51 protein-coding genes, 1 pseudogene and 1 riboswitch (1 of these 53 only partly in view) are annotated in these 56,709 nt (G+C 68.3%); of the genes and pseudogenes, 26 read left to right on the forward strand and 26 right to left on the reverse strand.

Annotated elements, in window-relative coordinates:
- Window positions 1–174: 174 nt before the first annotated feature.
- Window positions 175–1,257, reverse strand: a complete 1,083-nt coding sequence (locus tag ABZS61_RS20880; RefSeq protein WP_329209084.1) for an inositol-3-phosphate synthase — start codon at window positions 1,255–1,257, stop codon at window positions 175–177.
- Between the two features lie 59 nt (window positions 1,258–1,316).
- Window positions 1,317–2,018: a helix-turn-helix transcriptional regulator gene (locus ABZS61_RS20885; RefSeq protein WP_329209082.1), complete on the reverse strand. Its 702-nt coding sequence runs from the start codon at window positions 2,016–2,018 to the stop codon at window positions 1,317–1,319.
- 386 nt (window positions 2,019–2,404) lie between these two features.
- Here ABZS61_RS20885 and ABZS61_RS20890 point away from each other — a divergent pair, with 386 nt between their 5' ends.
- Window positions 2,405–5,092 (forward strand): transglycosylase domain-containing protein, encoded by a 2,688-nt coding sequence (locus ABZS61_RS20890; protein WP_356423133.1) that lies wholly within the window; start codon window positions 2,405–2,407, stop codon window positions 5,090–5,092.
- Window positions 5,093–5,236: 144 nt separating this feature from the next.
- Window positions 5,237–6,739, forward strand: a complete 1,503-nt coding sequence (locus tag ABZS61_RS20895) for a glycosyltransferase 87 family protein (protein ID WP_356423136.1) — start codon at window positions 5,237–5,239, stop codon at window positions 6,737–6,739.
- 45 nt (window positions 6,740–6,784) lie between these two features.
- On the opposite strand, the gene ABZS61_RS20900 is transcribed toward ABZS61_RS20895, so the two are convergent.
- From ABZS61_RS20900 to ABZS61_RS20910, 3 genes are all read right to left on the reverse strand, one after another.
- On the reverse strand, window positions 6,785–7,816 hold the full coding sequence (locus tag ABZS61_RS20900; protein WP_356423138.1) for an alanine racemase: 1,032 nt from the start codon (window positions 7,814–7,816) through the stop codon (window positions 6,785–6,787).
- A 76-nt stretch (window positions 7,817–7,892) separates the two neighbouring features.
- The gene (locus ABZS61_RS20905; protein ID WP_356423141.1) at window positions 7,893–9,011 is read right to left on the reverse strand and encodes a peptidoglycan bridge formation glycyltransferase FemA/FemB family protein; all 1,119 of its coding nucleotides are present in this window, start codon (window positions 9,009–9,011) and stop codon (window positions 7,893–7,895) included.
- Between the two features lie 128 nt (window positions 9,012–9,139).
- Window positions 9,140–9,460, reverse strand: coding sequence for a hypothetical protein (locus tag ABZS61_RS20910; protein WP_356423144.1), 321 nt, complete (start codon window positions 9,458–9,460; stop codon window positions 9,140–9,142).
- A gap of 284 nt (window positions 9,461–9,744) precedes the next feature.
- On the opposite strand from ABZS61_RS20910, the gene rpsF reads away from it, so the two are divergent.
- The 4 genes from rpsF (at window position 9,745) to rplI (ending at window position 11,466) form a co-directional block, all read left to right on the forward strand.
- On the forward strand, window positions 9,745–10,035 hold the full coding sequence (rpsF, locus tag ABZS61_RS20915) for a 30S ribosomal protein S6 (protein WP_006604399.1): 291 nt from the start codon (window positions 9,745–9,747) through the stop codon (window positions 10,033–10,035).
- Between the two features lie 74 nt (window positions 10,036–10,109).
- Window positions 10,110–10,721 carry a single-stranded DNA-binding protein gene (locus ABZS61_RS20920; protein ID WP_356423147.1) on the forward strand — a complete coding sequence of 204 codons (612 nt, stop codon included), beginning with the start codon at window positions 10,110–10,112 and terminating at the stop codon, window positions 10,719–10,721.
- Window positions 10,722–10,764: 43 nt separating this feature from the next.
- Complete coding sequence (rpsR, locus tag ABZS61_RS20925; RefSeq protein ID WP_003967857.1) at window positions 10,765–11,001, forward strand: 30S ribosomal protein S18; 237 nt, start codon at window positions 10,765–10,767, stop codon at window positions 10,999–11,001.
- Window positions 11,002–11,019: 18 nt separating this feature from the next.
- Window positions 11,020–11,466 carry a 50S ribosomal protein L9 gene (gene rplI, locus ABZS61_RS20930; RefSeq protein WP_329209068.1) on the forward strand — a complete coding sequence of 149 codons (447 nt, stop codon included), beginning with the start codon at window positions 11,020–11,022 and terminating at the stop codon, window positions 11,464–11,466.
- Window positions 11,467–11,672: 206 nt separating this feature from the next.
- Here the strand turns inward: rplI and ABZS61_RS20935 are convergent, their stop codons facing one another.
- Window positions 11,673–13,010: an MATE family efflux transporter gene (locus ABZS61_RS20935; protein WP_356423152.1), complete on the reverse strand. Its 1,338-nt coding sequence runs from the start codon at window positions 13,008–13,010 to the stop codon at window positions 11,673–11,675.
- Between the two features lie 476 nt (window positions 13,011–13,486).
- Between ABZS61_RS20935 and dnaB the strand changes: the two genes are divergently transcribed.
- Both dnaB and ABZS61_RS20945 read left to right on the forward strand, forming a co-directional pair.
- Complete coding sequence (gene dnaB, locus ABZS61_RS20940) at window positions 13,487–14,944, forward strand: replicative DNA helicase (RefSeq protein WP_356423700.1); 1,458 nt, start codon at window positions 13,487–13,489, stop codon at window positions 14,942–14,944.
- A pseudogene (locus ABZS61_RS20945) lies at window positions 14,941–15,188 on the forward strand (hypothetical protein). The gene dnaB and the pseudogene ABZS61_RS20945 overlap by 4 nt, the downstream one beginning before the upstream one ends.
- A 16-nt stretch (window positions 15,189–15,204) precedes the next feature.
- On the opposite strand, the gene ABZS61_RS20950 reads toward ABZS61_RS20945, so the two are convergent.
- Together ABZS61_RS20950 and ABZS61_RS20955 are read right to left on the reverse strand one after the other, a co-directional pair.
- Entirely contained in the window at window positions 15,205–16,350 is a 1,146-nt protein-coding gene (locus tag ABZS61_RS20950; RefSeq protein ID WP_356423155.1) for a DUF6596 domain-containing protein, read from the reverse strand.
- Window positions 16,347–16,754: a YciI family protein gene (locus tag ABZS61_RS20955; RefSeq protein WP_356423703.1), complete on the reverse strand. Its 408-nt coding sequence runs from the start codon at window positions 16,752–16,754 to the stop codon at window positions 16,347–16,349. The genes ABZS61_RS20950 and ABZS61_RS20955 overlap by 4 nt, the downstream gene beginning before the upstream one ends.
- A 576-nt stretch (window positions 16,755–17,330) precedes the next feature.
- Here ABZS61_RS20955 and ABZS61_RS20960 point away from each other — a divergent pair.
- The gene (locus tag ABZS61_RS20960) at window positions 17,331–18,515 is read left to right on the forward strand and encodes an NADAR family protein (RefSeq protein WP_356423158.1); all 1,185 of its coding nucleotides are present in this window, start codon (window positions 17,331–17,333) and stop codon (window positions 18,513–18,515) included.
- A 44-nt stretch (window positions 18,516–18,559) separates the two neighbouring features.
- Here ABZS61_RS20960 and ABZS61_RS20965 read toward each other — a convergent pair whose 3' ends face one another.
- Window positions 18,560–19,141 (reverse strand): TetR family transcriptional regulator, encoded by a 582-nt coding sequence (locus tag ABZS61_RS20965; protein ID WP_356423161.1) that lies wholly within the window; start codon window positions 19,139–19,141, stop codon window positions 18,560–18,562.
- A gap of 145 nt (window positions 19,142–19,286) precedes the next feature.
- Here ABZS61_RS20965 and ABZS61_RS20970 point away from each other — a divergent pair, with 145 nt between their 5' ends.
- Window positions 19,287–19,871, forward strand: a complete 585-nt coding sequence (locus ABZS61_RS20970; protein WP_356423706.1) for a dihydrofolate reductase family protein — start codon at window positions 19,287–19,289, stop codon at window positions 19,869–19,871.
- A gap of 78 nt (window positions 19,872–19,949) precedes the next feature.
- Window positions 19,950–21,329 carry a serine hydrolase domain-containing protein gene (locus ABZS61_RS20975; RefSeq protein WP_356423163.1) on the forward strand — a complete coding sequence of 460 codons (1,380 nt, stop codon included), beginning with the start codon at window positions 19,950–19,952 and terminating at the stop codon, window positions 21,327–21,329.
- Between the two features lie 51 nt (window positions 21,330–21,380).
- On the opposite strand, the gene ABZS61_RS20980 is transcribed toward ABZS61_RS20975, so the two are convergent.
- From ABZS61_RS20980 to ABZS61_RS20990, 3 genes are all read right to left on the reverse strand, one after another.
- Window positions 21,381–22,544, reverse strand: coding sequence for a winged helix DNA-binding domain-containing protein (locus tag ABZS61_RS20980; RefSeq protein WP_356423167.1), 1,164 nt, complete (start codon window positions 22,542–22,544; stop codon window positions 21,381–21,383).
- 70 nt (window positions 22,545–22,614) lie between these two features.
- Complete coding sequence (locus ABZS61_RS20985; protein WP_356423170.1) at window positions 22,615–23,067, reverse strand: GNAT family N-acetyltransferase; 453 nt, start codon at window positions 23,065–23,067, stop codon at window positions 22,615–22,617.
- 27 nt (window positions 23,068–23,094) lie between these two features.
- Complete coding sequence (locus ABZS61_RS20990; protein ID WP_356423173.1) at window positions 23,095–23,553, reverse strand: MarR family transcriptional regulator; 459 nt, start codon at window positions 23,551–23,553, stop codon at window positions 23,095–23,097.
- A gap of 139 nt (window positions 23,554–23,692) precedes the next feature.
- Between ABZS61_RS20990 and ABZS61_RS20995 the strand changes: the two genes are divergently transcribed.
- Entirely contained in the window at window positions 23,693–24,904 is a 1,212-nt protein-coding gene (locus ABZS61_RS20995) for an MFS transporter (protein WP_356423176.1), read from the forward strand.
- A 108-nt stretch (window positions 24,905–25,012) separates the two neighbouring features.
- Window positions 25,013–25,444, forward strand: a complete 432-nt coding sequence (locus ABZS61_RS21000; RefSeq protein WP_356423179.1) for a heme-binding protein — start codon at window positions 25,013–25,015, stop codon at window positions 25,442–25,444.
- A gap of 79 nt (window positions 25,445–25,523) precedes the next feature.
- On the opposite strand, the gene ABZS61_RS21005 is transcribed toward ABZS61_RS21000, so the two are convergent.
- The 5 genes from ABZS61_RS21005 to ABZS61_RS21025 form a co-directional block, all read right to left on the reverse strand.
- The gene (locus ABZS61_RS21005) at window positions 25,524–26,009 is read right to left on the reverse strand and encodes a DUF2269 domain-containing protein (protein ID WP_356423182.1); all 486 of its coding nucleotides are present in this window, start codon (window positions 26,007–26,009) and stop codon (window positions 25,524–25,526) included.
- 133 nt (window positions 26,010–26,142) lie between these two features.
- Entirely contained in the window at window positions 26,143–26,622 is a 480-nt protein-coding gene (locus ABZS61_RS21010; RefSeq protein WP_356423185.1) for an NUDIX hydrolase, read from the reverse strand.
- A 52-nt stretch (window positions 26,623–26,674) separates the two neighbouring features.
- Window positions 26,675–27,571, reverse strand: a complete 897-nt coding sequence (locus ABZS61_RS21015) for a LysR family transcriptional regulator (protein WP_356423188.1) — start codon at window positions 27,569–27,571, stop codon at window positions 26,675–26,677.
- A gap of 312 nt (window positions 27,572–27,883) precedes the next feature.
- Window positions 27,884–29,008: a cystathionine gamma-lyase gene (locus ABZS61_RS21020; protein WP_356423191.1), complete on the reverse strand. Its 1,125-nt coding sequence runs from the start codon at window positions 29,006–29,008 to the stop codon at window positions 27,884–27,886.
- Window positions 29,009–29,074: 66 nt separating this feature from the next.
- Entirely contained in the window at window positions 29,075–29,452 is a 378-nt protein-coding gene (locus tag ABZS61_RS21025) for a phage holin family protein (protein ID WP_356423194.1), read from the reverse strand.
- A gap of 78 nt (window positions 29,453–29,530) precedes the next feature.
- On the opposite strand from ABZS61_RS21025, the gene ABZS61_RS21030 reads away from it, so the two are divergent.
- From ABZS61_RS21030 to ABZS61_RS21045, 4 genes are all read left to right on the forward strand, one after another.
- Window positions 29,531–29,848, forward strand: coding sequence for a cupin domain-containing protein (locus ABZS61_RS21030; protein WP_356423198.1), 318 nt, complete (start codon window positions 29,531–29,533; stop codon window positions 29,846–29,848).
- A 127-nt stretch (window positions 29,849–29,975) separates the two neighbouring features.
- The gene (locus ABZS61_RS21035; protein WP_351173493.1) at window positions 29,976–30,185 is read left to right on the forward strand and encodes a DUF5326 family protein; all 210 of its coding nucleotides are present in this window, start codon (window positions 29,976–29,978) and stop codon (window positions 30,183–30,185) included.
- 289 nt (window positions 30,186–30,474) lie between these two features.
- A complete protein-coding gene (locus tag ABZS61_RS21040) occupies window positions 30,475–31,245 on the forward strand; it encodes a helix-turn-helix domain-containing protein (protein ID WP_356423203.1) in 771 nt (256 codons plus the stop codon).
- A 101-nt stretch (window positions 31,246–31,346) separates the two neighbouring features.
- Window positions 31,347–31,784 carry an SsgA family sporulation/cell division regulator gene (locus ABZS61_RS21045; protein WP_329209020.1) on the forward strand — a complete coding sequence of 146 codons (438 nt, stop codon included), beginning with the start codon at window positions 31,347–31,349 and terminating at the stop codon, window positions 31,782–31,784.
- 58 nt (window positions 31,785–31,842) lie between these two features.
- Here ABZS61_RS21045 and ABZS61_RS21050 read toward each other — a convergent pair whose 3' ends face one another.
- Window positions 31,843–33,198, reverse strand: coding sequence for a YibE/F family protein (locus ABZS61_RS21050; protein WP_356423207.1), 1,356 nt, complete (start codon window positions 33,196–33,198; stop codon window positions 31,843–31,845).
- Window positions 33,199–33,269: 71 nt separating this feature from the next.
- Window positions 33,270–33,403: riboswitch (TPP riboswitch) on the forward strand.
- Between ABZS61_RS21050 and thiC the strand changes: the two genes are divergently transcribed.
- A complete protein-coding gene (thiC, locus tag ABZS61_RS21055; protein WP_356423211.1) occupies window positions 33,396–35,225 on the forward strand; it encodes a phosphomethylpyrimidine synthase ThiC in 1,830 nt (609 codons plus the stop codon). It overlaps the preceding riboswitch by 8 nt.
- Window positions 35,226–35,551: 326 nt before the next feature.
- Window positions 35,552–35,908 carry a DUF805 domain-containing protein gene (locus ABZS61_RS21060; RefSeq protein ID WP_356423214.1) on the forward strand — a complete coding sequence of 119 codons (357 nt, stop codon included), beginning with the start codon at window positions 35,552–35,554 and terminating at the stop codon, window positions 35,906–35,908.
- Between the two features lie 221 nt (window positions 35,909–36,129).
- Here ABZS61_RS21060 and ABZS61_RS21065 read toward each other — a convergent pair whose 3' ends face one another.
- From ABZS61_RS21065 to ABZS61_RS21075, 3 genes are all read right to left on the reverse strand, one after another.
- Window positions 36,130–36,954 (reverse strand): hypothetical protein, encoded by an 825-nt coding sequence (locus ABZS61_RS21065; RefSeq protein ID WP_356423217.1) that lies wholly within the window; start codon window positions 36,952–36,954, stop codon window positions 36,130–36,132.
- Window positions 36,955–37,136: 182 nt separating this feature from the next.
- Window positions 37,137–38,192: a metallophosphoesterase gene (locus ABZS61_RS21070; protein ID WP_356423220.1), complete on the reverse strand. Its 1,056-nt coding sequence runs from the start codon at window positions 38,190–38,192 to the stop codon at window positions 37,137–37,139.
- Window positions 38,193–38,366: 174 nt separating this feature from the next.
- Window positions 38,367–39,479 carry a LacI family DNA-binding transcriptional regulator gene (locus ABZS61_RS21075; protein WP_351174420.1) on the reverse strand — a complete coding sequence of 371 codons (1,113 nt, stop codon included), beginning with the start codon at window positions 39,477–39,479 and terminating at the stop codon, window positions 38,367–38,369.
- A 403-nt stretch (window positions 39,480–39,882) separates the two neighbouring features.
- Between ABZS61_RS21075 and hisC the strand changes: the two genes are divergently transcribed.
- The 5 genes from hisC to ABZS61_RS21100 all read left to right on the forward strand — a co-directional run bounded on the left by hisC (window position 39,883) and on the right by ABZS61_RS21100 (window position 49,199).
- Complete coding sequence (gene hisC / locus ABZS61_RS21080) at window positions 39,883–40,962, forward strand: histidinol-phosphate transaminase (RefSeq protein ID WP_356423224.1); 1,080 nt, start codon at window positions 39,883–39,885, stop codon at window positions 40,960–40,962.
- Between the two features lie 283 nt (window positions 40,963–41,245).
- Window positions 41,246–42,754 (forward strand): cytochrome ubiquinol oxidase subunit I, encoded by a 1,509-nt coding sequence (locus ABZS61_RS21085; RefSeq protein WP_356423227.1) that lies wholly within the window; start codon window positions 41,246–41,248, stop codon window positions 42,752–42,754.
- Between the two features lie 18 nt (window positions 42,755–42,772).
- Window positions 42,773–43,774 carry a cytochrome d ubiquinol oxidase subunit II gene (gene cydB, locus ABZS61_RS21090; RefSeq protein ID WP_356423230.1) on the forward strand — a complete coding sequence of 334 codons (1,002 nt, stop codon included), beginning with the start codon at window positions 42,773–42,775 and terminating at the stop codon, window positions 43,772–43,774.
- 105 nt (window positions 43,775–43,879) lie between these two features.
- A complete protein-coding gene (gene cydD / locus ABZS61_RS21095) occupies window positions 43,880–47,446 on the forward strand; it encodes a thiol reductant ABC exporter subunit CydD (protein WP_356423232.1) in 3,567 nt (1,188 codons plus the stop codon).
- A 55-nt stretch (window positions 47,447–47,501) separates the two neighbouring features.
- Window positions 47,502–49,199 (forward strand): GAF domain-containing protein, encoded by a 1,698-nt coding sequence (locus tag ABZS61_RS21100; RefSeq protein WP_356423235.1) that lies wholly within the window; start codon window positions 47,502–47,504, stop codon window positions 49,197–49,199.
- Window positions 49,200–49,271: 72 nt separating this feature from the next.
- Here the strand turns inward: ABZS61_RS21100 and ABZS61_RS21105 are convergent, their stop codons facing one another.
- The 5 genes from ABZS61_RS21105 to ABZS61_RS21125 form a co-directional block, all read right to left on the reverse strand.
- Window positions 49,272–50,135, reverse strand: a complete 864-nt coding sequence (locus ABZS61_RS21105) for a Cof-type HAD-IIB family hydrolase (protein WP_356423238.1) — start codon at window positions 50,133–50,135, stop codon at window positions 49,272–49,274.
- Window positions 50,136–50,299: 164 nt separating this feature from the next.
- Window positions 50,300–51,211 carry an LLM class flavin-dependent oxidoreductase gene (locus tag ABZS61_RS21110; RefSeq protein ID WP_356423240.1) on the reverse strand — a complete coding sequence of 304 codons (912 nt, stop codon included), beginning with the start codon at window positions 51,209–51,211 and terminating at the stop codon, window positions 50,300–50,302.
- 133 nt (window positions 51,212–51,344) lie between these two features.
- Window positions 51,345–51,887 (reverse strand): RNA 2'-phosphotransferase, encoded by a 543-nt coding sequence (locus ABZS61_RS21115; protein ID WP_356423243.1) that lies wholly within the window; start codon window positions 51,885–51,887, stop codon window positions 51,345–51,347.
- A 148-nt stretch (window positions 51,888–52,035) separates the two neighbouring features.
- Entirely contained in the window at window positions 52,036–52,983 is a 948-nt protein-coding gene (locus ABZS61_RS21120) for a MerR family transcriptional regulator (RefSeq protein ID WP_356423709.1), read from the reverse strand.
- A gap of 83 nt (window positions 52,984–53,066) precedes the next feature.
- Complete coding sequence (locus ABZS61_RS21125; RefSeq protein ID WP_356423246.1) at window positions 53,067–54,839, reverse strand: SDR family oxidoreductase; 1,773 nt, start codon at window positions 54,837–54,839, stop codon at window positions 53,067–53,069.
- 403 nt (window positions 54,840–55,242) lie between these two features.
- On the opposite strand from ABZS61_RS21125, the gene ABZS61_RS21130 reads away from it, so the two are divergent.
- Window positions 55,243–56,253 (forward strand): ABC transporter ATP-binding protein, encoded by a 1,011-nt coding sequence (locus tag ABZS61_RS21130; RefSeq protein ID WP_356423713.1) that lies wholly within the window; start codon window positions 55,243–55,245, stop codon window positions 56,251–56,253.
- Window positions 56,243–56,709 carry the 5' portion of an ABC transporter permease gene (locus tag ABZS61_RS21135; protein ID WP_356423250.1) on the forward strand. Its footprint extends 442 nt past the window's final position, so only the first 467 of its 909 coding nucleotides appear in the window; the start codon lies at window positions 56,243–56,245; its stop codon lies off the right edge, out of view. Before ABZS61_RS21130 ends, ABZS61_RS21135 begins: the two co-directional genes overlap by 11 nt.

Genomic DNA, 56,709 nt, shown 5'->3' on the forward strand with positions numbered 1-56,709 from the left:
CCGCGTTCGCCCCCGGTCCCAGGCCCACCGTGCCGAAACCGCGCGGCACCTCCCACTGCCAGGAACGCGTCGCGTGCCGGACCCGGGCGGATTGCCCGGGGACCCCCCACATGTGGAGAGGACGGAGCGTTTCCGCTCGTCACCCTGGTGAAGCAGCAGCCGTGGTCGGCCGGATCAGCGCTCGATGTCGCCGCTGATGAACTTCTCGACGTTCTCGCGGGCCTCGTCGTCGAAGTACTGGACCGGCGGAGACTTCATGAAGTACGAGGAAGCCGAGAGGATCGGGCCACCGATGCCGCGGTCCAGGGCGATCTTCGCTGCGCGCACGGCATCGATGATGACACCGGCGGAGTTCGGGGAGTCCCAGACCTCGAGCTTGTACTCCAGGTTCAGCGGAACGTCGCCGAAGGCACGGCCCTCGAGGCGCACGTATGCCCACTTGCGGTCGTCCAGCCAGGCCACGTAGTCCGAGGGGCCGATGTGGACGTTGTCCGCACCGAGCTCGCGGTCACGGATCTGCGAGGTGACGGCCTGCGTCTTCGAGATCTTCTTGGACTCGAGGCGCTCACGCTCGAGCATGTTCTTGAAGTCCATGTTGCCGCCGACGTTCAGCTGCATCGTGCGGTCCAGGACGACGCCCCGGTCCTCGAAGAGCTTCGCCATCACACGGTGCGTGATGGTGGCGCCGACCTGGGACTTGATGTCGTCGCCGACGATCGGGACACCGGCCTCGGTGAACTTGTCCGCCCACTCCTTGGTGCCGGCGATGAACACCGGGAGAGCGTTGACGAACGCGACCTTGGCGTCGATGGCGCACTGCGCGTAGAACTTCGCAGCGACCTCGGAGCCGACGGGCAGGTAGCAGACGAGGACGTCGACCTGCTTGTCCTTGAGGATCTGGACGATGTCGACCGGGGCCTCGGCGGACTCCTCGATCGTCTCGCGGTAGTACTTGCCCAGACCGTCGTGGGTGTGGCCACGCTGAACCGTCACGCCGGTGTTCGGCACGTCGGCGATCTTGATGGTGTTGTTCTCGCTGGCGCCGATGGCGTCCGCGAGGTCGAGGCCGACCTTCTTCGCGTCGACGTCGAAGGCGGCGACGAACTCGACGTCGCTCACGTGGTACTCGCCGAACTGAACGTGCATCAGACCGGGCACCTTGCCGGCCGGATCGGCGTCCTTGTAGTACTCGACGCCCTGCACCAGCGAGGCGGCGCAGTTGCCCACGCCGACGATGGCTACGCGAACCGAACCCATGCCGATTGCTCCCTGTGTTCTCGGTGTTCCCCGTGGAACCTTGCGGATCTGCGGGGACTTCACTTGGTGTCGTCGGACGGATCCGGCCGGGTGTTGTCCCGGTGCCGGGGCAGGCCGCCCGTCTCTCCTGATGTGTCGTGCTGAGCAGAGCCCTCGGGCGAGGATCGTCGCTGATCCCGTCCCGACCGCTCGCTCTCGATGAGCTCGTTCAGCCAGCGCACTTCGCGCTCCACGGACTCCATGCCGTGTCGCTGCAGCTCAAGTGTGTAGTCGTCGAGTCGTTCGCGGGTGCGGGCAAGGGAGGCGCGCATCTTCTCGAGGCGTTCCTCGAGCCTGCTGCGGCGTCCTTCGAGCACACGCATCCGTACATCGCGCTCCGTCTGCCCGAAGAAGGCGAAGCGAGCGGCGAAGTGCTCGTCCTCCCACGAGTCCGGGCCGGTGTGCGAGAGCAGCTCCTCGAAGTGCTCCTTACCTTCTGCCGTCAACCGGTAGACGATTTTGGCGCGGCGGCCCGTGAGCGAGGACGTGGGAGCGACCCCACGGCCGGCGACCGGCGGAAGATCCGGAGTACTTCCCGGCTCCTCGATCAACCAGCCGCTGGCAACCAGCGTCTTGAGACAGGGGTAGAGCGTGCCGTAGCTGAAGGCGCGGAAGATCCCCAACGACGTGTTGAGACGCTTGCGCAGCTCGTACCCGTGCATCGGGGACTCGCGGAGCAGGCCGAGGACGGCGAATTCGAGGATGCCTGAGCGTCTGCTCACCTTCGCCTCCTTCCTCTCCGAGTGCTCCCGCGGAGCCCTTGGGCCCACCTTATGCCGTGCTGATGTATCGACTCGATACATCAGCACGATAGATCGGCGCGTGGTGTTCGACAAGGGGAGGGTTCGTGAGCGGCGTCACATCGACAATTCCTAGGGAGTGACTTGCGTTATTTGGGGTGAAGTTCGGCTCTAGGGGTTTTTGACCCTGCGTAGTCTGTGCGGCATGCAGACCACCGGGAACCGTGTGACGCCGCCATGCGTCAGTCATCGCGGACTGCCGGATGTAGCGCGGATGAGCCTTCCGCAGGGCTCGTCCGTAATTCGGGGGGACCGGATCTCAACTGCCGCTTCCAGGCGCTCTTGCCTGCCCGAGGAGTAGTCGTTCGATGAGCGAGCACCGTCGCAAAACGCCGCAACCGCAAGGTGGAGGGCGTGCCGCGGCCAGACGAGCCGCCCAACAGCCTGCCGGACGTCGTAGTGAGTCGTCACGCAGAGCAACGTCAGCATCACCTTCCGACGCCTACGGCGAGGAAGCCTCCTACAGCGGCCGGGCCGAGGCCCGTCGCGCTGCCCAGCGCGGCGGCGGTGGCAGACGGCGCGGAGCCGGCGACACCGGTGGTCCCGAAGGCCGTGGCCGGGGACGGGCCGACGCCCGGTCCGGCAAGAAGCGGCTCATCGACTACCCGCGGGCCGGAAAGTACGGCGCACGCCGCTGGGTGCCGTCATGGAAGCTCGTCTCCGGTCTGACCCTGAGCTTCTTCGGGCTCATGATGGGCGCGGCCGGCATCGCGTACGCGCTGGTGGTACCGCCGAACATCCAAGACACCGCCAAGGCGCAGAACAACGTCTACTACTGGGCCGACGACACCCCGATGGTCGCCACCGGCGGTTCCGTCAACCGCCAGTCGATCGGTTACGCGCAGATCCCCGTAGCGATGCGCAACGCCGTCATCTCCGCGGAGAACAAGTCGTTCGAGAAGGACAGGGGCATCGACCCCATGGGTATCGGACGCGCTGTCTACAACATGGCCCGGGGCGGTGAGACCCAGGGCGGATCGACGATCACCCAGCAGTACGTGAAGAACTCCATGCTCTCTCAGGACCAGACCTTGAGCCGGAAGGTCAAGGAACTCTTCATCACGCTCAAGGTCGGCGAGACGGAGAGCAAGAAGACGGTCATGGAGGGGTACCTCAACGTCTCCTACTACGGGCGAGGTGCGTCGGGGCTCCAGGCGGCGGCACGGGCGTACTACGACAAGGACGCCACCGATCTGGACCCGAGCGAATGCGCCTTCTTGGCGACCCTGCTCAAGGGGGCCACCTACTTCGACCCGGAGGGCGCCCCCGATATCGACCCGGCAGAGGCCACCAAGGCGAAGAACACGGAGCGCGCGAAGGAGCGCTGGAAGTGGATCCTCGACGAGGAGGTCAAGGACGGCCGGATGAGCCAGGCGGAACGTGCCAAGTACAAGACGTTCCCCATGCCGAAGGTGCCGACGAAGGACGCGAAGCTGGGTGGCCAGACGGGTTACCTGGTGGACCTCGCGACCAAGTACTTCCTCGCGCACAACGAGCGGAACATCACCGAGCGACAGCTGGCGCAGGGTGGGTACGAGATCCACACGACCTTCGACGAGAAGAAGGTCAAGCAGCTCGAGAAGTCGATCAAGAAGGTGTACACCGACAAGATCGACGTGAAGGCGCGCCCTGAGCTGGATTCGCACGTTCAGTTCGGCGGTGCGTCGGTGGACACCAAGACGGGCGCGATCGTCGCCACCTACGGCGGCCAGAACGCGACGGAGCACTACACGAACAACGCCGACGCGACGGGCGCTCAGGTCGGTTCGACGTTCAAGCCGTTCGTGCTGGCAGCAGCCATGCAGTACGGGAAGCGCGACCCGGAACTCGGCCCGGACCAGAGCTCCTCGGAACGCACCCTGGTTTCGCCGAAGAGTGTCTACAACGGCGACAACAAGCTGAAGATCAAGAAGTACAACGGCGAGGTCTGGCGGAACGCGAAGGGCGGTGAGTGGCTCCAGACCAACGACGGACACCACAATTACGGGCCCATCGACCTGCGAACCGCCATGCAGGAGTCCGCCAACTCCCCCTATGTTCAGCTCGGCATGGATGTCGGTACGGACAAGGTGAAGGAAGCCGCGCTCGCCGCGGGACTGCGCGACGACGACTACATGGCGGACGCGAAAGTCCCCTCGTACTCCATCGGCACGTCCTCTCCGAGCGCCATCCGGATGGCCGGCGCGTACGCCACCTTCGCCACCAGTGGCCAGCAGCGCGAGCCCTTTTCGGTCACCGAGGTCAAGCACAAGGGCCAGGTCATCTACCAGCACAAGACGGTGTCCAAGCCGGCCTTCCCCAGCATCATCGCGGACAACGTCACCGACGTCCTGAAGAACGTCGTCGAGAAGGGGACGGGAACACCTGCCCAGCTCCCCGGTCGGGACGTGGCCGGGAAGACGGGAACCACGGACGGCAACAAGTCGGCCTGGTTCGTCGGCTACACCCCGCAGCTGTCGACCGCCGTGAGCATGTTCCGGCTGGACGACAACGAGAAGAACAAGAACCGCGAGTTCCTGAAGATGTTCGGCACGGGCGGTGAGGAGAAGATCCACGGCGCCTCGTTCCCCGCGCAGATCTGGCACGACTACATGGCAGTGGCGATGAAGGGCGAGGACGTCAAGAACTTCCCGGAGCCGCAGCCGTACGGCGAGACCCTCTACGGCGGCGGCGCCGCGAGCCCCACCCCGACGCCCAGCCCGACGCCTTCCCAGACGCCGTCCAGTGAACCGTCGAGTCCGTCGCCCACCCCGTCCTCGCCGTCCCCCACACCCAGCAACTCGTGCGGAACGTTCGACTGGGACTGCAACAACGGTGGCACCGACACAGGCACCACCGATGGCGGGGACAACAGCGGCACGACCGACGGCAACACCAATACCGGCACGACCGACGGCGGGACCGATACCGGTACGACCGACGGAACAACGGACGGTTCGAACGGCAACGGGAACGGGAACAACACGTCCGGCGGGTTCTTCGGCGGAGGCGGATAGCGGCCCCGCTCGCCTGACCCCCGACGCGTGACCGTCGGCCGAGCGTGACGAGGGCCGCCCGCACCTGCCAGGTGCCGGCGGCCCTCTCCCCGTCCCGGGGGCGGCACGCCCCCGCCCACAGCGCCGTACGGCAGGATGTGCGGCATGCCAAGCGCAGAAGACACGAGCGTGCACCAGGAGCGGCCCGTCGTTCGGCCCACGCAACAGGACGAGATCGCAGCGGCGGGCAGCGAGCTGATCGGTGGACCGGTGGGCCGCTGGGCACGGATCGGGACCGGTCCGCTCACGCCGGTCCGCGTCATCGTGCTCGTGGCGATCGGAATGTTCGCGCTCGGCATGGTGCAGAAACTGCCCTGCTACGACTGGGCATGGTTCCGCGGCACCAGCTCGCAGTACACGCACGCGTGCTACTCCGACATCCCGCACCTCTACCTCGGACGCGGCTTCGCCGACGGCCTCGTGCCGTACTTCGACCGGCTCAGCGGCGACATGGAGTACCTCGAGTACCCCGTTCTCACGGGCCTGTTCATGCAGGTCGCGTCCTGGCTGACGCTGACGCCCGCCGGCGATCCCGTGCAGCAGCGCGAGCAGATGTACTGGATGGTCAACGCGGGCATGCTGATGATCTGCGCCGTGATCATGGCCGTGTGCGTCGCGCGGACGCACCGGCGCCGCCCGTGGGACGGCCTGCTGGTCGCCCTCGCACCGGCCCTCGCGCTCACCGCGACGATCAACTGGGATCTGCTCGCCGTGGCACTGACGGCCGCCGCCATGCTCATGTGGTCCCGTGGACGGGCACTCGCCTTCGGCATCCTCATCGGCCTGGCCACGGCCGCCAAGCTCTATCCCGTGCTGCTTCTGGGGCCGCTCCTCGTGCTGTGCTGGCGGGCCGGGAAATGGCGTGAGTTCGGGTCGGCGATGTTCGGCGCGGCGGCGGCCTGGCTGCTGGTGAACCTTCCCGTCATGGCGTACGCCCCCGAGGGGTGGAAGAAGTTCTACACGTTCAGCCAGGAACGGCAGATCGACTACGGCTCGTTCTGGCTGATCATCACCCAGCGCACCGGCAGGCCCATCGACGTGGACACCGTGAACACGGCTTCGGTGCTGCTGATGATCGTGCTGTGCGCGGGGATCGCAGGGCTGGCGCTGACCGCCCGGCGCAGGCCCCGGTTCGCTCAGCTCGCGTTTCTCGTGGTCGCCGCCTTCATCCTCACGAACAAGGTCTACTCACCGCAGTACGTGCTCTGGCTGATCCCGCTGGCGGTGCTGGCCAGGCCGCGCTGGCGGGACTTCCTCGTCTGGCAGGCGTGCGAGGTCATGTACTTCCTGGGTATCTGGCTGTACCTCGCGTACACGACGAGCGGCGACAAGCACCAGGGGCTGCCGCAGGAGGGCTATCAGATCGCGATCGCCCTGCATCTCCTCGGAACGCTGTACCTGTGCGCCATCGTGGTCCGCGACATCCTCCTGCCGGAGCGCGACACCGTGCGGCGCGACGGGTCGGACGATCCTTCGGGCGGGGTGCTCGACGGGGCTCCGGACGCGGTCGCGTTCGGGCAGGCGGTGCACCATCACGGCCGGCACGCGGCACCCGCGGCCGAAGGACCGCGGGTGGAGTGGGGCACGACGGGCGGAGCAGCCGACTGAGGGGCTGCCGGAACCGCTGGCCCGGGTCCTCCGGGCGAAGGACCCCTAGCGGTCCACGAGACGGTCGAACTGGGTGGTCGTGTGGCGCAGATGGGCCACCAGTTCGTCACCGACCCGCGGCTCCTGGGCGTCCGAAGGCACGAACAGGATGGACACCTGCATGTGCGGCGGTTCGGCGAACCAGCGCTGCTTGCCCGCCCACACGAACGGCGACAGATTGCGGTTGACCGTGGCCAGCCCGGCCCGGGCGACACCCTTCGCGCGCGGCATCACGCCGTGCAGGGCCTTGGGAGCCTCCAGGCCGACGCCGTGGGACGTACCGCCGGCAACGACCACCAGCCAGCCGTCCGAGGCGGCCTTTTGCTGGCGGTAGCCGAACCGGTCCCCCTTGACGACGCGGGTGACGTCGAGCACGGCGCCGCGGTACTCCGTCGCCTCGTGGTCGCCGAGCCAGAGGCGCGTGCCGATGCGTGCGCGGAAGCGGGTCTGGGGGAACTGCTGCTGCAGCCGGGCCAGTTCCTCGGCCCGCAGGTGACTGACGAACATGGTGTGCAGAGGCAGTCGGGCCGCACGCAGGCGGTCCATCCAGCCGATGACCTCCTCGACGGCGTCCGAACCGTCCGTACGGTCCAGCGGAAGGTGCAGGGCGAAGCCTTCGAGTCGTACGTCCTCGATGGCCGCGTGCAGCTGCCCCAGCTCCTCCTCCTTCACCCCGTGGCGCTTCATCGAGCTCATGCACTCGATCACGACCCGGGCACCGACCAAGGCGTGCACACCGTCCACCGATGAGACCGAACGGATGACACGGTCCGGCAGCGGCACGGGCTCCTCGCCCCGCCTGAAGGGCGTGAGGACGAGCAGGTCGCCGCTGAACCAGTCCTTGATACGGGCGGCTTCGTACGTGGTTCCGACAGCGAGCGTGTCGGAACCGAAACGGATTGCCTCGTCGGCGAGCCGCTCGTGTCCGAATCCGTAGCCGTTGCCCTTGCAGACAGGAACGAGTCCGGGGAACTGGTCGAGCACGGACTTCTGGTGCGCCCGCCAGCGCGCGGTGTCGACGTAGAGGGAGAGCGCCATGGCCGGCCCGGAACCTTTCTGGTGGCTGCGGTGTATCAGAGGTATGCGGAGCTTGGTGGAGTGCCTTCGGGCAGTGTCAGCGGCGCGACATGTACATATCGAGCGCCTTGTGCAGCAACTTGTTGAGGGGGAAATCCCATTCGCCGACGTACTCGACGGCCTCGCCACCGGTGCCGACCTTGAATTGGATCAGGCCGAAGAGGTGGTCGGTCTCATCGAGCGAGTCGCTGATGCCGCGCAGGTCGTAGACGGTCGCGCCCATCGCGTAGGAGTCGCGGAGCATCCGCCACTGCATCGCGTTCGAGGGCCGGACCTCCCGCCCGATGTTGTCGGACGCGCCGTAGGAGTACCAGACGTGCCCGCCCACCACGAGCATCGTGGCGGCGGAAAGATTGACGCCGTTGTGCCGGGCGAAGTACAGCCGCATGCGGTTCGGGTCCTCGGAGTTGAGTACCGTCCACATGCGCTGGAAATACGACAGAGGGCGCGGCCGGAAGTGGTCACGCACTGCCGTGATCTCGTACAGCCGCTGCCACTCGGCGAGGTCCTCGTAGCCGCCCTGGACGACTTCGACGCCTGCCTTGTCGGCCTTCTTGATGTTGCGCCGCCAGAGCTGGTTGAAGCCCTTGAGGACATCTTCCAGAGAGCGGTTGGCCAGCGGTACCTGGAAGACGTAGCGAGGCTGGACGTCACCGAAGCCGGCGCCGCCGTCCTCGCCCTGCTGCCAGCCCATCTTGCGCAGACGGTCCGAGACCTCGAAAGCACGAGGCTCGATGTGGGTGGCCTCGACGTCGCGCAGGCGCTTCACATCCGGATCCTGGATACCGGACTTGATGGCGGCCGAGTCCCAGCGCCGGATGACGACGGGCGGGCCCATCTTCACGGAGAAGGCGCCCTGCTGCTTCAGGTGGGCGAGCATCGGCTGGAGCCAGTCGTCCAGGTTCGGGGCGTACCAGTTGATGACCGGGCCCTCGGGAAGGTAGGCCAGATAGCGCTTGATCTTGGGCAGCTGGCGGTACAGCACGAGGCCGGCGCCGACCATCTCGCCGTTCTTGTCGAACCATCCCAGGTTCTCCGAGCGCCATTCGGTTTTCACATCCGCCCACGCCGGGACCTGGCAGTGACTGGCCGAAGGCAGGTTCTGGACGTACGCCAGATGCTGCTCTCGGCTGATGGTCCTCAGGGTCAGGCTCATGCGGGGCGCTCCTCGGCAGGTGTGTCCCCATCGGTCAGGGGCTCCGGCTCTCGCGCCGAAGCCTACTGTGACCGAGGAGTGCCCCGTCTGGACCCCGGGCGACCGGGAATGGCGCCCGGGGGGCACCCTCAGCTGATCACGCCGCCGAAGAGGCCGCCATGGGCCATGCCGAGGAAGAACCCGATCGCGGACGCGCCCAGACCCAGGATCAACGGGAACCTCTCACGCGTGGTCACTGAGACGTACTGTCCGTATGCGCCGGTCAGGATCCCGATCAGCCCGGCCCACGAGCTGATCAGATGCAGGTGGTGGAACATCGCCGTCACGAAGGCGAGAGCGCCGAGGACCAGAGTCACCGCCACCAGGGCGTCCTGGAGGGGATGAGATCTGCCGTCCGTGGCGAAGAGGGAAACGGGCGGGCGGGGACGGGGTCGCATTGTCTGTGCCATGGAGAACCTCCTGGCCGGCAGGCGGTGCACTGTAGCGCCGCTCACAACCGATGTGTACAGATTGCGTCTCCTCGGCACCGGATTTCAACCGGAAGCCTGTCTGCGGGTACTCTGTACGGTCTGCACCGGTGTCTGCCCTGAGCCAGCACAGCAGCTCCCTCGGATTTCGACGATGGGCGTTGTCAGTGGCGGCTGTTTTACTCGGAGACACTGTTGCTTACGCATCACGACCCTCCTGCCACGGAACGACCGTGGCCGCTGAGTCCAAAGGAGGTGGGTTCCACATGCGTCACTACGAGGTGATGGTCATCCTCGACCCCGATCTCGAGGAGCGAGCAGTCTCCCCGTTGATCGAGAACTTCCTCTCCGTTGTCCGTGAGGGCAATGGAAAGGTTGAGAAGGTCGACACCTGGGGCCGTCGTCGTCTCTCTTACGAGATCAAGAAGAAGCCTGAGGGCATCTACTCGGTCATCGACCTGCAGGCCGAGCCTGCAGTCGTCAAGGAGCTCGACCGACAGATGAACCTGAACGAGTCGGTCCTCCGGACCAAGGTCCTCCGCCCCGAGACCCACTGAGCTTCTAGCTCAGTGGTCATCGGGTTCGAGTAGCAGCAAGCAGCCAGAAGCAATCCCCGCCGAGAGGTTCACCCATGGCAGGCGAGACCGTCATCACGGTCGTCGGCAATCTCGTCGACGACCCCGAGCTGCGCTTCACCCCGTCCGGTGCGGCGGTCGCGAAGTTCCGTGTCGCGTCCACTCCCCGCATCTTCGACCGGCAGACCAATGAGTGGAAGGACGGCGAAGGCCTGTTCCTCACCTGCTCGGTCTGGCGTCAGGCGGCGGAGAACGTCGCGGAGTCGCTCCAGCGAGGCATGCGCGTCGTCGTGCAGGGCCGGCTGAAGCAGCGGTCCTACGAGGACCGTGAGGGCGTCAAGCGCACGGTCTACGAGCTGGACGTCGAGGAAGTCGGCCCCAGTCTCAAGAACGCCACGGCCAAGGTCACCAAGACCACTGGTCGCGGTGGTCAGGGCGGCGGCCAGGGTGGATACGGCGGCGGTGGCCAGCAGGGCGGCGGCAACTGGGGCGGCGGTTCCGGTGGCGGCGGCCAGCAGGGCGGCGGCGGTGCTCCCGCCGACGACCCGTGGGCCACCAGCGCGCCGGCCGGCGGCCAGTCGGCCGGGGGCCAGCAGGGCGGCGGGGGTGGCTGGGGCGGAAGCTCCGGCGGTTCCGGCGGCGGCTACTCGGACGAGCCTCCCTTCTAGGGCTGCTCGTACCCCCACTTCTTGATCACACAGGAGAAACACAATGGCGAAGCCGCCTGTGCGCAAGCCTAAGAAGAAGGTCTGCGCATTCTGCAAGGACAAGACCCAGTACGTGGACTACAAGGACACGAACATGCTGCGGAAGTTCATTTCCGACCGTGGCAAGATCCGTGCCCGCCGCGTCACCGGCAACTGCACTCAGCACCAGCGTGACGTCGCCACGGCAGTCAAGAACAGCCGTGAGATGGCGCTGCTGCCCTACACGTCCACCGCGCGATAAGGGAAGGGTGACCGAATCATGAAGATCATCCTCACCCACGAGGTCACTGGCCTCGGTGCTGCCGGCGACGTCGTGGACGTCAAGGACGGGTACGCCCGTAACTACCTGGTTCCGCGGGGCTTTGCCATCCGCTGGACCAAGGGCGGCGAGAAGGACGTGGCGCAGATCCGCCGCGCCCGCAAGATCCACGAGATCTCGACGATCGAGCAGGCCAACGAGATCAAGGCCAAGCTCGAGGCCGTGAAGGTCCGTCTGGCTGTTCGCTCCGGCGACGCCGGCCGTCTCTTCGGCTCCGTCACCCCGGCCGACATCGCCACGGCGATCAAGTCTGCCGGTGGTCCGGACGTCGACAAGCGTCGCGTCGAGCTCGGCTCGCCGATCAAGACGCTCGGCGGATACCAGGTGTCCGTCCGTCTGCACCCCGAGGTTGCCGCGAAGCTCGGTATCGAGGTCGTTGCTGCCTAAGGGCACAGCTCAGCTGAGCTAGGTGAAGGGCCGCACCCTGAGGGTGCGGCCCTTCGTCGTTTCACGTGAAACAGCAGGGGTCTGCGATCGACCCAACCGAGCGGAGCGAGGCTGTCGCCAGCTCCAGCTCCAGCTCCAGCTCCAGCTCCAGCTCCAGCATCTGCTCCTGCGCCTGTGCCTGGGCCTGGGCTCTGATCCGGTCCAGCTCAGCGCGTGGCGCCGGTGACGATCCACCGGCCCGAGCGGGTCCGGATCCAGAGCGTCACCAGCCGGACCGCCATCATCAGCGTCATCGCCCACCAGAGAGCCGTGAGGCCTCCTCCGAAGGTAGGGACCAGAAGGGCGACCGGAGCGAAGACGGCCAGGGTCACGAGCATGGCCCAGGCCAGATAGCAGCCGTCGCCGGCTCCCATCAGCACTCCGTCCAGGACGAAGACCACGCCGGCGATCGGCTGGGAGACCGCCAGGACCAGCAGGGCGGGCAGCAGGGCATCCTGCACGGACTCGTCACCGGTGAAGAGCGGGAGGAACAGAGGTCGTGCCAGCACGATCAGTACTCCCAGGACCACCCCGGATGCGATACCCCACTGGACCATGCGGCGGCAGGCTTCCCGTGCGCCCTTGGCATCGTTCGCTCCCAGGTAGCGGCCGATGATGGCCTGACCCGCGATGGCGATGGCGTCGAGCGCAAAGGCCGTGAGGCTCCAGAGCGAGAGGATGATCTGGTGCGCGGCTATGTCCGTGTCGCCCAGCCGGGCGGCGACAGCAGTGGCGATCATGAGGACCGAGCGCAGCGAAAGCGTACGGACCAGCAGGGGGACACCCGCCTGTGCGCTGGCCCTGATGCCCGCGGCGTCGGGGCGCAGCGAGGCGCCATGTCGACGGGCCCCGCGCACCACGACGATCAGATAGGCGAGGGCCATTCCCACCTGGGCGATCACAGTTCCCCAGGCGGACCCGGCGATCCCGAGGCCGGCTCCGTAGACCAGGACCACGTTGAGCACGCCGTTGGTGGTGAAACCGCCGATGGCGACGTAGAGCGGCGTACGGGTGTCCTGCAGGCCGCGCAGGACGCCGGTCGCGGCGAGCACGACGAGCATGGCCGGAATCCCGAGGCTGGAGATCCGCAGATACGTGGTGGCGTAGGGAGCGGCGGTGTCCGATGCGCCGAAAGCCTCGACCAGCCAGGGGGCCGACGGGATTGCAACGGCGACGACGACGGCGCCGAGCAGCAGGGCGAGCCAGATGCCGTCCATGCCCTGGCGGATCGCGGAGGGCAGATCTCCCGCGCCGACCCGGCGGGCGACCGCCGCCGTGGTGGCGTAGGCGAGGAAGACGAAGATGCTCACGGCAGTCGTCAGCAGGGCCGCTGCGACTCCCAGGCCGGCGAGCTGGGAGGTGCCGAGGTGACCGACGATGGCGCTGTCGACGATGACGAAGAGCGGCTCGGCAACGAGCGCGCCGAAGGCCGGAACGGCCAGTGCGATGATCTCGCGGTCGTGTCTGCGGCGACTGGATCGTCGGGTCGTGGGGGCCTGGGTCATGAGGGCTAATCTAATCTTCCACAGGTAAGAGATGCAATGCGATAGCGGTCCTTACTTTAGGTCGAGTCCGGGGTTCGCTGGTGCGCGGTTTGCAGTGATCTTGCGCTGAGAAGAAAAGTTTTTCTCCCCCACAGCCGGTGGATGGAGAAATCGCAGGTCAGGCCCACCCTGATGGGGCCGGTATGAGTTTGTCCACAGTGCTGTCCCCCGGTCCGTGCACAGGTTCCGTGGAGTTCTCCACAGCATCTGGTCCGTCGTCCACATGCCCTGTGGATAACCAGATTGGCTGACGGTGCGGACCGGCCTACCGTGGGGCGGCGCCCGCACTCCGTTCCGGCTTGGAAGTCCGCAGAACTTGACGCGCCGGAACCGGAGTCGGGCGTCTTGTTTGTCGGTGCCGTGCCGTAAGAAAGAGTGGCAGGGCTAGGTCCGCGAAGCGGACGGGAGGAGGTGGCCCGGTGAGCATTCCCGAGCCTTTGGACGATCCCTGGGCCGACGTCGGTCCCAGTGACCGTCTGCCCGTTTCCCGTCAGCGCCGCGGTGAGGGCAAGGGGCGGGACGAGCAGCACGACCGGGGGCGTGAGAGCGGCTGGGACGGTGGCTCGTCCGGGTTCGAGCGCGTGCCTCCGCAGGACCTCGACGCGGAGCAGTCCGTGCTCGGCGGCATGCTGCTGTCCAAGGACGCCATCGCCGACGTCGTGGAGATCATCAAGGGCCACGACTTCTACCGTCCCGCCCACGAAACCGTCTACACGGCGATCCTCGACCTCTACGCCAAGGGCGAGCCGGCTGACCCGATCACCGTGGCTGCCGAGCTGGTCAAGCGCGGCGAGATCACCAAGGTCGGCGGAGCCCCGTACCTGCACACGCTGGTCCAGTCCGTGCCGACGGCCGCCAACGCCTCGTACTACGCGGAGATCGTCCACGAGCGGGCCGTGCTACGGCGTCTCGTCGAGGCGGGTACGAAGATCACGCAGATGGGATACGCCGCCGACGGAGACGTCGACGAGATCGTCAACTCTGCCCAGGCCGAGATCTACGCCGTCACCGAGCAGCGCACCAGTGAGGACTACCTGCCACTCGGCGACATCATGGAGGGTGCCCTCGACGAGATCGAGGCGATCGGGTCACGCAGCGGCGAGATGACCGGTGTGCCGACCGGATTCACCGATCTGGACTCCCTGACGAACGGCCTGCACCCCGGCCAGATGATCGTCATCGCGGCGCGCCCCGCCATGGGAAAGTCCACGCTCGCTCTGGACTTCGCCCGCGCATGCTCGATCAAGAGCAATCTGCCGAGCGTGATCTTCTCCCTGGAGATGGGGCGCAACGAGATCGCGATGCGCCTGCTGTCCGCCGAGGCGCGGGTGGCGCTCCATCACATGCGCTCCGGCACGATGACCGACGAGGACTGGACCAGGCTGGCCCGACGGATGCCGGACGTCTCGGCAGCTCCGCTCTACATCGACGATTCGCCGAACCTCTCGATGATGGAGATCCGGGCGAAATGCCGTCGTCTGAAGCAGCGAAACGATCTCAAGCTCGTCGTCATCGACTACCTGCAGCTGATGCAGTCCGGCGGTGCCAAGCGTGCCGAGAGCCGTCAGCAGGAGGTCTCGGACATGTCCCGAAACCTCAAGCTCCTCGCCAAGGAGCTGGAGCTACCGGTCATCGCGCTCTCCCAGCTGAACCGTGGGCCCGAGCAGCGTACGGACAAGAAGCCGATGGTCTCCGACCTGCGTGAGTCCGGTTCCATCGAGCAGGACGCCGACATGGTGATCCTGCTGCATCGCGAGGACGCGTACGAGAAGGAGTCGCCCCGTGCGGGCGAGGCAGACCTGATCGTGGCCAAGCACCGTAACGGTCCGACGGCGACGATCACTGTGGCCTTCCAGGGCCACTACTCGCGTTTCGTGGACATGGCGCAGACCTGATCAACCCGTGTGCAGGGTCTCGGATTTCGTGTCGGAATCCCACGGTCGATGTCGGATGGAAGTCGGCTTCGACACCGAACTGAGATTCGCAGGCCGCCTCGACGAGTACGACAGCAGGTTCGGGATCACTGCCGCTCTGCCCGTCTCGGCCTGGGAAGGCCACGACCCCGAACAACGCACCTCCGAGGAGTTCAAGGAAGTGTGGGGGTCTGCCCGTCGCCAGATCGCATTCCCGCCCAGCTGACCTCTCGGCCCCTCGCTCAACCGCGCAGTCGAGAATTGAGCCGTGCGGCCTGTCGAGTGAGGTGGTCACGCTCGGGGAGGCTGGGCGCAGATCGGGCGGCTTCGGCGTAGAGCCGTGCTGCGGTCACCGGGTCACCGTCACGCTCGTGCAGGTACGCCACGACAGCGGTGTGGCGGGGCAGGGCGGGGTCGAGCCCCGCCAGGGCTGCCAGGCCGGCACGCGGGCCGTCGGCCTCGCCGACCGCGACAGCCCGGTTGAGGCGGGCCACCGGGCTGTCGGTGAGGCGCACCAGTTCGTCGTACCACTCGACGATCTGAACCCAGTCGGTCTCCTCGGCGGTCCGGGCGTCGGCGTGGAGCGCGGCGACGGCGGCCTGGGCCTGGAACTCGCCCAGGTGGTCGCGGGCGAGGGCCGTCTGGAGCACGTCGACGCCCTCGGTGATCAAGCGGGTGTCCCACAGGCTGCGGTCCTGCTCCGCGAGGGGCACGAGCCGACCGTCGGGGCCGGTCCGTGCCGGGCGCCGTGCGTGGTGGAGCAGCATGAGCGCGAGCAGGCCCGCGACCTCCTCATGGCGGGTTCCGGCCGCCAGTTGACGGGTGAGCCGGATCGCTTCGGCGGCCAGGTCGACGTCGCCGGAATAGCCCTCGTTGAAGACCAGGTAGAGGACGCGCAGCACCGTGGCGACGTCACCGGGCTGGTCGAACCGGACCCCGGAGACGGTCCGCTTGGCCCTGCTGATCCGCTGGGCCATGGTCGCCTCCGGCACGAGGTAGGCCTGTGCGATCTGGCGCGTGGTCAGGCCGCCGACCGCCCGGAGCGTGAGCGCGACGGCCGAGGCCGGTGTCAGGGACGGATGCGCGCACAGGAAGTACAGCTGGAGCGGGTCATCCACCGTCTCGCTCGGGCCGGGTACGGGCTCGCGCTCGACGCGCACCTCGCGGTGCCGCCGGGAGGTATCGGCACGGGAGGCGTCGAGGAACTTGCGCCAGGCCACGGTGACCAGCCAGCCCTTGGAGTCCCGCGGCGGGTTGTCCGGCCACACCCGCACGGCCTCGACCAGGGCATCCTGCACGGCGTCCTCGGCCGCAGCGAAGTCGGCTCCGCGGCGGACGAGAACACCGATCACCGAGGGCACCAGCTCCCGGAGCAGCGACTCGTTCACTCGGTGGTCGTGGGCAGCTCGGCGTAGAACGGGCGCAACTCGAGCCACTCGTGGATCGGCTTCCCACCCGCACCCGGCGCAGCGGACAACTCGCCGGCCAGCTCGAGCGCCCGCTCGTAGGTCTCGACGTCGATCACCATCCAGCCGGCGATCAGGTCCTTGGTCTCCGCGAACGGTCCGTCGGTGACCGGGGGCCGACCCTCACCGTCGGAGCGGACGAACGTGCCCTCCGGGGAGAGCGCCTGGGCGTCGACGAACTCGCCGGTGCCTTCGAGTCGAGCGGCGAAGTCGCGCATGTACTGGATGTGGGCCGATACCTCTTCCGGCTCCCACTGGTCCATCGGCACGTCGTTGACCGCTGCCGGCGCGCCACGGTAGTGCTTGAGCAGCAGGTACTTGGCCATCAGGTTCTCCTCTGTGACGTACGGCCCGTAGTGGCCGTGTTCGCTCCAGGGACGGAGCCGTGCGCGGGTTCTCGACATCCTGCGACGAAGTTTCTTCGCGGATTTCAGATGCGACATCGAAGGCGCCGACGCCGCAGCTCAACGGCTTCGTGCACCCGCAGTGGGGCCGGGGCGGGGCGATCCGTCCGGCGCGGCTGATCCCCGGGGTGTGCCGTTCCTTGGTGACGTAAGCCCAGCGGGTCAGGTCGCGGGCCGGCGGTCCCCGGCTGATCGGTCGGTTCAGAACCTCGGTGATCTCGTTCGGTTGCACGGCTGTCCCTCCCGACGTCGTCCTTCTGGTCCGCCCAGCGTCCCATCGGGCCTGCGCGCTCCACGGTGGCGACTCACGACTCGTTCCGGTAGGAAGCTCGTCGCCCCGACGGCCTGCTGGCGTAGCCATGCAGCCGCCGCGAGCCTGTCCAGACGAACCGGGCGAGCCGGCCGCGAGGCTCCTGCTTGTCCTCGGGTGATCGTCAGTCCTGCGAGGGCCGCCCGTTTGTGTGGCCGTGGTCTGCTCTCGATCGATAACGTGCACGCATGACATGGCGGAGGCCGACGTATCGGACAGTGGACGGCGAGAGGATCGACGGGGTCTGGTGCCACGTCTGGCGGCGGAGCCCATGGAACGACCGGTACTTCCTCGACGATTTGATTGTCTTCGCGGACGGGGCAGTCAGGTGCGAGGAGTGGACCGACCTGCGCGGCCTGGAGAAGCTGCTGGCATCGGGCGGGATCTCGGTCACGGAGCCGGTCTCGGTCACGGAGCCGGTCTCGGCGACGGAGCCGGTCTCGGCTACGGAACCGGCGGCTTCGAAGCTCCCTGAAGAGCGGTCGAAGTGGGTCTCCAGAACCGGTGAGCCGGTGACCCCGGACGGATTCCTCCTCGAAGTGGCCGACAAGGTCGAAGAGCTCAACGGACGGCCCACGACCGGACAGCGTTGCTGGGATGCGATCGGACGTTTCCAGCAGGACCCGAGTGAGTCCAACCGCGCCCTGCTCCGAGAGGCGTACCTGGCGGTTCCACCCCACCTCCGTATCTACGTCCTCGGTGACATGGACCGTCAGGACCGCCCCCTGCGGATCCTGTTGACCGATGTGGGTGCCGCTGTCGTCGGGGGCGGCCCAGTGGTGACCTCGGAGATGCACGCGGAGGTCCTGGACTACTTCGACCAGGGCGAGGAGGGGGTCGCGCGGCAGGAGGAGCATCGCGCCGTCCAGCATGCTGACGATCCGGTCACGGCCGGCGAGGCTGCCTTCACTTCGCAGGAATCCGTCTTCCCGCGGGGCTGGCCGGACGTACTCGGACTGTTCGTGCTGCGTAACGAGTTCCCGGCGCCGGTGGTCTTCGGCGGGGAGACCTACCCTTCCGTGCTCCACGGTTACTGGGCCCTGTCAGCGGCCGATGCTGCCGAACACGATCGGATCCGCGATGCGCCGGGCGGGCGGGAGGCGCAGGACAGGGGAGGCCGCGCAGCGCGCAGAGCGGACTGGCCCAGGATGCGACTCGCCGTCATGGGCGGTTTGCTGGAGGCGAAATTCACCCAGCATCCCGACCTCGCCGAGATTTTGCTCTCCACGGGGGACGGCGTGATCAGCTACACAGGCCACTCGGACTCCCCTTTCTGGCGGGACGCCCGCGACGGCCGGGGGCGCAACTGGGTGGGCCGCCTGCTCGAACTGACCCGTGCCGGGCTCGTTGCCCGACAGGCGCTGCGGTGCTGACCGAGCCCCGAACGAACGTGCAGAGCACACCACGGCGGAGCCGTTCAGGCGCGGTGATCGGGCACGACAGTGGTGACCACGAGGTCCACCAGGCGGTCGAGCGTCGTGTCGGAGAGCATGTCGGGCAGGGTGAGGTGCTCCAGGAGAAGGCCAGTCATCGCCAGGTGGAGGGCGAGGAAGGTGTGCTCGTCGCCCGGCAGTTCCGCGTCCTGGTAGAGGCTGAGATTCTGGTCGAACTCGGCGCGTACGGTCTCGGTCAGGCGGGCCCGGAGCGCCGGGCGGCGTGTGGCTTCGAGGCGGAGCTCGAGCATGGCCAGATAGCCGGCGCGGTCATCGGTCATGCGCTGGACCAGCCAGCGCATGAGTGACGTGACCAGCTCGCGCGAGGGCTCGGGACGCATCGCGTGCTCGACCCTGGCCGCGTCCGGTGTCATGCGGTGGTTGATGCGGGAGCCCGCCTGCATGAACAGATCGTCCCGGCTCGCGAAGTAGTTGGACGAGGTGCCGAGGGGGACACCCGCCCGGGCATCCACTGCACGGAAGGTGAGTCCGCGGGCTCCTTCGCCGGCCAGCACGTCGATGGCTGCGTCGACGAGCGCCGTCCTGCGCTCAGGATTCCTGGCCATCAGTCGTCTCCTCCACTCGCCTCGAAAAGAGGCTTGCACTACCACTACACATGGAGCACTCTAGTTGAAGTGGTTGCGGGCGGGCAGCTGGCGCCGCAGCTACTTCTCTTTCATGACCGACAGGCTTGTGCAGAACGGGGATCAGATGCGAAAGCTCACCTATTTCGTCGCGTGCTCGATCGACGGGTTCATCGGCGATCCGAACGGCGACGCGACATCGTTGATGGCCTTCGTCAGTGAGGAGTTCCTAGGATTCCTCACGTCCGAGTATCCGGAGACGATCTCGGCGCAGGGGCGTGAGGCGCTGGGGTTCGAGGACGCCGAGAACCAGCACTTCGACACCGTGGTCCAGGGGCGGGGCAGTTATCAGTTGGCGGTGGACGCCGGGATCACCAGCCCGTATGGCCACATGAGGGAGCTGGTTGCCTCCAGGACTCTGCGGGAGTCCCCCGATCCGAAGGTGGAACTCGTGGCCGACGACCTGGTCGGACGGATCAGGGAACTCAAGGCGGAGGACAGCGAACTGGGCATCTGGCTCTGCGGGGGATCCAGCCTTGCAGGCGAGCTGATCGATGAGGTCGACGAACTCGTCATCAAGACCTATCCACAGGTGTTCGGGTCCGGAATGCCGATGTTCGGATCGGACTTCGCGACCGCCGACTTCACCCTGGAAGGCTTGCGTACCTTCGAGAACGGGTCGCTGGTGAGGACGTACAGCCGTAAGCGCTGACGCACCGACGCCGGGGCTCCATCGGCCTACAGCGATAAGGATTCGCCCGGCGGCTGCCGTGCAGGTAGTCCTTGTGCCATGACCTCATCCGAAGCCTTGCTTCCCAGTACCCGGCGCACTCTGCTCCACCGCATTGCCACCGCGCAGTCCGAAGGGCGTACCCCCTCGGTCGTCGCCGCAGTTCTGCGGGACGGGCAGATCGTCTGGAACGGTTCGCGCACGTGTGTCGACGGGCATGCCCCCGATGCCGATACACAGTTCAGAATCGGCTCCATCACCAAGACGTTCACCGCTGTGCTGGTGCTGCGCCTGCGTGACGAGGGCCTGCTCGATCTGGACGACCCGCTGGAGAAGCACCTTCGGGGTACGGGAGCGGGAAAGGCGACCGTCTTTCAACTGCTGGGCCACAGCGCAGGTCTGGCCGCCGAATCACCTGCACCTTGGTGGGAGCGGACGCCGGGGACTGTCAGGCCCGAGCTCGCCGACGTGTTGGGTGAGCAGCCACAGCTGCATCCGGCCGGGCGCAGCCACCACTATTCCAACCCCGGCTACACGCTGCTCGGGTCCCTCGTCGAGGAGCTGCGTGGTGCTCCTTGGGCCGAGGTACTGCATCGCGAGATCCTGGAACCGCTGGGGATGGACCGTACGACTCCGCAGCCGCAGGCCCCGCATGCGGGAGGCTGGGCGGTCCATCCGTGGGCGGACGTCATGCTTCCCGAGCCGACCGAGGACCTCGGTCTGATGGCGCCGGCCGGTCAGCTCTGGTCGACCACCACCGATCTCCTCCGGTTCGCCTCCTTCCTGGCGCGGGGGGACGACCGCGTCCTCCGTGCCTCGTCCGTCGAGGAGATGCGCACGCCCTCGGCTCCGCCCGAAGCGGGCGACTGGGCCGGCACGTACGGCCTCGGCCTGCAGGCCGTACGACGGGATGACCGAACGCTCCTCGGTCATTCGGGTTCGCTTCCGGGTTTCCTTGCCGCCCTGTGGTTCAGCGTCGAGGACGATGTAGCCGCCGTGGTGCTCACCAATGCCACTTCCGGCCCGCTCACCGGCACGATTGCCGCGGACCTGGTGCAGATCGTCGCCGATGCGGAGCCGAGGATCCCGGAGCCTTGGCGTCCGCTGCCCGACGTCGACGAGGAGCTCCTGGCGCTGACCGGCCCTTGGTACTGGGGCACCCATGCCTACGTCCTGAAACTGGCTGCGGAGCGCGGCCTCGAGCTCCAGCCGTTGCGCGGGGCCGGTCGCAGTGCCCGCTTTCGCGCACGTCCGGATGGCACATGGGTCGGCCTCAACGGCTACTACGCGGGGGAGTCGCTTCGGGTCGTGCGCGCCGATGACGGCACCGTGGATCATCTCGACCTCGGATCATTCGCTTTCACACGGGAGCCCTATGACAAGGGGGCGGCGGTTCCCGGTGGGGTGGCCGAGGGCGGCTGGAGAGGACTTGCCACCTGAGTTTCGTAGCCGGTGTTTCACGTGAAACACCGGATGAGGGCGACAGACGGCTCAGGCCGTCAGTTCGCGCTCCAGTGGGGTACGGAAGCGCGGTGTGATCCGAGCCTCGCCCACCCAGGCGGACAGCCGGGATGCCTCTGCCTCGATCAGGACCGAGGCATCCCGGCCGACGTCGGACAGCAGTCGCCACACCGGCTCGCCATCCGCTCGCTGGGCCCAGCCGCCCACGATTTCGCCGTTCCACCACACGGTGGGGCCGATGTTGCCCGCCCGGTCGAAGAGCGCCGTACGGTGGCTGACCGCCAGGTGGAAGCTGCGGTCGGACCAGCCCATCGCACTCGGGTCGAGGCTGGGCAGCAGTGCCGCCCAGGGTTCCAGGGGCATGTCTGGAGCTACATCGCCCGGCGCGACCCAGCCTGAAGCTCCGTTGTCGAGAAGCACTTCCTCGGCGTCGGCGGCGGCCAGCGCCTTGCGTGTCTCACGGAGGCCCCAGCCCGTCCACCACTTCAGGTCGGCTTCGGTCGCGGGACCGTACGCGCGGAGCCAGCGCCTGGCCACCTCGGCCTGTGCCTCGGCGACTGCGGACGTGGGCCAGGGATCGGCGGGCGTCCAGCGGAACTGGCTGGAGGTCCAGGACTCACGGGGGCGACCCCGGCGGATGCGTCCGTCGGCGGCCAGGACGCGGATGACCCGGGAGGCGACTCCCTGCACCGTCTCCTGCTTCGTGCCCGGGAAGACGGTGATCTTGGTGCGTAGGGCTGGTACAGCGGCGGAGAGCTCGCTCCCCGAGGCGTGGCCGCGCGCTGCCAGTACGGCCAGCGTCTCCCGTTCGGTGGCGGACAGCCAGGCTTCGTCCAGCCCGTTGCCGTCCTCCCGGAGGTGCTTGAGCAGAGTGCGGCGCTCCTTGGCCGCCACGGCCCGCGCATTGGACGCGTCGATGGCAGGCGCGATGTCCGTCGACATCGTGAACAGGGTGTTCCGCAGGGAGAGCAGTCGCACCAGGGAGACGTCTTCGTAGAGTGCGTGCTCCACCGCCTCTACGCTCGCCTCGGACAGCCGGGCGCACGCGGAGAGGAAGACCGTGGCGGCGTCGGTGGCGTGCAGGGCTACAACAGCGTCGGCAGCGGCCACGACGGAGTCGGCCCGCACGGAAGGGGCCAGCAGATGCCGCCTGCCGAGCCTGATCCGACGCTGGTTGTCATCGATGCGATGCATGGCTCCCCTGGGGTGGAGACGATCCAGTTCAGAGCGCGAGCTCGAAGTCCATGTGGCTCGCGGATTCCGTTCAGAGCGCGAGCTTGAAGCCCACGTGGCTCGCGGTGAACCCGAGCCGCTCGTAGAAGCGATGGGCGTCTGCGCGGGAGGCGTCGGACGTCAGCTGCACCAACTGGCACTTCTGGCGCCTGGATTCGTCGACCGCCCACTGGATCAGCTGGGTACCGAGACCGCTGCCGCGCTCAGCGGCATGGATGCGGACGCCTTCGATGATCGAGCGGGTCGAACCGCGCCGCGACAGCCCGGGGACCACGGTGAGTTGCAGCGTCCCTACGACGCGCTCCTCGCGCACGGCGACGACGAGATGCTGATGGGGGTCGCCGGCCAGCCGTCGGAATGCGGAGTCGTACGGGGCGAGGTCGTCCGGTGACTCGCGCTGCGCGCCGAGCGGGTCGTCGGCGAGCATGGCCACGATGGCCGGGATGTCGGTGAGGACAGCGGGACGTATTGCGATATCGCTCATGATCGGCAGACTACGCAACTCACCCGCTCAGGCGGGGACCTTGAGGGCTTCGACGGTCCTGACCAGCGGGGCGAGTTCCGGGTTCTTCGCAGCCTCGTCCAGGGCGGCACGCAGCGCGGTGTCGTTGGTCGGCCGCGCCTCACCGAGCAGTGCGAGGCCCGCTTCGGTGACGTCGGTGTAGATGCCTCGCCGGTCCGTGTCGCAGAGGTACCGGGTCAGCAGGCCGCGGTCCTCGAGCCGGGTGACCAGTCGGGTGGTGGCGCTCTGGCTCAGTACGACGGCGTCGGACACCTGCTTCATCTGAAGATGGCCGCCCGTGCCGCTGTGCTGGCGGCTCAGGACGTCGAGCAGCGAGTACTCACGCACGCTGAGGCCGTGGCGGGACTGCAGAGCCCGCTCGATGTGGGCCTCGATCTTTCCGTGGAGCAGCGAGAGGGCGCACCAGCCCTGGGAGAGGGCGGTCAGTGCGGGATCTGTCGCGGTCATGTGTCTCTCCTCCGTGCGGAGCTGCGTGCATCCCAGGATAGGGCACATGCGCAATAGCCCGCGCTTGCAATTAACCCGCGCTTGCAATTATTGTGGACGCTTGTAAGGTGCAGACGCAATCTTCAGGGAAGGTGAACCCATGCCGCTCGCGCTCCTCGCCCTCGCCATCGGGGCATTCGGTATCGGAACCACCGAGTTCGTGATCATGGGGTTGCTCCCCGATGTTGCGGCGGACTTCCAGGTCTCGATCCCCACCGCAGGCTTTCTGGTCACGGGCTATGCCCTGGGCGTGGTTCTCGGCGCTCCGCTGATGACCGTGCTGGGTACCCGGGTCACCCGCAAACGCGCGTTGATGCTCCTGATGGGGTTGTTCATCGTGGGGAACGTCGTGTCCGCAATCGCCCCGGTCTTCGGTGTGATGCTCGCCGGACGAGTCATCGCCTCGCTCGCCCATGGAGCCTTCTTCGGTATCGGATCGGTCGTTGCCGCCGACCTGGTCGCTCCGGAGAAGAAGGCCGGCGCCATCGCCATGATGTTCACCGGGCTCACCGTCGCCAACGTCGTCGGGGTCCCCCTGGGCACTTACATCGGCCAGAGTGTCGGCTGGCGGACCACGTTCTTCGTCGTTGCCGGACTCGGTGTCCTCGGCCTTCTCGGCGTGGCCAGGCTCGTACCCGAGCAGCCCAGGCCCGAGGGCGTCAGGATCCGCCACGAGCTGGCCGTCTTCCGCAACGTGCAGGTGCTCCTCGCCATGGCGATGACAGTGCTGGGTTTCGGCGGCGTCTTCGCGGCGATCACCTACATCACCCCGATGATGACCGAGATCGCCGGCTACTCGCCGTCCTCCGTCACCTGGCTGCTGGTCCTGTTCGGGCTCGGCATGGTCGGAGGCAACCTGCTCGGCGGCAGGTTCGCCGACCGCCACCTGATGCCGCTGCTGTACATATCGCTCGGCGCTCTCGCCGTGGTCCTGGCGCTGTTCACGCTGACCGCCCACGACAAGACCGCCGCCGCCATCACGATCGTCCTCATCGGAGGGCTGGGCTTCGCGACCGTGCCGCCGCTCCAGAAGCGCGTTCTCGATCAGGCGGCGGGTGCTCCCACCCTTGCCTCCGCCGTGAACATCGGCGCCTTCAACCTCGGGAACGCGCTGTCGGCGTGGCTCGGCGGGATGGTCATCGCTGCCGGGCTCGGATACACCGCACCCAACTGGGTCGGCGCCGTTCTCACGGCGTCGGCGCTAGTCCTCGCCATCGTCTCCGGCGCGATCGAGCGCCGCACGGCCACCCGTGGCCGACTGGTTGCCGAGCACGCCCCCGAGCCGGTTGCCGTCGCCGTCGGCAGGCACTGACACCCGGCTTCACCACCGGCCCCGGCACGGCCGCCCTGCCGCATCCGGATCCTCCGGCCGGCGGTCCGCACCAACACCGCAGTCACCCCCGCGTCAAGGAGTCTCCCCATGAGCACAGCCACAGCCACCACCGCCTTCGCCCCGCTGACCATCCAGGACGCGGAAACGCTCGTGGACACCGCTCGTCGGGCTGCCGAGGCCGCCGGTGTGAGCGTCGCCGTCACCATCCTGGACGCAGGCGGTCATCTGCTGTCCTTCCGCCGCGACGACCGGGCCGTGCTCATCGCCGGAGAGACCAGCACTCGCAAGGCGTACACCGCCCTCCAGCTGAACGCCCCCACGGCTGACCTGGTGGACGCCGTCCAGCCCGGCGGCCTCTTCCACACGCTGCCGACCGCACTCGACCGCCCGCTGCTCTTCATCGCAGGCGGTGTCCCGGTCCATCGCGGCGGTCGGCTCATCGGTGCCGTCGGCGTCGGTGGCGGCGCCCCAGCACAGGACCATGGGTTCGCGACCGCCGCAGCCGAGTCCCTCGTCTGAGGGTTCCTGCCGCGCGAATACCGGCAACGCCGTCGACCGCCCTCGGGGGCCCGCGCTCCGCGGGCCCCCGAGGTGCGTGTCAGGCCTTTGAGGCACGCAGGCGCCGACCCCGCCGGGTCGGCCCCCACGGCTTCAGCACCGAGATCGCGGTGATGAAGAGGTAGGTGGCCGTTGCCACCGAGGGCGCAATGACCAGATTGATGTCCGCGGAACCCTGGGCGGCGGCCTCATCGATACCTGGGCGGAGCGAGAAGATCGACAGCCCTGCGGTGACCAGAGTCAGCCAGAATTTCGTCCAGACCCAGCGGTGCCTCGCCAGGCCCCATGGGGTGCCGAGCGACAGTACGAGGCCGCTCAGGAGGGAGAGCAGAGCAACCGGCACGACCAGCCAGTCGCCGAAGACCTTCATGGAACGGGTGGCCGCCTCCGTCATGGAGGAGTCACCGGTGAGGAACGCGGCGAGGCCGAGGGCCAGCAGTCCGACCGTGAGCCCCAGCCAGCTCACGGAAACGGCGACATGGGCGACGAGGAGGCTCCGGCGAACAGGGCGCTTGAGTGGTTTCACGTGAAACACGGTGTCAAGCGTGGGACGAGCGGTCATCTGACAGCGGGAGTATCCGCATGTACTGGCCTCGGCGTACGGACGGCCGTGGCACCGGCGTGCCGGAGACTCTCAGCCCAGGTCAGGCGCTCGACTCTCAGCCCAGGTCAGGCGATTGCATCGCCCGTACGCCTTCGATGTTGCCGTCCAGGTAGTGGCGCAAGGACAGCGGAACGAGGTGCACGGCTGCGATACCGACGCGGCTGAAGGGCACCCGCACGATTTCGTACTCCCCGCAGGGATCGTCGATTTCAGGGCCGTGCCGTCGTGACGGATCCATGGATTCCAGTCGGCAGACGAAGAAGTGCTGCACCTTCACACCTTTGACGCCGCCACCCGCGATGTGTTCCACGGTATCGACGAAGCAGGGCACGACATCGATGATCTTGGCGCCGAGCTCCTCGTCGACCTCGCGGTGCAGGGCGTCGACGACGGTGGCGTCCTCGGGCTCGACTCCGCCACCCGGCGTGACCCAGTACGGATCCACCCCCGGCTTGCTGCGCTTGATGAGGATGAGGTCATCGCCGTCGAGCAGGACGGCGCGTGCGGTGCGCTTGACCACAGGACGTTCGGTCATGGCAAGAGAGTGGCCCATGAAACGCGATCTGAAACTCCTACAGGCCGACCGGTCACCAGTCCACGGCTGCACGCACCAGGCATTCGTGCGCCCGCGCGATGTGGGGGAGAGCCAGCGTGCCGGTCCGCACGGCGAGGAAGTACGTCCGCAGCGGCGGTACCGGCGGGTCGAGCAGTGCCACGACTTCGCCCCGCTCCAGCGCGTCCTCGCAGAGATAGCGGGGCAGGACGGCGAGACCGGCGCCCGCAGCAGCACACTGCAGGACCGCCCGCAGATCCGGCGCGATCACCGTGGCGGAAGCGGCGGGTCTGCTGTCGAACACGGCAGCCCAGTACCGGGAGACCAGGGGAAGGCTCTCGTGGACCTCGACCACCGGAAGTTGTTCCAGGACGACTGAGCCCTTGTGCCGCAGTGTGCCGGGCCCGAGCCGCCCGGCCCAGCGCGGCGACGCGACCAGGACGTGCTCCTCGTCGCAGAGGGTCGTCGACGTGAACAGTCCTCCGCGTGGACGAGCGGTCGTGATGGCCAGATCATGGTGTCCGGCAGCCAGTCCTTGCAGCGTGTCCTCGGCATTGCCGTTGAACGTGCTGCGCAGCGCGAGACCCTGGGAGATCAGCGGAGTGAGCGCGGGAAGGGCGCGTACGGCGGTGAACTCCGGGGGACCGGCCAGATGGAGGGTGCGCACCCCCGGCTCCTCGTCGAGTCCGGCCCCGGCGATCTCGACCAATGCGTCCAGGTGGGGCGAGGCCCGGTGTGCGAGCTCGTCGCCGATGGTGGTCGGGGTGACGCCGCGGGCCCCTCGCAGAAAGAGCGGGCGGCCCAGCTGGCGCTCCAGCGTGCGTATCTGCGAGGTGACAGCGGGCTGGGACAGCCCGAGCAGCGCGGCGGCCCGGGTGAAGGATCCTGCCCGGTGCACCGTGACGAATGTGCGTAACAGGGCCAGGTCCATGGCTTGCTTCTCCCAACCTCGCGACGCTCCGGAACCGCACAGCCGGCCCGTACAACTATAAATATGTCGATAGGCAGCTGTCGCTACTGTGATTGGACACTGACGCTGAGTCAATTAGCCTTGTGCAGGCGGTTCTTCGCGCAAGGAACCGGGGTGGTCCGAGCCAAGAGGGGGGAGGCTCGGACCACCCGTCCCGAGCAGGACCGGTCAGGTGGACGGGGACGCCCGTCCTGGGCCGGTCCTGCCGGACCACCGGGCGACTTCGGTTCGTGTCCCGCAGGTTGGTCCTGCAGGTTGTCGTCCCGCAGGTCCCTAGCGAGCGGCCTCATCGAGCGCGCGCTCCACATCGGCCAGGAGGTCGGCAGGGTCCTCGGCCCCGACCGAGAAGCGGATGAAGCCTTCCGGGACGGCGTCGCCGCCCCAGCGCGCCCGGCGTTCGGCCGTGGAGCGCACACCGCCGAAACTCGTCGCGTCGTCGACGAGGCGCAGCCCGGCCATGAAGCGTTCGGCCGTTTCCTTGTCGGCCAGCGTGAACGAGACGACGGAGCCGAAGCGCCGCATCTGCCGCACGGCCTTCGGGTAGGAGGCGTCGGTGGGCAGCCCGGGGTAGCGCAGCCCGGTCACCTCCGCCCGCTCGGTCAGCGCCTCTGCGAGGGCCAGTGCGGTGCTGCACTGCCGGTCGATCCGCAGTTGCAGCGTGGCCAGGGAGCGGTGCGCGAGCCAGGCCTCCATGGGGCCGGGAATCGCGCCGACGACCTTGCGCCACCGCCGTACGCCCGCGGACAGCTGCGGATCCCGGCACGTCACGTGACCGAGCAGGATGTCGCCGTGCCCGGTCAGCCCCTTCGTGTCACTGGCGACCGAGAAGTCCGCGCCCAGTTCCAGGGGGCGCTGGCCGAGCGAGGTGGCCAGCGTGTTGTCGACGGCGACCAGAGCACCCGCCGCGTGTGCCGCAGTGACGAGCCGGCGAACGTCGCAGACGTCGAGCCCCGGGTTCGACGGGGTCTCGATCCATAGCAGCTTCGCCCCCTCGAGGACCTCCAGCTGGGCGTCGTCCGCAGTCGGCGCGGTCCGTACCTCGACGCCGAATGTCTCCAGCTGCTCCCGCACCAGGGGGAGCGCCTGGTAACCGTCATCGGGGAGCACGACGATGTCTCCGGTGCGCGCCTGGGACAGCAGTACGGCTGAGACGGCCGCCATACCGGAGGCGAAGACAGTGGTCTCGACCGTCTCCCCCGGCGCTTCCAGCTCGCTGATGGCCCGCTCCAGATGCGTCCACGTCGGGTTCGTCTCGCGGCCGTAGGTGTAGGGGCCGACGGGCTCGCCCGACAGATGGAAGTGAGCGGCGAAGACGGGGCCGGGCAGCGTGGGTTCGTACTGCTCCGGCTCGGGCAGTCCCGCTCGTACGGCGCGTGTCCCGTCGCCCGTGGTGCTCATCCGCTTCCTCGTTTCTCTCCCCGGTTTCCTACCGGTCCTGTCCGCACTCTTTCAGCAAGGGGCCGATCAGTCGTTGTCGGGCAGGACGACGTTGAGTGCCCAGGACACGACCGAGATGATGAGCCCGCCGAGGACAGCGGTCCAGAAGCCGTCGACGTGGAAGCTCAGGTCGAAGACACCGGCCAGCCACGAGGTCAGCATCAGCATCAGGGCATTGACCACCAGGGTGACCAGTCCGAGGGTCAGAATGAACAGGGGCAGCGTGAGCAACTGCACCACAGGCTTGACGACAGAGTTGACCAGGCCGAAGAGCAGCGCGACCACTATGAGGGTGAGCACCTCGCGCCCGGTGTCGTCACCGGTGAGGGTGATGTCCTGGAGCAGCCAGATGGCCACGGCCAGTGCACCCGCGTTGGCGATCGTCTTGACTACGAAATTCTTCATGTGTCTGATCGTGGCAGACATGATCGGTGCCGGACACCGGCAGAACAGATGAGAACAGACGCGAGGGGCGGACAGGCGATGAAGGCATTCAGACTGGACGAGCTGGAGGCGGAGCGAGCCGCCAACGAGGGCGCCTACCTGCAGTTCGTCCGGGAACGCAACATGTCCGTCGGCCTGTACGCACTGGATGCCGGCGAACTCGACCCCCAGAAGCCGCACAAGCAGGACGAGGTCTACTTGGTCGTGAGCGGCCGCGCCTCGATCACCGTCGGCATGGAGACCACACAGGTGGGCAGGGGGAGCGTCGTGTACGTTCCGGCCGGAACGGCCCACAAGTTCCACCACATCACCGAGGACCTCAGGGTGATGGTGGTCTTCTCTCCGCCGGAGAGCTGAGCCGGCACCTCGGGGTTCCCTAGGGGATCGGTCAGGGGACTTCAAGGGCTCCCGGGCCCCCACCGGCCACCCCCACGCCTCTAGCATCGAAGCAGGAACTCACAGAGACGAGGTAAGGACGATGGCGGTGCGGGAGATTTTCGCGGGGATGCCCTGGTGGGTGAAGTGGGTCGCGGTGCCTCTCATCGCGATCGTCGTGTTCGGTGGCCTCATCGCCAGCGTGGTCGGCTTCGTGATCGGTCTGCTGTTCAAGGCGCTGGTCTTCGTCGTCCTGGTGGGCGGTCTGATCTTCGTCGTGCGGAAGTTCTTGGCGTCTTCCTCCCGCAGCGACTGGTAGGCAGCAACGCGGGACGGTGCCGGGCAGCGGGCGCGTGAGGAACGGGAGCCGGGCCGCAGATACGGCGATTAGCCCAGCTGAGCTAAGTCCAGGATGAAACCTCACTCGTGACGGACGGTGCCGATACAGTGGCAGACTGCTGCCGTAGGCTGGGAAATGACTGCCCGTCACCGTCCTGACCAGTGGTTTGTGCGACCGCCCGGTCTCCGGACCCTCGGCTCGCGGCGGGCCCGTGGGGGCGGCCTCCGCGGGAGGGCTGAACGCCCGTCACCATGCCTGGGGGTGACCTTTGACCACGGCATCGAGCACCGCTGTCCCGACGTTGATCGGTTCGGTTCAGCGGGCGTTGAGACTGCTGGAGGCTGTGGGCACCCATCGGGAAGGGGCGCCGGCGAAGCAGCTCGCACGGGAAGCGGGGCTTCCCCTTCCTACTGCCTATCACCTGTTGCGAACCCTGACCCATGAGGGCTACCTCCGCAGGGAGAACGGCGTCTTCCTGTTCGGTGCCGCTGCCGAGCGCCTCGTCGGAGGTCGGGCGCCCGCACCGCGTCGCGGTGTGATCATCGAATCACTCGCGCACTGGGCCGATGTCATCGGCGCACCCGTGTACTGCGCTGTCTACCGCGACGGGGAGATCGACCTCGTCGCGGTGGCTGATACGCCCGACTTTCCCGCCGTCGAGGAGTGGGCCGCCTTCCGTGAGACCGGCCATGCGCATGCTCTTGGTCAGTGTCTGTTGGGCCAGCTCGACGAGAGGGCGCGCGAGGATCACCTGGATCGTCACCCAGTGCAACCACTCACGCGCTACTCCGTCAGAGATCGTCCGGCATTTCTCGACCGGATGAGATCGATGAACCGCATGGAACCTGTCGTCGAACGACAGGAATACGCGTTGGGAACGGTCTGCGCGGCCATCCCGATCACTGTGGGAACTGCCGTGGCGGCCATGGCCATTTCGCTACCCCTGGACCAAGAGGAACGGTTGCTCCCCGCAGTCGAACAACTACGCTGTGAAGTGACCAGCCTCTTGCGCTCGTTCGTGTTCTCTATCAGTATCTGAAAAATCACTCCTTGTGATCTGCTATCGCGTGCACCACGATGGCGTCAATAGGGCCATGGGGGATCATTCCTGGCCAGATTCATCTACTGCGGGGTTGAACGATGCGCGAGTCGGTTCAAGCAGAGGTCATGATGAGCTTCCTCGTCTCCGAGGAGCTTTCGTTCCGTATTCCGGTGGAGCTCCGGTACGAAGTGGGCGATCCGTACGCGATCCGGATGACCTTCCACCTGCCAGGAGACGCCCCCGTCACCTGGGCCTTCGGCCGTGAGCTGCTGCTCGACGGTCTCAACAATCCGAGCGGCGACGGCGATGTGCACATCGGCCCGACCGAGCCCGAAGGGCTCTCGGACGTACACATCCGGCTCCAGGTAGGCACGGATCGTGCGCTCTTCCGCGCCGGCACGGCGCCTCTTGTGGCATTTCTCGACCGGACGGACAAGCTGGTGCCACTGGGACAGGAGCACACGCTCGGTGACTTCGACGGGAATCTGGAAGAGGCGCTGGGCCGCATCCTCGCCAAGGAACAGAACGCCGGCTGACCAGGGACCACCCCGCTGAACAGGCACCACCGGTTCCCCGTACGCCCGGCGCTCGCGCTCACGCCTTGCGGCGTCGGCCCCTTCCGGTCCGTACGGGGGCAGGGGCTCCGGCTTCCGCGCCGAGCCCCGTGCGGTCCGCGGAGACCACCAGGGCCGCGAGCACCGTCGTCACCGGCACCGAGGCGACCAGCCCGATCGATCCGACCAGGGTCCGGACGATCTCCATCGCGACCAGTTCGCTGGTGGCCACGGTTCCCACGCTGCTCTGGGCGATCGAGAAGAGCAGCAGCAGGGGTAGCGCGGCGCCCGCGTAAGCGAGTACCAGAGTGTTGACGACCGAGGCGATGTGGTCGCGCCCGATCCTGATGCCTGCCCGGTAGAGCCGGCGTACGCCCATCGTCGGATCTGCCTGGTGCAGCTCCCAGACCGCCGACGTCTGGGTGACGGTCACGTCGTCGAGCACACCGAGCGAACCGATGATCACACCGGCCAGTAGCAGGCCGCTCATGTCGATGTCCGGGAACAGCCCGTGGATCAGGCCGGTGTTGTCATCGGTGTTGCCGCTCAGACTCGCCCATCCGATGAAGAGCGAGCCCAGCAGTCCGATCAGCAGCAGCGAGATGAGTGTGCCGATGACGGCCACGGAGGTGCGCGCGGTCAGCCCGTGGCACATGTACAGGGCGATCAGCATGATGGCGCTGGCCCCGATCACCGCGACCACCAGCGGGTTCGAACCCTGCAGGATCGCCGGGAGGATGAACAGCGTCAGCACGGCGAACGAGACCGCGAGCGCGATCAGCGCCATCAGTCCGCGCAGTCTGCCCACCACGATGACCGCGAGGGCGAAGATCCCCGCCAGCAGGGCCATCGGGAAGGCGCGGTCCACGTCGGTCACCGAGTACTGGAGATCACGGGGCGCGTCGGGCGCGTACGCCACAACCACCCCTTGGCCGTCCCTCAGTTGCCTGGTCGAGTCGGGCTGGATGACCTCGACGAACGTACGGCCCTTGTCCTTGCCGCTCGTCACCTCGACCGTTGCCTTCTTGCACAGCCCCGTCTGCTCGTCGACCGCCTCACGCCCCGAGGGTGTCGAGGTGTCGCCGGTCGGCGGCACCTGCGAGGCGTTCACGTCCGCGCAGTCCACCCTGGCGATCTCCACCACCTTGCCCTGCTGGGTCTGCCGGTCGAAACCGACACCCGTGCGCTCGTGGGAGGGCGCGCCGCCCGGCCAGAAGGCCACGAGACCGACCAGGACCGCGGCGGCGAACGGGATCAGCACGGCGGCGATGACCTTGCGCAGATGCTTGGACACGGGCGCGGCGGGGCCGTGGCTGTGGGTGTGGCCCGGGGCATGGCTCTGCGTGCTGCCGGACCGGGGGTCGTGCGGTTCGGGGGCGCTCGGGGAGGACGTCACCCGGCGATCATCCCAAGAACGGGAGAGGCCCTCTGGCCAGCACGCCAGGAGGGAGGCTAGCGTGGAGGCACCTTTGCACACGCGGGAGCTCGGAGCACCGGGCTGAGAGGGCGCTGACCTCCGTATATCCGTACGGGACACGCTGCGCCGACCGCCGAACCTGTTACCGGGTAATGCCGGCGTAGGGAGTAGGTCTCATGACCACAGCGGACGCACGCACGCCTGCCTCGAAGCAGAATGCGCAGAACACCCAGAATGCGCAGGATGTGGCGAACAGCGAGGCCGGGAAGTCCATCGGCTGGCACAAGGGGTACGTCCAGGGCTCGCGCCCGGACCTCCGGGTGCCGGTCCGTCAGGTGCACCTCACCAACGGCAAGGACGTGACGCTCTACGACACGTCGGGGCCGTACACCGATCCCGCCACCGAGACCGATGTCCGCCGTGGGCTCGCGCCCCTGCGGGAGAACTGGATCATCGCCCGCGGCGACACCGAGGAGTACGCGGGCCGCCCCGCACGCCCCGAGGACGACGGGCTCAAGCACACATCGCCGCGCGGCGGGCTGCGCAACCTCGACGCGGTCTTCCCGGGCCGTCCCCGTCAGCCCCGCCGCAGCCGCGACGGGCAGCCGGTCACACAGCTCGCGTACGCCCGCCGCGGCGAGATCACTCCGGAGATGGAGTACGTCGCGATCCGGGAGAACGTGGAGCCCGAGGTGGTGCGCGAGGAGATCGCGGCGGGGCGGGCCGTGCTGCCGGCCAACGTCAACCACCCGGAGATCGAGCCGATGATCATCGGCAAGCGATTCCTGGTGAAGGTCAACGCCAACATCGGCAACTCCGCGGTCACTTCCTCCATCGAGGAGGAGGTGGACAAGATGACCTGGGCGACCAAGTGGGGTGCCGACACGGTCATGGACCTGTCCACCGGTCGCAACATCCACACCACGCGCGAGTGGGTGCTGCGCAACTCCCCCGTGCCGATCGGTACCGTCCCGCTCTACCAGGCACTGGAGAAGGTGGACGGCCGGGCCGAGGAGCTGACCTGGGAGATCTACAAGGACACCGTCATCGAGCAGGCCGAACAGGGCGTCGACTACATGACGGTGCACGCCGGGGTCCGGCTCCCGTACGTCCCGCTGACCGCCCGCCGCAAGACCGGCATCGTCTCCCGCGGCGGCTCGATCATGGCGGCCTGGTGCCTCGCGCACCACAAGGAGTCGTTCCTCTACGAGCACTTCGAGGAGCTCTGCGAGATCCTCGCGGCCTACGACGTGACCTACTCACTCGGTGACGGACTGCGCCCCGGCTCCATCGCCGACGCCAACGACGAGGCGCAGTTCGCCGAACTGCGCACGCTCGGTGAACTGAACTCCGTCGCGAAGCGGTTCGGCGTCCAGACGATGATCGAGGGCCCGGGCCATGTCCCGATGCACAAGATCAAGGAGAACATCGACCTCCAGCAGGAGATCTGCGAGGAGGCGCCGTTCTACACGCTCGGCCCGCTGACCACCGATGTCGCCCCGGCGTACGACCACATCACCTCGGGCATCGGTGCGGCGATGATCGCCTGGTGGGGGACGGCGATGCTCTGCTACGTCACGCCCAAGGAGCACCTGGGGCTGCCGAACAGGGACGACGTGAAGACCGGCGTCATCACCTACAAGATCGCAGCGCATGCTGCGGATCTTGCCAAGGGTCACCCCGGGGCGCAGGAATGGGACGACGCGCTGTCGGATGCCCGGTTCGAATTCCGCTGGGAGGACCAGTTCAACCTGGCGCTCGACCCGGACACGGCGCGGGAGTTCCACGACGAGACGCTGCCGGCCGAGCCGGCCAAGACGGCGCACTTCTGCTCGATGTGCGGTCCGAAGTTCTGTTCGATGAAGATCAGCAGGAGCATCACGGAGCAGTTCGCCCCCGACCTGCTCCCCTCCGCCTCGGAGGAGGAGATCGAGGCGGGGATGCTGGAGAAGTCGAAGGAGTTCGCCGCGAGCGGCAACAGGGTGTACCTGCCGCTGGCGGACTGACACTGACACCGGGCGAAAGTGCAGGAAGTGGCGGCGCTGTCCTGGGTGTTACGTGCCCGGGGCGGCGCTTCCTGGCGGTTCATCAGATTGTCTGTATTGAACCCGAAGAGTATGAGCAATGGCTGGTTTCACGTGATGAGTCCTCTGATCGCCTGGTTGCAGAGGCAGTTCGGCGACGGTAGGGACACGGAAACGTGGCAGGTCTATGTACATTTCGGCAGGGGCTCACCCTGGCTTGACCATTTCCTTATCTGTGCCTTACCTTCCGCTGTGCTTGGCCGAAAAAATGTGCGCCCCGACGGGGGGCGCCAGGGGAGGGAAACACAGTGAGCTGGTACCTGAACGTACTCAAGAACTACGCGGGCTTCAGCGGTCGTGCGCGCCGCAAGGAGTACTGGATGTTCGCGCTGTTCAACGTCATCATCGCCGGCGTCCTGCTCGGTATCGGCGCTGCCATCGACACGCAGATCCCGTACATCATCTACATCCTCGCTGTGATCATCCCCTCGCTCGCCGTCGTCGTCCGCCGGCTGCACGACACGGGCCGTTCGGGCTGGTGGTTCCTGATCTCGTTCGTCCCGCTCGTGGGCGGCATCATCCTGCTCGTCTTCATGTGCTCCGAGGGCACGCACGAGGCCAACGAGTACGGCGCGAACCCCAAGCTGGCTCCCCAGGCAGTCTGAGTCCGGCAGGTGCTCCGACCGGATCGGAGCACCACCGCACACTGAACAGAGCAGAGGCCGGGTGCAGAAAGCTGCACCCGGCCTCTGCTGTACGGGAACGCGGCACCGGCCTCTCAGGTACGGAGTCGGCAGGATCACTCCGGCGTACGGGAATCGGGCCGGATCAGTCCGACGCACGGGAATCCGGCAGGCTCACTCCGACGCACGGACCCGGGGCCGGATCACTCCGGCTGGTGTTCGGGGCCGCCGAAGTCCGGACTGGTGAAGTCCGGGCTGGTGAAGGACGGACGCGGTCCCGCCGAGGGGCCGTCCTGCGGGCCGGAGAAGTCCGGTCTGCTGTAGCCGATCTTCGGGATGCGGTTCGCCGAGCGGTGCGGGGTCCGTGAGGCCGGCCCCGCGGTCGGGTCGGCGAGGGCGTCCCGCAGGAAGGGCAGGATGCCGCGCTCCAGCAGTGCGTGGCGCCATGCCTCCCGGGCGCGTGCCACATCCTCGGGCAACTCCTGCTCGTCGTCCATGGCCGGCAGTGCGGTGGCCCCGTTCCGCAGCGCGGTGATGAGGAGTCCGACCGCGGCGACGAGGATGGCCGCGGCGGCGACCGCCGCGAAGAACCAGCCGGCGGCGACCAGGGTGCCGCCGAACGCCAAGGCCGGGCTGACCGCCTTCAGGAGATAGCCGACCAGCAGGAATATGAGGGCGGCGGAGCCGGCGAGAACGGGGGCCAGTGCGGCGATGACGGCAAGGGTTCCCGCCCCCGGCCCGTCCGGTTCGTCCGGGGCCGATCCGAGGGCGGTCCCGGGGGCCGACGCATCGGCCGGTCCGCGGAGTTCGCCGCGGACCTTCACGTAGTGCTCGTACTCGGTGGCGGCGGCTGCGGTGATCAGAGCGGTGGCGTTCAGCGCCATCGTCCGCAGTTGTTCCGCGTTGAGCCGGTCCCCCACACCGTCCAGATCCGGGCGTTCGTGAGCATGGCGCAGAGAGTCGGCAAGGATCCGCTCGTACTCGGGTCGGTCCTCGGCCAGCAGGTGCGGAGCGCTTTTCATGTGCATCCCCCGATGCTCCGTAAGGCCTGATCGACCGCCTGGGCCGGGCAATCGGGCGGAAACGGAGGAGAGCCTGCTACTGATACGCCGATGGTAGAGCGACCACGGCACGGGTTGACAGGGGGTTTCCGGAAATAGGCCCAGTGGTCGGCGTTGTCAGGTCGTGGGTGCGTCTTCCCCGACAGCTGTCAGTCATTCAGGGGAAGTTGGACAACCAGTAGTTTTCCGGCCATGGTCACTCCGCCGTCCATGGCGATGGCGAGCCCGTCCGCGTACACGTGCGGACCGTCCACCACGGGGCGGGCGCTGTCTTCGCCGTCCTCGGATCCGACCTCGCCGAGCAGGTACGGGATAGGGCTGTGACCATGCACGACGCGCTGTCCGCCGTACGTCGACATCAGCTCGCGAACAGCCTGCGAACCGCCCTCGTCGCGGAAGGCGAACCGCTTGGTGAGCTTGCGGAAGAGGTCCCAGCACTCGTCGGCGTCATTGCGCGTGAGAATGGCGTGCACCGTGTCGTTGACGTCCTCGATGGTGGTGCCGTAGTCGAGGTAGGCCGTCGTGTCGGAATGCATCAGCAGATGCCCGTCCTCCTCGACGACCGCGTCGAGCCGGGCCATCCACTGCAGGTGGACGTCCTGGAGGCGCTCCATGTCGGTCTTCTGGCCGCCGTTGAGCAGCCACGCCGCCTGGAAGGTCGCGGTGCCCGCACCGGAGTTCACCGGGGTGTCGCCGAACCTCTTGGCGCCGAGGAGAAGCAGCTCGTGATTGCCCATGAGTGCCTTGCAGTACCCACCGGCCGCCGCGGCCTCGGCCGAGAGCCGCATGACGAGATCGATCACGCCGATGCCGTCCGGTCCCCGGTCGGTGAAGTCGCCGAGGAACCACAGTCTGGCGTTGTCGGCGGACCACCGGCCCTCGGAGTCGATGAGGCCCTGCTCGCGGAGGGCGGCAAGGAGCTCGTCCAGGTAGCCGTGGACGTCGCCGACGACGAAGAGGGGGCCTCGCCCCGTGCCGGAGGCGGGCCGGGGCTGGGGAACGGCCTGTACCTGGACGGTGTCGCCACGGTTGATCACGGGAAGATCGCGCGCGGTGGGGGTGTACCCCTCCGGCACGTCGCCCATGACAGCGTTGCCGGGATGCGGCGACGGCGAAGGCATCGGTGCCTGCGCATACGGCGGTACGCGGAAGTCGCGCAACGTCGCTGTCCGCACCACGGGTTCCTGACCGGCCCCCTGAGTCATCGACCCCTCCACCACCGTCGCGCCGCCGTACACCTGACGGGCCCTGCCTGGTAGAGGTGGTCCGCGGTGTCGTGCGCCCATCATAGGAATGCGGATCGTGCTCTGGGACGCACCAGGGGTGGTGAATCCGAGTGCACGCATGGTTCACCGACCGTTTGGTCCGGATTGGTCCGATCAGTCCCCGGCGGGGGAGCGCGGCGGGCTGACCGTGGTGCGCGGTGGACGTCGCTGCGAGGACGTCCGGACGATGAGTTCCGTCGGTATCACCTGCTCCAGCGGTCCGTCGTGTTCGACGCCCTCGATGGCGTCGATGAGGAGCTGGACGACAGCCGTGCCGATTCTGCGTGGCTTGAGCGAGAGCGTCGTGATGGGGGGATCCGTCGCCGCGTACACGGTGGACTCGCTGCAGCAGACCACCAACAGGTCCTCGGGGACCCGCAGGCCGTAGCGGCGGGCGGCGGCGAGCAGATCGGTCCCATTGGGGTCGAAGAGCCCGTAGACGGCGTCAGGCCGGTCCGGGCGGGCGAGGAGCCGGTCGGCGGCCACGGCGCCCGCACAGGGGTCGTGGGCCGGATAGGACTCGTAGACCGGGTCCTGGCCCACCCGCTCGCACCAGTGGAGGTAGGCGGTGGTGGAGAGGCGGGTGTAGGTGTCGGTGGTGGTGCCGGTCAGCAGCCCGATACGGCGGGCTCCGGCGGCGGCCAGGTGGTCGAGGAGGTCGAGGACGGCTGCCCGGTGATCGTTGTCGACCCAGGCGGTGACCGGCAGCGTGCCCGCCGGTCGGCCGTCGGACACGACGGGCAGGCCCTGCCTCACGAGTTCGGTGACCACCGGGTCCTGGTCGGAGGGGTCGATGACGACGGTGCCGTCCAGGGCGACGTTCGACCAGACGTCGTGGCGCGAGGTGGCGGGGAGGATGACCAGGGCGTAGCCGCGGGCGAGCGCCGCCGATGTGGCGGCTCTGGCCATCTCCGCGAAGTAGGCGAACTCGGTGAAGGTGAAGGGTTCGTCCCCGTACGTGGTCACGGTGAGGCCGATGAGCCCCGACCTGCCGGTACGGAGGGTGCGGGCCGCGGCGGACGGGCGGTAGCCCAGCCGCTCGGCGACCTCGCGGACATGTCGGCGGGTGGCGTCCGGGAGCCTGCCCTTGCCGTTGAGCGCGTCGGAGACGGTCGTGATGGAGACTCCGGCCGCGGCGGCTACGTCCCGGATCCCCGCCCGTCCCTGTCGGCCGCTGCGCCGGGGCGTCTCTGTCCGGCTCACCTGGTGCTTCCCTGCTGCTGTCATGGCGAGCCGATAGTAGGGCTCCGGCGGTGGGTTGGGCCGGTCGCATATGCGTACGTTGACAGGCACGTTTCTGCATGATCGTAAGGCACTAAATGCCTTGTAAATCAAGGGCGTTGGCGGGACGGAGGTCGATGTGTCATGTGCCGGTGTGCATGAACCTGCTAATTGGTTCATGTCTCGAAGAGGTCTCAACTCACCTGTTCGAGTGATGCGCGCTACGGAGTGAGCCACCGGCGCGCGCCACGGGGTGCGACGCTCCCCCCGGCAGGCTCGTGGGACCGCCGGGCAGGGGCGGCGCTTTCCGGCACAGCGGACGATTCTCCGGTCCGGCCATTCGCAGGAACGTCGAATCCTCTTAAGGTGAGCAGTATTGATGTGTACGGACGGTCGAGGAGGACCTGCGGTGAGCGAGACGAGCCCCAAGCTGCGTGCCGAGCTGGATGGTGTGCCTGCCTATGTGCCGGGCAAGCCGGCGGCTGCCGACGGACCGGTTGCTTTCAAGCTGTCCTCCAACGAGAACCCGTATCCGCCGCTGCCGGGGGTCATGGAGTCCGCGCTCGGGGCCGCCGCGAACTTCAACCGGTACCCGGACATGGCCTGCACCGGCCTGATGAACGAGCTGGCCGACCGGTTCGGTGTGCCGGTCTCCCATCTGGCCACCGGTACCGGCTCGGTCGGTGTGGCGCAGCAGCTGCTCCAGGCCACGTCCGGCCCGGGTGACGAGGTCATCTACGCCTGGCGCTCCTTCGAGGCGTATCCGATCATCACCCAGGTCAGCGGGGCGACCTCGGTCAAGGTGCCGCTCACCGACGGCGAGGTGCACGATCTCGACGCGATGGCCGAGGCGATCACCGACCGCACCCGGATGATCTTCGTCTGCAACCCGAACAATCCGACCGGCACCGTGGTGCGCAGGGCGGAGCTGGAGCGCTTCCTGGACCGGGTGCCGGGCGATGTGCTGGTGGTGCTCGACGAGGCGTACAAGGAGTTCATCCGGGACGCCGATGTCCCGGACGGCATCGAGATCTACCGGGACAGGCCCAATGTGGCGGTGCTGCGGACCTTCTCCAAGGCGTACGGCCTGGCCGGTCTGCGGGTCGGGTTCGCGGTGGCGCACGAGCCCGTGGCGGCGGCCCTGCGCAAGACCGCCGTCCCCTTCGGGGTCAGCCAGGTCGCCCAGGATGCCGCGGTCGCCTCGCTGCGGGCCGAGGACGAACTGCTGGGCCGGGTCGGATCGCTGGTCGGCGAGCGCACCCGCGTGTACGAGGGCCTGGTGAAGCAGGGCTGGACCGTGCCCGAGTCCCAGGCCAACTTCGTCTGGCTCCGGCTCGGGGACCGTACGCTCGATTTCGCCGCGGCGTGCGAGCGGGCGGGTGTGATGGTCAGGCCGTTCGCGGGCGAGGGTGTGCGGGTCACGATCGGTGAGACCGAGGCCAACGACCTGTTCCTGAAGGTGGCGGAGTCGTACCACAAGGAGCGGTAGGAGGCGGCTCGACCGCCTGCGTGCCGGTGGCCCCGGACCTCTGTCGACGAGGTCCGGGGCCACTGTGCTGAGCGTCGGACGGACGCGGATGCGATGTCCGGTATCGGTGGCTCGGTCCGGTCGGCTTGAAAGTACCCCCCGGGCGATGCCTTCGAAGATGTGTGCGCCATAATTGCTTGTGAATGTGAACGCGTTCACAAGCGCGCCCCGTTTCATCCCGTGATCGGTGGGTTCGGCGGAGCGAGCTGCGGCTGTGATCACGGCGAAGCAAGGAGAAAAGGACGTGAACCTAGCTCTGGCGCCAGAGACTCTGGCGCGATGGCAGTTCGGCATCACCACCGTCTATCACTTCCTGTTCGTCCCACTGACGATCTCCCTCGCCGCCCTCACGGCCGGCCTGCAGACCGCCTGGGTGCGCACGGACAACGAGAAGTACCTCAGGGCCACGAAGTTCTGGGGCAAGCTCTTCCTGATCAACATCGCCATGGGTGTGGTCACGGGCATCGTGCAGGAATTCCAGTTCGGCATGAACTGGTCCGACTACTCCCGGTTCGTCGGTGATGTCTTCGGTGCGCCGCTCGCCTTCGAGGCGCTGATCGCGTTCTTCTTCGAGTCCACGTTCATCGGGCTGTGGATCTTCGGCTGGGACAAACTGCCGAAGAAGATCCATCTCGCGTGCATATGGATGGTCTCCATCGGGACGGTCCTCTCGACGTTCTTCATCCTGGCGGCCAACTCCTGGATGCAACACCCGGTCGGTTACCGCATCAACGAGGAACGGGGCCGTGCCGAGCTCACGGACTTCTGGCAGGTGCTCACCCAGAACACCGCGCTCACCCAGTTCTTCCACACCATCACGGCGGCGTTCCTCGTCGGCGGCGCCTTCATGGTCGGCATCTCCGCCTTCCACCTCGCGCGCAGGAAGCACATCCGGGTGATGCGGACATCGCTGCGCCTCGGGCTGGTCACGGTCGTGGCCGCGGGCATGCTCACCGCGGTCAGCGGTGACCTGCTCGGCAAGGTGATGTTCAAGCAGCAGCCGATGAAGATGGCCGCGGCGGAGGCCCTGTGGGAGGGGGAGCACGGTGCGCCCTTCTCGCTGTTCGCGGTGGGCGATGTCGCCGAGGGGCACAACACCGTAGAGATCTCGATCCCCGGAATACTGTCCTTCCTCGCGGACGACAGCTTCACCTCGTACGTCCCGGGCATCAACGACATCAACAAGGCGGAGCAGGAGAAGTTCGGCCCGGGTGACTACCGGCCCAACATCCCCGTGGCCTTCTGGAGCTTCCGCTGGATGATCGGCTTCGGCATGGCGTCCTTCGGGCTCGGACTGCTGGGGCTGTGGCTGACGCGGAAGAAGTTCATGCTGCCGCAGGCCCTGCGGACCGGTGAGGACGAAGTGCCGCACCTGGTGCTCTTCAAGAACAAGGCGCTGAGCCCGAAGCTCACCCGGCTCTACTGGATCGTCGCCCTGTGGACCATGCTCTTCCCGCTGATCGCCAACTCATGGGGTTGGATCTTCACGGAGATGGGCCGCCAGCCATGGGTGGTGTACGGCGTGTTCCAGACCCGTGACGCGGTCTCCCCCGGTGTCTCGCAGGGGGAGGTCATCACCTCGATGATCGTCTTCACGGTGCTGTACGCGGTGCTCGCCGTGATCGAGGTCAGGCTGCTCCTGAAGTACGTCAAGGCCGGACCGCCGGAGCTCACGGAGGCCGACCTCAATCCGCCCACCAGGATCGGCGGCCATGACCAGGACGCCGACAGGCCCATGGCCTTCTCCTACTGAGAGCAGCGGAGCTGAGAGATGGAACTCCACGACGTCTGGTTCGTGCTCATCGCCGTCCTCTGGACGGGGTACTTCTTCCTGGAGGGATTCGACTTCGGAATCGGCGTACTGACCAAGCTGCTCGCCCGTGACCGCAAGGAACGGCGCGTACTGATCAACACGATCGGGCCCGTCTGGGACGGGAACGAGGTGTGGCTGCTCAGCGCGGGCGGTGCGACCTTCGCCGCCTTCCCCGAGTGGTACGCCACGCTGTTCTCCGGCTTCTATCTGCCGCTGCTGCTCATCCTGGTCTGCCTGATCGTGCGCGGTGTGGCCTTCGAGTACCGGGCGAAGCGGCCGGAGGAGCGGTGGCAGACCAACTGGGAGCACGCGATCTTCTGGACCTCCCTGATCCCGTCGGTGCTCTGGGGTGTGGCCTTCGGGAACATCGTCCGGGGCGTGAAGATCGACGCGGACATGGAGTACGTCGGCAACCTCTGGGACCTGCTCAACCCCTATGCGATTCTCGGTGGGCTGGTCACGTTGTCCCTCTTCACCTTCCACGGCGCCGTGTTCGCCGCGCTGAAGACCGTCGGGGACATCCGGGAGCGGGCGCGCAGGCTGGCGCTCGGACTGGGTCCGGCTGCCGCGGTACTGGCCCTGGGCTTCCTCCTCTGGACCCAGGCGGACAACGGCGACAGCTGGAGCCTGGGGGCGCTGGTCGTCGCCGTGGTCTCACTGGCCGGCGCGATCGGGGCCATCGCGAGGGGACGGGAGGGCTGGTCGTTCGCGTTCTCCGGACTGACCATCGCGGCGGCGGTCGCCATGCTCTTCCTGACGCTCTTCCCGAGCGTCATGCCGTCCTCGCTGAACGACGCCTGGAGCCTGACGGTGACCAACGCCTCGTCGTCCCCGTACACACTCAAGATCATGACCTGGTGTGCCGCTGTCGCGACTCCGGTGGTGCTGCTGTACCAGGGCTGGACGTACTGGGTGTTCCGCAAGCGGATCGGCACGCAGCACATCGCCGATCCGCACTGACGGGCGACGGCGCAAGCCGAGAGCCGACGGCCGAAAGGCACGGGCGCTGCGTCAACAGGTGCTGCGTCGAACGACTGGCATGAGCTCACTGGGGAGCTGTTTCACGTGAAACCGATCGATCCGCGTCTGCTTCGGTACGCCCGCGCCACCCGTCTGTTCCTGGCGGCCGTGGTGGCACTCGGACTGGTCGGCGCAGCCCTGGTGATCGCCCAGGCCATGCTGGTCGCCGAAGTGGTGGTGGGCGGATTCGAGGGCGGGCTGACCGTTTCCGGACTCCGCACACCACTGCTGCTGCTCGCCGCGGTCGCGCTCGGCCGGGCGTTGGTGGCCTGGCTGACCGAACTGGCCGCGTACCGGGCCAGCGCTGCGGTCAAGTCCGAACTGCGCGGCAGGCTCATGGAGCGGGCGGCGGCCCTGGGTCCTGACTGGCTGGGCGGGCAGCGCACCGGTTCGCTGGTGGCTCTCGCCACCCGGGGGATCGACGCACTCGACGACTACTTCTCGCGGTATCTCCCGCAACTGGGACTCGCGGTCGTGGTTCCGGTGGCGGTTCTGGCCCGGATCGTCACGGAGGACTGGGTCTCGGCCGCGATCATCGTGGTGACGCTGCCGCTCATTCCCCTCTTCATGATCCTCATCGGCTGGGCCACCCAGTCCCGCATGGACCGTCAGTGGCAGCTGCTGTCGCGGCTGTCCGGGCACTTCCTCGATGTCGTCGCGGGGCTGCCGACACTGAAGGTCTTCGGTCGCGCCAAGGCGCAGGCCGACTCGATTCGCACCATCACCTCGCAGTACCGCGTGGCCACGCTGAAGACGCTGCGGATCGCCTTCCTGTCGTCCTTCGCGCTGGAGCTGCTGGCGACGCTCTCCGTGGCGCTGGTCGCCGTGACGGTCGGGATGCGCCTCGTCCACGGGGAACTCGACCTCTACACCGGCTTGGTGGTCCTCATCCTGGCGCCCGAGGCCTTTCTGCCGATCCGGCAAGTGGGTGCTCAGTACCACGCCGCGGCAGAGGGGCTTTCGGCCGCCGAGGAGATCTTCGCGGTGCTGGAGACCGAACCCCGGCCGGTGGGCGCCCAGGACGTCCCGCCCTCGTTGCGGCTGGACCTGGAGCATGTGACGGTCCGGCACCGGGGCCGCACCGAACCCTCGCTGGATGCCGTGTCCCTGGTGGTGGAGCCGGGTGAGACCGTCGCCCTGGTCGGCCCCAGCGGGGTGGGCAAGTCCACGCTCCTGAACGTGGTGCTGGGGTTCGCGGTGCCCGACGAGGGACGGGTGCGGGTCGGCGGAACCGACCTGTCCGAGCTCTCCCCCGAACGCTGGCGCGAACAGATCGCGTGGGTCCCGCAACGTCCTCATCTCTTCGCCGGAACGATCGCGGAGAACGTACGGCTGGCGCGTCCGGGCGCCGACGACGCCGCGGTCACGGCGGCGCTGAGGGACGCGGGAGCGTACGACTTCGTGACCGGCCTGCCGGACGGTGCGCGGACACTGCTGGGTGAGGACGGCGCAGGGCTCTCCGCCGGCCAGCGCCAACGGATCGCACTGGCGCGGGCGTTCCTTGCCGACCGGCCGCTGCTGCTGCTCGACGAGCCGACCGCGAGCCTGGACGGTGAGACGGAAGCGGGCATCGTCGATGCGGTACGGAGGCTGGCGGCGGGGCGCACGGTGCTGCTGGTCGTGCATCGCCCCGCGCTGCTCTCCGTGGCGGACCGGGTGGTGGCGCTGGAGCCGCGGCCGGCCGGGGTGAGCACCGTACGTTCGGCGGTGGCGGGCACGAGCGGGCCGGACGGGGCCCGCACGCTCGATGACCCGGCGGCTCGGGCTCCCGGTGAGCCGATGCCCACGGGCGATCCCGAGCTGCTCAAGGACACCGCCCCGAGGACAGGCGGCAGGGTGCTCGCCAGGGTCAGGGAGGCTGCCGGTGCCCAGCGCAGGAAGCTGGGCCTCGCGCTGCTGCTGGGCAGCCTCGCCGTGGGCTCGTCCGTCGGCCTCATGGCTGTCTCCGGCTGGCTGATCTCGCGTGCGTCGGAGCAGCCCCCGGTGCTCTATCTGATGGTCGCCGTCACCGCGACCCGGGCTTTCGGTATCGGCCGGGCCGTATTCCGCTATGCCGAGCGGCTGGTGTCCCACGACGCGGTGCTCAGGATGCTCGCCGAGCTCCGGGTCGCCGTGTACCGAGGACTCGAACGCGTCGCGCCGGCCGGCCTGCGTACGACACGGCGCGGCGACCTGCTGTCCCGGCTGGTCTCCGACGTGGACGCGTTGCAGGACTACTGGCTGCGCTGGCTGCTGCCCGCGGGAACCGCGCTCGCGGTCGGTGCCGGGGCTGTCGGCTTCACCACCTGGCTTCTACCTGAGGCCGGCGCCGTCCTGGCCGTCGGCCTGCTCCTCGCCGGCGTGGGCGTGCCGCTGGTCAGCGGGGCCTGCGCCCGGCACGCGGAGCGCCAACTGGCTCCGGCCCGGGCCGCGCTGGCCACCCGGATCACCGATCTGCTCGGCGGGACGGCGGAGCTGACCGTCGCCGGTGCGCTGCCCTCCCGCAGGCGTCAGGTGGGCGCGGCCGACGGCGTACTCACCCGGATCGCCTCGCGCGCCGCGACCGCGACCGCGCTCGGCGGCGGACTCTCCGCGCTGATCTGCGGGCTCACCGTCGTCGGTGCCGCGCTGGTCGCCGTTCCTGCGGTGCTCGACGGGCGACTGGCCGGCGTGGAGCTCGCCGTCGTCGTCCTCACCCCGTTGGCGGCGTTCGAGGCCGTGACGGGACTGCCGCTCGCCATGCAGTACCGCCGGCGCGTCAAGCAGAGCGCCGAGCGGGTCTACGAGGTGCTCGACGCCCCCCTGCCGGTCCAGGAGCCCGCCGCGCCGGCCGAGGCGCCGGCCTCACCCTTCCCGCTCTCCGTACGGGCGTTGTCGGCGCGTTACGAGGGAGCCCGACGGGATGCCCTGCACTCCGTGGACCTGACGCTGCTCCCGGGTAAGCGGGTGGCTGTCGTCGGGCCGTCCGGCTCGGGAAAGACGACGCTCGCGCAGGTTCTGCTCCGATTCCTGGACGCACGGGAGGGGACGTACCGGCTCGGCGGCGTCGAGGCGGCCGCGCTGGACGGGGACACGGTCCGGACGTTTGTCGGGCTGTGTGCCCAGGATGCCCATGTCTTCGACAGTTCCATCCGCGAGAACCTCCGGCTTGCCCGCACCGGCGCCACGGACGGTGAGCTGCGGGACGCGCTCGCCCGGGCCCGGCTGCTGGACTGGGCCCTGTCGCTGCCGGACGGCCTCGACACCCTGGTGGGCGAACACGGTGCCCGGCTCTCCGGCGGCCAGCGGCAGCGGCTCGCGCTGGCCCGTGCACTTCTTGCGGACTTCCCCGTTCTCGTCCTCGACGAGCCCGCCGAGCACCTTGATGTGGCCACGGCGGATGCGCTGACGGCCGATCTGCTGGACGCCACGCGGGGGCGTACGACCGTACTGATCACCCATCGGCTGGCGGGGCTCGACGCGGTGGACGAGGTCCTGGTGCTGGACGGAGGCCGCGTGGTGCAGCAGGGGACGTACGCCGCTCTGGCCGCCCAGGACGGGCCGTTGCGCCGAATGCTGGATCGCGAGCAGGAGCCGGAGCGGCTGGAGGCGGCGCGGAGGCGGGAGACGCGGCAGGTAGCGGCGCGGACGTGACGGTGGAGACGGCGGCCGACTTTCCGGACGAAACATGACTAACTAGGCTTCGCTCATGCCTGAGCAGGACGCGAAGGACTCACCCGATGCCACGCAGGCCGACGAGAGCCTGCAAGAAGCGTCCACGGAGCTGACCGCCCGTGTTCCGCAGCTCCTGGACGCCATGCGCTCCCTCGGAACGGGGCTGCAGCTCCATTCCACACTCGAGCGCATCTGCGAGACCGCGGCCGAGCTCGCCCACGCCCGCTACGCGGCGATCGGCGTGGTCGACGATTCGGGCGACGGCCTTTCCGACTTCATCAGCCACGGAGTCCCGGTAGAGATCGCTCACGCCATCGGGCGCCGGCCCGATGGCCGTACCGGGCTCCTGGGCGCGCTGATTCGCGATCCGGGTCCCATCATGCTGTCGGACGTATCGGCCGACCCGCGCTTCACCGGGTTTCCGCCCGCCCACCCGAGGATGCGGACCTTCCTAGGGGTGCCGATCCGCGTCCAGGGCGAGATCTTCGGGAATCTCTACGTGGCGGAGAAGCACGGCGGGGCCGACTTCGACGACAACGACCTGCACATGCTGCGGGTGCTCGCCACGGAGGCCGGGATCGCCATCGGTCACGCGCAGTTGTACGAGGCCGCGCGCCAGCGGGAACGGTGGATCGAAGGTTCGGTGGCCGTCACCACCGCCCTGCTCTCCGGTGGGGACGCCGACGACGCGCTGGCTGTCGTCGCCGAACAGACGCGCCGTCTCGCCGACTCCGCCGCGGGAATCGTCCTGCTGCCGGCCGAGGAGGGCGGCCTGGAGATCGTCGCCGTCGCCGGCGCCAAGCCGTCCGCCTCGCTCGGAGTGATCATTCCGGCCCGAAGCCCTGTGGTGGCGGCGCTCCTCAGGGGCGAGGCGGTCTTCATGGATGACGCGGCGACCGACCCCCGCATGATCACCAGGCTGTCCCACCAGTTCGGCCCGCACATGCTGCTGCCGCTGCGCAGCGGCGGGCGGGTGCTCGGCGCGCTCGCCGTCCCGCGTGAACGGGGCGGCCGCCCGTTCACGCAGGCGGAGCGAACGCTGGCCACCCAGTTCGCCGCGCAGGCAGCCCTCGCGCTGAAGATGGCCGAGGCCCAGCGCGACCGGGAGCGGCTCGCGGTGTACGAGGACCGGGACCGAATCGCCCGGGACCTCCACGACCTGGTCATTCAGCGCCTGTTCGCTGCCGGGATGATGCTGGAGCGGGCGCAGCGCGGCTCGGCCGTCCCCGCGGTGCGGAAGGGCGTCGGACGGGCCGTCGACGAACTGGACGTGACGATCCAGGAGATCCGTACCGCCATCTTCGCGCTGCAGCAGGAACCGGCTGAGGCGCCGTCCGGACTGCGGACCCGTGTGCTGCGGGAGATCAACATGGCGGCGGTACCCCTGGGCTTCAGGCCGACGCACCGCTTTCTGGGGCCCGTCGATTCGCTGGTCGGCGAACTGGCGGGCAAGAACCTCATCGCGGCGCTGCGCGAGGCGCTGTCCAACACGTTCCGCCACGCCGGTGCTTCCAAGGTCGAGGTGAGCGTGGATGCGACCGCGACCCTCCCGGACGGACGGGACGGGGTGCGGCTCTCGGTCGTCGACGACGGGGTGGGTATCCCGGACAGCGGGCGGCGCAGCGGACTGCGCAACCTCGCCCGTCGTGCGGAGTCCTTGGGGGGAGCGAGCTGGTTCGGGGCGGGGGAGGACGGTGGCGGGGCGGCGGTGGTCTGGGAGGTCCCGCTCTGACGGTGCCGGGACATCGGCCGGACCCTTCCGTGCACCGTGCGGCCGGCTTGAGCGGGCGGGCGTCGGGCGGGGTCAGCGGGCGGCGAGGATCCGCTCGATGACGACCGCGACACCGTCCTCGTTGTTGGAAAGGGTCACGCCGGAGGCGGCAGCCACCGCGGCCGGGTGGGCGTTGCCCATCGCGAACGAGGCGCCGGCCCAGCTCAGCATCTCGACGTCGTTGGGCATGTCCCCGAAGGCGACCACTTCGGCCTGGGCGATGCCACGCTGCGCACAGCACGCGGCGAGCGTGGCGGCCTTGGAGACCCCGAGTCCGCTGATCTCCAGGAGGGCGGTGGGACTGGAGCGGGTGAGTGAGGCCCGGTCCCCCGCTGCCTCACGGGCCAGCGTGAGGAAGGTGTCCGGAGCCAGTTCGGGGTGGTGGGCCAGGACCTTCAGGACCGGGGCGGCGGAGCCCGGCGCCTCCTCGTGAAGCAGCTTCTCCGCGACGGCGACCGTGGCCCCAGGGTCCATGTGGAAGGGCGGGTAGGCGGGTTCGTAGTGGATGCCCGTGGCCAGCTCGACTGCGAAGGAGACCCCCGGTGCGGCCTCCCGCAGGACGTGAACCACGTCCAGGGCCACGTCGCGCTCCAGCGGGCGGACCTCGATCAGCCGGCCGTCCGCGTGCAGATCGGCGACGGCGGCCCCGTTCGCACAGATCGCCATGCCGTGGCCGTGCACATGGGCGCTCACGACGTCCATCCAGCGGGCGGGCCGCCCGGTGACGAAGAAGACCTCGATCCCCGCCTCCTCCGCTGCGGCGAGGGCGGCGACGGTGCGGTCCGACAGAGTCTTGTCATCGCGCAGCAGGGTGCCGTCCAGGTCGGTGGCGATCAGCCGTGTCACGGCAGGCAGAGGCGAGTCGGTAGCTGAGGTCACCTGCCCATTCTCCCGCATGGAGTTGCACGGGCGTGCAGAGGGGCGCACATCTGAGATGGCGCGCCTCTGAACTGCAGAACATGGCAAGGGCATATGCCCACGGCTGTTCGGCCGCGCATCGCGCCCGAGCGGGGGAGAAAGCAACCGGACGAGCAGAACGCAGCCGGACCCGGCCCGGACGGTCAGCCGAGCTGGGACAGGCCCTCGGTGGCGATCCGCTCGAACACCTTCTCGTCGACGGCGAAGTCGGAGTCGGGCACCGGCCAGTGGACGACGATCTCGGTGAAGCCGAGCTCGGCATGCGTACCGGCGAAGTCCACGAACGCGTCGAAGGACGACAGCGGACGGTCCGGCGTGAACCCGGTGAGCAGTACCTTGTCCAGCTCCGAGACATCCCGGCCCACGGACTCGCAGGCCGCGCCGAGCCTGGAGACCTGTCCGCGGATGGCCGCGACGGACTGCTCCGGGGTGCCGCTCTCGTACAGCTTCGGATCGCCGGTCGTCACCCACGCCTGTCCGTACTGCGCCGCGAGCTTGAGTCCGCGAGGTCCCGTGGCGGCGATCGCGAAGGGCAGCCGGGGGCTCTGCACGCAGCCGGGGATGTTCCGGGCCTCGTTCGCGGAGTAGAGCCAGCCCTCGTGTGTCACCGAAGGTTCCCGCAGCAGCCGGTCCAGGAGCGGCACGAACTCGTCGAAGTGGTCGGCGCGCTCCCGCGGCGTCCACGGCTCCTCATCGCTCCTGCGCAGCGTCGTGGCGTCGAAGCCGTTGCCGCCGGCGCCGATCCCGAGCGTGATCCGTCCCTCGGAGACGTCGTCCAGCGTGATGAGGTCCTTGGCGAGGGTCACCGGGTGCCGGAAGTTGGGTGAGGTGACCAGGGTGCCCAGCCGCAGCCGCTCCGTGGCGGCGGCAGCGGCCGTCAGGGTCGGGACCGCGCCGAACCACGGGCCGTCGCGGAAGGTCCGCCAGGCCAGATGGTCGTAGGTGTACGCCGCGTGGAAACCCAGTTCCTCGGCGCGGACCCACAGGGCCCGGCCGCCGTCGTGCCAGCGGCGGATGGGGAGGATCACGGTGCTCAGGCGGAGTGAGGACGTCATGCACCCGACTCTACGGCGATGCGCGGTGTCCTCCGCGTCGGTGCGGCTCTTCGCGTGCGGGGGCGGAGCGGGCGCGGGCAGGGGCGGAGCGGGCGCCGGGAGTCCGGCCCCGGCGGCCGTACCGCTCGTGCGGTCACTTGCCCAGTCGCAGGAACTGCGGTGGTACGGAGTCGGTGAGCCATACCCCGTTGGTACTGACGTGAAAGACGTGGCCCGCCCGGTGCATGGCTCCCGCGTCCACGGAGAGGATGACAGGCACCCCGCGCCGGGCACCGACGCGAGTCGCCGTCTCACGGTCGGGCGACAGGTGGACGTGGTGGCGGGCCATGGGCCGCAGTCCCTCGGTACGGATCACGTCGAGTGCCCGGCCCACTGTGCCGTGGTAGAGGTACGCGGGTGGTTCGGCCGGTGGCAGCCCGAGGTCGACCGTGACCGTGTGGCCCTGGTTCGCCCGGATGCGGTCGCCGTCCACGGCGAAACGCTGCTTGTCGTTGGCAGCGACGACGTGGTCGAGCTCCGCGCGGGTGACGGGGAATCCGTGCCCGGCGCAGGCCCGCATCAGTTCGTCGATCGGCACCCAGCCGGAGGGGTCGAGGGTGATTCCGATCCGTTCCGGCTGATGCCGCAGGTGTTTCGACAGGTACTTGGACACCTTGACGGTGCGTCGTTCGTCCATCCCGCCAGAGTGCCCGCAGCGTTCGCCCCGGCGCACCCGGATTTCGCTCAGAGTTCGTGACACTCATGGCGGTGCCCAGGTTTGATCCACAGCCAACTCAAGTTATCCACAGGGTATTTGGCAATTCTGTGGACAAGTCGCGGGCGATTCAAGACGTTTGTCCAAGTTCTTCTGATCTGACATGAAATGAAGTCAACGCATCCAATGTTCTGGCGTGGACCTCCCGTTCAGCTGCCGCCGCTACGAAGGCGGCAATGCCCTGCGGGCCAACAAGATCCTGGACAGCCTGCATTGTCGAAGCCGGGATGAGCACGGGTCGCGTCCCGGAGGGCTCCGCTGGGGCATCGGGCGCGGTGAGGTGCTTCTGCAGATGGCGTACTGCCAACCGGCCCATGGCGCGCGCCAGTTCGGCGTCCACCGCCTGCTGGGCGAGCGGGCGCAGGCGGCGCACCATCGAGGCCGCCTCCGCCGCGTCCGTGTCCGTGCGCCTCCGGTGTCCCGCGTACCGGGCGAAGACGTGCTCGGCGGTGAACTCCAGGAAACGGGAAGCGATGTGCTCGACCTGCTGCCGGAGTTCCCCCAGATGGCCGGAGATTGCGGACAGAGGAACTCCGGCGGCATGCAACTCCACTGCCACCGACAGCTCTTGAGGACTCGGGACCAGAAATTCGTCGCCGTTTTCCGGCACGGGCTCGAGTACGCCGAGAGCAACTGCGTCCGCCACCGCGTCGGCGAACCCGTCCGTCACCGCACCCTCGACCGGCGTGCTGCGCGGAGTCCCCGCGAATCTCGCCTCCAGCTCCGCCCGCGTGATCCGGCCGGCTTCCTCGTCCGACCACGGGCCCTGTACCTCGGCGACCAGACCGAGCACCCCGCCGAGCCCGCGTCCCGTGTCCCAGGCATCCAGCAGTTCCCCGATGCTGGTCAGGGTGTAGCCACGGTCCAGCAGGCCGGCGATCTGCCTGAGGCGGGTCAGGTGTATCTCTCCGTAGACGTTGGCCCGCCCGCGCCGCTCCGGTGCCGGCAGGAGCCCGCGGTCCTGGTAGGCGCGGATCGTACGGACGGTCGCACCGCTCGCCTGCGCCAGGCCCTCGATCCGGTACTCCGGGTCGACCGGTCCTCTGCCGTCCGGACTCGCCGGCGCGTTCCGGCCCTGCGCTCCCGACGGTCGGAGCCCGCTCACAGGGGTGGCTTCAGCCGGGCGATCCCGCGCAGCACTCCGGGGCTGATCCGCGAAAGCAGCCGGGAGCCGCGCGCCTCGGGTGTCACCGGCACGACGGCCCGGTTGTGCACCACGGCCCCGAGGATCGCGTCGGCGACCTTCTCCGGCGGGTAGTTACGGAGCGCGTACAGGCGGCCCGTGCGCTTTCGGAGGCGGCTCTCCTCCGCCGCATCCGTCCCGGCGAAGCGAGCTGTCCCGGTGATGCCGGTGTTGACGATGCCCGGGCATATCGCACTGACCCCGATCGACTGCTCGGCCAGCTCCGCGCGGAGGCATTCGCTGAGCATCAGCACGGCCGCCTTCGAGGTGCTGTACGCGGGCAGCGCCCTCGACGGCTGGTAGGCGGCTGCCGAAGCGATGTTGACGATGTGGCCGCCCTGACCGCGGGCGGCCATCTGCTTGCCGAAGATCCGGCAGCCGTGGATGACACCCCACAGATTGACGTCGAGGACGTTCCGCCAGTCCTGGCTCGTGGTCTCCAGGAAGGACCCGGACAGTCCGATCCCGGCGTTGTTCACCAGGACGTCGACGACTCCGTACTCCGCCATGACCTTCTCGGCGAGCTTCTCCATCGCCTTCTCTTCGCCCACGTCCACAACCTCGCTCCAGGCGTCCGATGCACCGGCCCGGAGGACCTCCCGTGCCACCCGGGCTGCTCCCTCCGGGTCCCGGTCCACGACCACCACCCGCGCGCCCGCTGCTGCGAACGCGAGAGCGGTGGCGCGGCCGATGCCACCGGCCGCGCCCGTCACCAGGACCAACTGCCCGCCGAACCGGTCCGCGTGGGCCCCGGTCGCCACTGTCTCCGGCACGGGCGGGCCGCCCGTGGCGGCCGCTTCACCGGCGGTGACGAAGTCGCTGATCCAGGCGGACAGCTGATCCGGCCTGGTACGCGGCACCCAGTGCCTGGCGGGAAGGGACCGCCGCACCAACCGGGGAGCCCAGGAGCTGAGTTCGTCGTAGAGCGTCGCCGAGAGGAAGATGTCACCGGTCGGGGTGATCAGCTGGACGGGCACATGGGCGACCGCGTCGGTGCGAGGTCTACGCAGGCGGGCCCGGACGTTGTCGCGGTAGAGCCAGGCCCCGTGGGACGCGTCCCTCGGAAGCGAGGACGTCGGATAGCCGTCCGCGGGCACTTTCTCCATCCGCCGCAGAATGCGCGGCCACTGCTTGCCGAGCGTGCCACGCCAGGCGAGCTCGGGCAGGACGGGTGTGTGCAGGGCGTACACGTACCAGGACTTGGCGCCCTGTCCGAGAAGCTGACCGAGGCGACGGGGAGTCGGGCGGGACACCCGCTGCTTGATCCAGTGCCCGAAGTGGTCGAGGGACGGGCCCGACATCGAGGTGAACGAGGCGATCCGGCCCTTGGTCCGGTCGACCGTGGCGAACTCCCAGGCCTGGACCGAACCCCAGTCGTGGCCGACCACGTGCACCGGCCGGTCCGGGCTCACCGCGTCCACGACGGCCAGGAAGTCGTCCGTCAGCTTCTCCAGCGTGAAGCCGCCGCGCAGGGGTCTGGGCGCCGTCGACCGGCCATGTCCCCGCACGTCGTACAGCACGACATGCCAGTGCCCGGCCAGCCGCAGCGCGACCTGCGACCAGACCTCCTTGCTGTCCGGATAGCCGTGGACCAGGACGATCGTCGGCCGCGTCGGGTCGCCCAACTCGGCGACGCACAGCTCGACTCCGCCCGTACGAACCCAGCGCTCGCGCGCACCCTGCAGATTCACGCAGCCCCCTTGGTCTGTGCGGTGTCGCGGTACCTGCCGGTAACGTGACACCGACGAATGTGACAATCCCTGGCGGCTGCGTCAAGGGGTGCGCCGCGCCTGTGGACAACGGTATGTGGACAACTCGGTTCGGTCACGGACGCGGACGGACGCCGTGCGAGGGCGGACGCCGTACCCGGACGGACGCCGTACGTCGGCGGACGCGTGCGAGGGCCACACGGATGCCGGACGCGGCATGCGCGGCGCTGGGGCAGTGTGTCCGGGCTCGGGCCGGTTCGCGGCTCCCGGCTCCTCCCTCGTGGGGTCCTCCCCTACGGGTCCGTACGCCTGGAGTCGGACGCGGATACCACCGTCAGGTCTGACGACTCCTGTGGTGCGCGCCACTACCTTCGAAGACGTGACTGTGATCGCGACCGAAAGCCTGAGCAAGCGGTTCCCCCGGGTGACCGCTCTTGACCGGCTCTCCTTGGACATCGGACCGGGCGTAACCGGCCTGGTGGGCGCCAACGGAGCCGGCAAGTCCACATTGATCAAGATCCTGCTGGGTCTGTCCCCCGCCACCGAGGGCCGGGCCGCGGTGCTCGGGCTCGACGTCGCCACCAGTGGCGCCGCGATCCGGGAACGGGTCGGGTACATGCCCGAGCACGACTGCCTGCCCCCTGATGTATCGGCGACCGAGTTCGTCGTACACATGGCGCGGATGTCCGGACTGCCGCCGACGGCAGCGCGCGAGCGCACCGCCGACACGCTGCGCCACGTCGGTCTGTACGAGGAGCGCTACCGCCCCATCGGCGGCTACTCGACCGGTATGAAGCAGCGGGTGAAGCTGGCACAGGCGCTGGTCCACGACCCCCAGCTGGTCCTCCTCGACGAGCCGACCAACGGTCTGGATCCGGTCGGCCGTGACGAGATGCTCGGTCTGATCCGTCGCGTCCATACCGACTTCGGTATCTCGGTGCTGGTCACCTCGCACCTCCTGGGCGAGCTCGAGCGCACCTGCGACCACGTCGTCGTCATCGACGGCGGCGCGCTGCTGCGTTCGAGCTCCACCAGCGACTTCACCCAGATCACGACGACCCTGGCTGTCGAAGTCACCGACAGCGACGACCACCCGGACGGCACCGACGCCCTGCGCCGGAGCCTCACGGGGGCCGGGGTCAAGCTCATCGGCCTGGACGGACTCGACTCGGAGGGGCTGCCCGGCGCGGGCCACATCCTCCTGGTCGAGGCGACGGGCGAGGAGACGTACGACCTGGTCCGCGACAGCGTCGCCGGGCTCGGGCTCGGTCTCATCCGGATGGAACAGCGGCGGCACCACATCGCCGAGGTCTTCCGCACCGAAGAGGCACCGCAGGCCATGACCGCGTCAGCCGGGGCCGTACAGCAGAAGGGGAGCGGTCGCGATGAGCACTGAGACCGGGACCGTGACCGGGAGCGACACCTCCCGGATCCACAACATCGGGTACCGCTCCTACGACGGGGTCCGCCTGGGCCGGGCCTATGCCCGCCGTTCGCTGTACTCCCAGTCCCTGCGAGGCTCCTTCGGGCTGGGCCGTTCCGCCAAGTCCAAGGTGCTGCCGATGCTGCTGTGCGGGGTGATGTGCCTGGTGGCGCTGATCCTCGTCGCGGTCGCCATCGCCACGCCGAACATGACGAAACTTCCCATCAAGTACACGGCGTTCGCGATCTACCTGCAGGCGGTGATCGGGCTCTTCATCGCCTCGCAGGCGCCGCAGTCCGTGTCGAGGGACCTGCGTTTCAAGAGTGTTCCGCTGTACTTCTCGCGGCCGATCGAGCGGGTCGACTACGTGGTCGCCAAGTTCGCGGCCATGGCTTCCGCCCTCTTCATCCTCACCGGCCTGCCGCTCGT

It is taken from the genome of Streptomyces sp. NPDC005566, from assembly GCF_040605575.1.
In the GTDB taxonomy this organism is placed as follows: domain Bacteria; phylum Actinomycetota; class Actinomycetes; order Streptomycetales; family Streptomycetaceae; genus Streptomyces.

What these genes read in the sequence shown, in the direction of transcription:
- ABZS61_RS20880 (WP_329209084.1), bottom strand. Translation starts at nt 1,257, where the DNA reads ATGGGTTCGGTTCGCGTAGCCATCGTCGGCGTGGGCAACTGCGCCGCC.
- ABZS61_RS20890 (WP_356423133.1), top strand. Translation starts at nt 2,405, where the DNA reads ATGAGCGAGCACCGTCGCAAAACGCCGCAACCGCAAGGTGGAGGGCGT.
- ABZS61_RS20895 (WP_356423136.1), top strand. Translation starts at nt 5,237, where the DNA reads ATGCCAAGCGCAGAAGACACGAGCGTGCACCAGGAGCGGCCCGTCGTT.
- ABZS61_RS20900 (WP_356423138.1), bottom strand. Translation starts at nt 7,816, where the DNA reads ATGGCGCTCTCCCTCTACGTCGACACCGCGCGCTGGCGGGCGCACCAG.
- ABZS61_RS20905 (WP_356423141.1), bottom strand. Translation starts at nt 9,011, where the DNA reads ATGAGCCTGACCCTGAGGACCATCAGCCGAGAGCAGCATCTGGCGTAC.
- ABZS61_RS20910 (WP_356423144.1), bottom strand. Translation starts at nt 9,460, where the DNA reads ATGGCACAGACAATGCGACCCCGTCCCCGCCCGCCCGTTTCCCTCTTC.
- rpsF (WP_006604399.1), top strand. Translation starts at nt 9,745, where the DNA reads ATGCGTCACTACGAGGTGATGGTCATCCTCGACCCCGATCTCGAGGAG.
- ABZS61_RS20920 (WP_356423147.1), top strand. Translation starts at nt 10,110, where the DNA reads ATGGCAGGCGAGACCGTCATCACGGTCGTCGGCAATCTCGTCGACGAC.
- rpsR (WP_003967857.1), top strand. Translation starts at nt 10,765, where the DNA reads ATGGCGAAGCCGCCTGTGCGCAAGCCTAAGAAGAAGGTCTGCGCATTC.
- rplI (WP_329209068.1), top strand. Translation starts at nt 11,020, where the DNA reads ATGAAGATCATCCTCACCCACGAGGTCACTGGCCTCGGTGCTGCCGGC.
- ABZS61_RS20935 (WP_356423152.1), bottom strand. Translation starts at nt 13,010, where the DNA reads ATGACCCAGGCCCCCACGACCCGACGATCCAGTCGCCGCAGACACGAC.
- ABZS61_RS20955 (WP_356423703.1), bottom strand. Translation starts at nt 16,754, where the DNA reads ATGGCCAAGTACCTGCTGCTCAAGCACTACCGTGGCGCGCCGGCAGCG.
- ABZS61_RS20960 (WP_356423158.1), top strand. Translation starts at nt 17,331, where the DNA reads ATGACATGGCGGAGGCCGACGTATCGGACAGTGGACGGCGAGAGGATC.
- ABZS61_RS20965 (WP_356423161.1), bottom strand. Translation starts at nt 19,141, where the DNA reads ATGGCCAGGAATCCTGAGCGCAGGACGGCGCTCGTCGACGCAGCCATC.
- ABZS61_RS20970 (WP_356423706.1), top strand. Translation starts at nt 19,287, where the DNA reads ATGCGAAAGCTCACCTATTTCGTCGCGTGCTCGATCGACGGGTTCATC.
- ABZS61_RS20975 (WP_356423163.1), top strand. Translation starts at nt 19,950, where the DNA reads ATGACCTCATCCGAAGCCTTGCTTCCCAGTACCCGGCGCACTCTGCTC.
- ABZS61_RS20980 (WP_356423167.1), bottom strand. Translation starts at nt 22,544, where the DNA reads ATGCATCGCATCGATGACAACCAGCGTCGGATCAGGCTCGGCAGGCGG.
- ABZS61_RS20985 (WP_356423170.1), bottom strand. Translation starts at nt 23,067, where the DNA reads ATGAGCGATATCGCAATACGTCCCGCTGTCCTCACCGACATCCCGGCC.
- ABZS61_RS20990 (WP_356423173.1), bottom strand. Translation starts at nt 23,553, where the DNA reads ATGACCGCGACAGATCCCGCACTGACCGCCCTCTCCCAGGGCTGGTGC.
- ABZS61_RS20995 (WP_356423176.1), top strand. Translation starts at nt 23,693, where the DNA reads ATGCCGCTCGCGCTCCTCGCCCTCGCCATCGGGGCATTCGGTATCGGA.
- ABZS61_RS21000 (WP_356423179.1), top strand. Translation starts at nt 25,013, where the DNA reads ATGAGCACAGCCACAGCCACCACCGCCTTCGCCCCGCTGACCATCCAG.
- ABZS61_RS21010 (WP_356423185.1), bottom strand. Translation starts at nt 26,622, where the DNA reads ATGACCGAACGTCCTGTGGTCAAGCGCACCGCACGCGCCGTCCTGCTC.
- ABZS61_RS21015 (WP_356423188.1), bottom strand. Translation starts at nt 27,571, where the DNA reads ATGGACCTGGCCCTGTTACGCACATTCGTCACGGTGCACCGGGCAGGA.
- ABZS61_RS21020 (WP_356423191.1), bottom strand. Translation starts at nt 29,008, where the DNA reads ATGAGCACCACGGGCGACGGGACACGCGCCGTACGAGCGGGACTGCCC.
- ABZS61_RS21025 (WP_356423194.1), bottom strand. Translation starts at nt 29,452, where the DNA reads ATGAAGAATTTCGTAGTCAAGACGATCGCCAACGCGGGTGCACTGGCC.
- ABZS61_RS21030 (WP_356423198.1), top strand. Translation starts at nt 29,531, where the DNA reads ATGAAGGCATTCAGACTGGACGAGCTGGAGGCGGAGCGAGCCGCCAAC.
- ABZS61_RS21045 (WP_329209020.1), top strand. Translation starts at nt 31,347, where the DNA reads ATGCGCGAGTCGGTTCAAGCAGAGGTCATGATGAGCTTCCTCGTCTCC.
- thiC (WP_356423211.1), top strand. Translation starts at nt 33,396, where the DNA reads ATGACCACAGCGGACGCACGCACGCCTGCCTCGAAGCAGAATGCGCAG.
- ABZS61_RS21065 (WP_356423217.1), bottom strand. Translation starts at nt 36,954, where the DNA reads ATGCACATGAAAAGCGCTCCGCACCTGCTGGCCGAGGACCGACCCGAG.
- ABZS61_RS21070 (WP_356423220.1), bottom strand. Translation starts at nt 38,192, where the DNA reads ATGACTCAGGGGGCCGGTCAGGAACCCGTGGTGCGGACAGCGACGTTG.
- ABZS61_RS21075 (WP_351174420.1), bottom strand. Translation starts at nt 39,479, where the DNA reads ATGACAGCAGCAGGGAAGCACCAGGTGAGCCGGACAGAGACGCCCCGG.
- cydB (WP_356423230.1), top strand. Translation starts at nt 42,773, where the DNA reads ATGGAACTCCACGACGTCTGGTTCGTGCTCATCGCCGTCCTCTGGACG.
- ABZS61_RS21100 (WP_356423235.1), top strand. Translation starts at nt 47,502, where the DNA reads ATGCCTGAGCAGGACGCGAAGGACTCACCCGATGCCACGCAGGCCGAC.
- ABZS61_RS21105 (WP_356423238.1), bottom strand. Translation starts at nt 50,135, where the DNA reads ATGCGGGAGAATGGGCAGGTGACCTCAGCTACCGACTCGCCTCTGCCT.
- ABZS61_RS21110 (WP_356423240.1), bottom strand. Translation starts at nt 51,211, where the DNA reads ATGACGTCCTCACTCCGCCTGAGCACCGTGATCCTCCCCATCCGCCGC.
- ABZS61_RS21115 (WP_356423243.1), bottom strand. Translation starts at nt 51,887, where the DNA reads ATGGACGAACGACGCACCGTCAAGGTGTCCAAGTACCTGTCGAAACAC.